Source organism: Streptomyces amakusaensis, from assembly GCF_039532665.1.
In the GTDB taxonomy this organism is placed as follows: Bacteria; Actinomycetota; Actinomycetes; order Streptomycetales; family Streptomycetaceae; genus Streptomyces; species Streptomyces amakusaensis.
Map to the genome: position 1 here is coordinate 514363 of NZ_BAAASB010000001.1, position 56522 is coordinate 570884.

At 72.0% G+C, this 56522-nt stretch carries 53 protein-coding genes (2 of these 53 only partly in view); 29 read left to right on the forward strand and 24 right to left on the reverse strand.

From position 1 onward, the window contains the following. Positions 1 to 1556, forward strand: the 3' portion of a protein-coding gene (locus ABD371_RS02135) for a helicase-associated domain-containing protein (protein ID WP_344471970.1). 976 nt of this gene lie to the left of the window's left edge; 1556 of the gene's 2532 nt are visible here — the last part of the coding sequence; its start codon lies off the left edge, out of view; the stop codon is at positions 1554 to 1556. A 46-nt stretch (positions 1557 to 1602) separates the two neighbouring features. Continuing rightward, positions 1603 to 3240, forward strand: a complete 1638-nt coding sequence (locus ABD371_RS02140) for a DNA repair helicase XPB (RefSeq protein ID WP_344471972.1) — start codon at positions 1603 to 1605, stop codon at positions 3238 to 3240. A gap of 36 nt (positions 3241 to 3276) precedes the next feature. Here the strand turns inward: ABD371_RS02140 and ABD371_RS02145 are convergent, their stop codons facing one another. Next, a complete protein-coding gene (locus ABD371_RS02145; RefSeq protein ID WP_344471974.1) occupies positions 3277 to 3465 on the reverse strand; it encodes a hypothetical protein in 189 nt (62 codons plus the stop codon). A gap of 245 nt (positions 3466 to 3710) precedes the next feature. Here ABD371_RS02145 and ABD371_RS02150 point away from each other — a divergent pair, with 245 nt between their 5' ends. Next, entirely contained in the window at positions 3711 to 5837 is a 2127-nt protein-coding gene (locus ABD371_RS02150) for a HelD family protein (protein WP_344471976.1), read from the forward strand. A gap of 181 nt (positions 5838 to 6018) precedes the next feature. Next, positions 6019 to 6762, forward strand: coding sequence for a calcium-binding protein (locus tag ABD371_RS02155; RefSeq protein ID WP_344471977.1), 744 nt, complete (start codon positions 6019 to 6021; stop codon positions 6760 to 6762). Between the two features lie 68 nt (positions 6763 to 6830). On the opposite strand, the gene ABD371_RS02160 is transcribed toward ABD371_RS02155, so the two are convergent. Further along, the gene (locus ABD371_RS02160) at positions 6831 to 7745 is read right to left on the reverse strand and encodes a hypothetical protein (RefSeq protein ID WP_344471978.1); all 915 of its coding nucleotides are present in this window, start codon (positions 7743 to 7745) and stop codon (positions 6831 to 6833) included. Between the two features lie 166 nt (positions 7746 to 7911). Then, positions 7912 to 8616 (reverse strand): VC0807 family protein, encoded by a 705-nt coding sequence (locus tag ABD371_RS02165; RefSeq protein ID WP_344471981.1) that lies wholly within the window; start codon positions 8614 to 8616, stop codon positions 7912 to 7914. Between the two features lie 131 nt (positions 8617 to 8747). Here ABD371_RS02165 and ABD371_RS02170 point away from each other — a divergent pair, with 131 nt between their 5' ends. The 3 genes from ABD371_RS02170 (at position 8748) to ABD371_RS02180 (ending at position 11381) form a co-directional block, all read left to right on the forward strand. Next, on the forward strand, positions 8748 to 9353 hold the full coding sequence (locus ABD371_RS02170; RefSeq protein WP_344471984.1) for a TetR/AcrR family transcriptional regulator: 606 nt from the start codon (positions 8748 to 8750) through the stop codon (positions 9351 to 9353). A gap of 31 nt (positions 9354 to 9384) precedes the next feature. Further along, the gene (locus ABD371_RS02175) at positions 9385 to 10584 is read left to right on the forward strand and encodes an MFS transporter (protein WP_344471987.1); all 1200 of its coding nucleotides are present in this window, start codon (positions 9385 to 9387) and stop codon (positions 10582 to 10584) included. 197 nt (positions 10585 to 10781) lie between these two features. Further along, positions 10782 to 11381, forward strand: a complete 600-nt coding sequence (locus tag ABD371_RS02180; RefSeq protein WP_344471990.1) for a choice-of-anchor C family protein — start codon at positions 10782 to 10784, stop codon at positions 11379 to 11381. A gap of 86 nt (positions 11382 to 11467) precedes the next feature. Here the strand turns inward: ABD371_RS02180 and ABD371_RS02185 are convergent, their stop codons facing one another. Beyond that, positions 11468 to 12706: an MFS transporter gene (locus tag ABD371_RS02185; protein WP_344471992.1), complete on the reverse strand. Its 1239-nt coding sequence runs from the start codon at positions 12704 to 12706 to the stop codon at positions 11468 to 11470. 234 nt (positions 12707 to 12940) lie between these two features. On the opposite strand from ABD371_RS02185, the gene ABD371_RS02190 reads away from it, so the two are divergent. The 3 genes from ABD371_RS02190 (at position 12941) to ABD371_RS02200 (ending at position 19311) form a co-directional block, all read left to right on the forward strand. Beyond that, entirely contained in the window at positions 12941 to 13780 is an 840-nt protein-coding gene (locus ABD371_RS02190; protein WP_344471994.1) for an endonuclease/exonuclease/phosphatase family protein, read from the forward strand. A 203-nt stretch (positions 13781 to 13983) separates the two neighbouring features. Continuing rightward, the gene (locus ABD371_RS02195) at positions 13984 to 18489 is read left to right on the forward strand and encodes a COG1361 S-layer family protein (protein ID WP_344471996.1); all 4506 of its coding nucleotides are present in this window, start codon (positions 13984 to 13986) and stop codon (positions 18487 to 18489) included. 180 nt (positions 18490 to 18669) lie between these two features. Continuing rightward, the gene (locus ABD371_RS02200) at positions 18670 to 19311 is read left to right on the forward strand and encodes a sortase domain-containing protein (RefSeq protein ID WP_344471999.1); all 642 of its coding nucleotides are present in this window, start codon (positions 18670 to 18672) and stop codon (positions 19309 to 19311) included. Between the two features lie 20 nt (positions 19312 to 19331). On the opposite strand, the gene ABD371_RS02205 is transcribed toward ABD371_RS02200, so the two are convergent. After that, the gene (locus ABD371_RS02205; protein WP_344472001.1) at positions 19332 to 20057 is read right to left on the reverse strand and encodes a L,D-transpeptidase; all 726 of its coding nucleotides are present in this window, start codon (positions 20055 to 20057) and stop codon (positions 19332 to 19334) included. Positions 20058 to 20377: 320 nt separating this feature from the next. After that, positions 20378 to 21262, reverse strand: coding sequence for an aminoglycoside phosphotransferase family protein (locus ABD371_RS02210; protein ID WP_344472004.1), 885 nt, complete (start codon positions 21260 to 21262; stop codon positions 20378 to 20380). A gap of 577 nt (positions 21263 to 21839) precedes the next feature. On the opposite strand from ABD371_RS02210, the gene ABD371_RS02220 reads away from it, so the two are divergent. Continuing rightward, positions 21840 to 22091: a PH domain-containing protein gene (locus ABD371_RS02220; protein ID WP_344472007.1), complete on the forward strand. Its 252-nt coding sequence runs from the start codon at positions 21840 to 21842 to the stop codon at positions 22089 to 22091. Positions 22092 to 22159: 68 nt separating this feature from the next. On the opposite strand, the gene ABD371_RS02225 is transcribed toward ABD371_RS02220, so the two are convergent. Both ABD371_RS02225 and ABD371_RS02230 read right to left on the reverse strand, forming a co-directional pair. Next, positions 22160 to 22366, reverse strand: coding sequence for a DUF397 domain-containing protein (locus ABD371_RS02225; protein ID WP_344472183.1), 207 nt, complete (start codon positions 22364 to 22366; stop codon positions 22160 to 22162). Between the two features lie 7 nt (positions 22367 to 22373). Further along, entirely contained in the window at positions 22374 to 23159 is a 786-nt protein-coding gene (locus ABD371_RS02230; RefSeq protein WP_344472010.1) for a DUF5753 domain-containing protein, read from the reverse strand. Between the two features lie 353 nt (positions 23160 to 23512). Between ABD371_RS02230 and ABD371_RS02235 the strand changes: the two genes are divergently transcribed. From ABD371_RS02235 to ABD371_RS02245, 3 genes are read left to right on the forward strand one after another with little or no spacing between them, the layout of a single operon-like run. Beyond that, positions 23513 to 23947 (forward strand): hypothetical protein, encoded by a 435-nt coding sequence (locus ABD371_RS02235; protein WP_344472013.1) that lies wholly within the window; start codon positions 23513 to 23515, stop codon positions 23945 to 23947. Positions 23948 to 23975: 28 nt separating this feature from the next. Further along, entirely contained in the window at positions 23976 to 24539 is a 564-nt protein-coding gene (locus ABD371_RS02240) for a hypothetical protein (protein ID WP_344472016.1), read from the forward strand. Between the two features lie 9 nt (positions 24540 to 24548). Continuing rightward, positions 24549 to 25733 (forward strand): alpha/beta hydrolase family protein, encoded by a 1185-nt coding sequence (locus ABD371_RS02245; protein ID WP_344472019.1) that lies wholly within the window; start codon positions 24549 to 24551, stop codon positions 25731 to 25733. A 73-nt stretch (positions 25734 to 25806) separates the two neighbouring features. Here the strand turns inward: ABD371_RS02245 and ABD371_RS02250 are convergent, their stop codons facing one another. After that, positions 25807 to 26505 (reverse strand): copper homeostasis protein CutC, encoded by a 699-nt coding sequence (locus tag ABD371_RS02250; RefSeq protein ID WP_344472022.1) that lies wholly within the window; start codon positions 26503 to 26505, stop codon positions 25807 to 25809. 251 nt (positions 26506 to 26756) lie between these two features. Between ABD371_RS02250 and ABD371_RS02255 the strand changes: the two genes are divergently transcribed. Further along, a complete protein-coding gene (locus ABD371_RS02255) occupies positions 26757 to 28982 on the forward strand; it encodes a heavy metal translocating P-type ATPase (protein WP_381734360.1) in 2226 nt (741 codons plus the stop codon). Positions 28983 to 29047: 65 nt separating this feature from the next. Here the strand turns inward: ABD371_RS02255 and ABD371_RS02260 are convergent, their stop codons facing one another. Together ABD371_RS02260 and ABD371_RS02265 are read right to left on the reverse strand one after the other, a co-directional pair. Then, the gene (locus ABD371_RS02260; RefSeq protein WP_344472028.1) at positions 29048 to 29395 is read right to left on the reverse strand and encodes a DUF6479 family protein; all 348 of its coding nucleotides are present in this window, start codon (positions 29393 to 29395) and stop codon (positions 29048 to 29050) included. A gap of 65 nt (positions 29396 to 29460) precedes the next feature. Beyond that, a complete protein-coding gene (locus ABD371_RS02265) occupies positions 29461 to 30141 on the reverse strand; it encodes a maleylpyruvate isomerase family mycothiol-dependent enzyme (RefSeq protein WP_344472030.1) in 681 nt (226 codons plus the stop codon). A gap of 225 nt (positions 30142 to 30366) precedes the next feature. Here ABD371_RS02265 and ABD371_RS02270 point away from each other — a divergent pair, with 225 nt between their 5' ends. After that, positions 30367 to 31071, forward strand: coding sequence for an HD domain-containing protein (locus ABD371_RS02270; RefSeq protein ID WP_344472032.1), 705 nt, complete (start codon positions 30367 to 30369; stop codon positions 31069 to 31071). A gap of 152 nt (positions 31072 to 31223) precedes the next feature. Further along, positions 31224 to 32450, forward strand: coding sequence for a Cmx/CmrA family chloramphenicol efflux MFS transporter (locus tag ABD371_RS02275; protein ID WP_344472185.1), 1227 nt, complete (start codon positions 31224 to 31226; stop codon positions 32448 to 32450). Between the two features lie 4 nt (positions 32451 to 32454). Here ABD371_RS02275 and ABD371_RS02280 read toward each other — a convergent pair whose 3' ends face one another. Further along, positions 32455 to 32724, reverse strand: coding sequence for a DUF4031 domain-containing protein (locus ABD371_RS02280; RefSeq protein WP_344472034.1), 270 nt, complete (start codon positions 32722 to 32724; stop codon positions 32455 to 32457). Positions 32725 to 32761: 37 nt separating this feature from the next. Beyond that, positions 32762 to 33118: a hypothetical protein gene (locus ABD371_RS02285; RefSeq protein ID WP_344472036.1), complete on the reverse strand. Its 357-nt coding sequence runs from the start codon at positions 33116 to 33118 to the stop codon at positions 32762 to 32764. A gap of 107 nt (positions 33119 to 33225) precedes the next feature. Here ABD371_RS02285 and ABD371_RS02290 point away from each other — a divergent pair, with 107 nt between their 5' ends. The 3 genes from ABD371_RS02290 to ABD371_RS02300 all read left to right on the forward strand — a co-directional run bounded on the left by ABD371_RS02290 (position 33226) and on the right by ABD371_RS02300 (position 36642). After that, positions 33226 to 34158, forward strand: coding sequence for a MurR/RpiR family transcriptional regulator (locus tag ABD371_RS02290; RefSeq protein WP_344472038.1), 933 nt, complete (start codon positions 33226 to 33228; stop codon positions 34156 to 34158). Between the two features lie 81 nt (positions 34159 to 34239). Further along, a complete protein-coding gene (murQ, locus tag ABD371_RS02295; protein WP_344472040.1) occupies positions 34240 to 35199 on the forward strand; it encodes an N-acetylmuramic acid 6-phosphate etherase in 960 nt (319 codons plus the stop codon). 21 nt (positions 35200 to 35220) lie between these two features. Further along, positions 35221 to 36642 carry a PTS transporter subunit EIIC gene (locus tag ABD371_RS02300; protein WP_344472042.1) on the forward strand — a complete coding sequence of 474 codons (1422 nt, stop codon included), beginning with the start codon at positions 35221 to 35223 and terminating at the stop codon, positions 36640 to 36642. Here ABD371_RS02300 and ABD371_RS02305 read toward each other — a convergent pair. The 3 genes from ABD371_RS02305 to ABD371_RS02315 form a co-directional block, all read right to left on the reverse strand. Further along, on the reverse strand, positions 36632 to 38074 hold the full coding sequence (locus tag ABD371_RS02305; protein ID WP_344472044.1) for an aldehyde dehydrogenase family protein: 1443 nt from the start codon (positions 38072 to 38074) through the stop codon (positions 36632 to 36634). The genes ABD371_RS02300 and ABD371_RS02305 overlap by 11 nt on opposite strands. Positions 38075 to 38162: 88 nt before the next feature. Next, positions 38163 to 38756, reverse strand: coding sequence for a chorismate mutase (locus tag ABD371_RS02310; RefSeq protein ID WP_344472046.1), 594 nt, complete (start codon positions 38754 to 38756; stop codon positions 38163 to 38165). Between the two features lie 11 nt (positions 38757 to 38767). After that, a complete protein-coding gene (locus tag ABD371_RS02315; RefSeq protein WP_344472048.1) occupies positions 38768 to 39811 on the reverse strand; it encodes a Clp protease N-terminal domain-containing protein in 1044 nt (347 codons plus the stop codon). 323 nt (positions 39812 to 40134) lie between these two features. Between ABD371_RS02315 and ABD371_RS02320 the strand changes: the two genes are divergently transcribed. The 3 genes from ABD371_RS02320 (at position 40135) to ABD371_RS02330 (ending at position 42813) form a co-directional block, all read left to right on the forward strand. Beyond that, a complete protein-coding gene (locus tag ABD371_RS02320; RefSeq protein WP_344472051.1) occupies positions 40135 to 40752 on the forward strand; it encodes a VOC family protein in 618 nt (205 codons plus the stop codon). 91 nt (positions 40753 to 40843) lie between these two features. Next, positions 40844 to 41680: a helix-turn-helix domain-containing protein gene (locus tag ABD371_RS02325; RefSeq protein WP_344472053.1), complete on the forward strand. Its 837-nt coding sequence runs from the start codon at positions 40844 to 40846 to the stop codon at positions 41678 to 41680. A gap of 89 nt (positions 41681 to 41769) precedes the next feature. Further along, positions 41770 to 42813 carry a methyltransferase gene (locus ABD371_RS02330; RefSeq protein ID WP_344472187.1) on the forward strand — a complete coding sequence of 348 codons (1044 nt, stop codon included), beginning with the start codon at positions 41770 to 41772 and terminating at the stop codon, positions 42811 to 42813. Positions 42814 to 42855: 42 nt separating this feature from the next. Here ABD371_RS02330 and ABD371_RS02335 read toward each other — a convergent pair whose 3' ends face one another. From ABD371_RS02335 to ABD371_RS02345, 3 genes are all read right to left on the reverse strand, one after another. After that, a complete protein-coding gene (locus ABD371_RS02335; RefSeq protein ID WP_344472056.1) occupies positions 42856 to 43263 on the reverse strand; it encodes a RidA family protein in 408 nt (135 codons plus the stop codon). A gap of 227 nt (positions 43264 to 43490) precedes the next feature. Further along, a complete protein-coding gene (locus tag ABD371_RS02340) occupies positions 43491 to 44114 on the reverse strand; it encodes a response regulator (protein ID WP_190124912.1) in 624 nt (207 codons plus the stop codon). Further along, positions 44111 to 45340 carry a sensor histidine kinase gene (locus ABD371_RS02345; protein WP_381734294.1) on the reverse strand — a complete coding sequence of 410 codons (1230 nt, stop codon included), beginning with the start codon at positions 45338 to 45340 and terminating at the stop codon, positions 44111 to 44113. Before ABD371_RS02345 ends, ABD371_RS02340 begins: the two co-directional genes overlap by 4 nt. A 262-nt stretch (positions 45341 to 45602) precedes the next feature. Between ABD371_RS02345 and ABD371_RS02350 the strand changes: the two genes are divergently transcribed. From ABD371_RS02350 to ABD371_RS02360, 3 genes are all read left to right on the forward strand, one after another. Next, positions 45603 to 46160, forward strand: coding sequence for a GlcG/HbpS family heme-binding protein (locus ABD371_RS02350; protein ID WP_344472059.1), 558 nt, complete (start codon positions 45603 to 45605; stop codon positions 46158 to 46160). Between the two features lie 323 nt (positions 46161 to 46483). Beyond that, the gene (locus ABD371_RS02355; protein ID WP_381734292.1) at positions 46484 to 47893 is read left to right on the forward strand and encodes a M1 family metallopeptidase; all 1410 of its coding nucleotides are present in this window, start codon (positions 46484 to 46486) and stop codon (positions 47891 to 47893) included. Between the two features lie 152 nt (positions 47894 to 48045). Further along, positions 48046 to 49155 (forward strand): nuclear transport factor 2-like protein, encoded by a 1110-nt coding sequence (locus tag ABD371_RS02360; protein ID WP_344472061.1) that lies wholly within the window; start codon positions 48046 to 48048, stop codon positions 49153 to 49155. A 60-nt stretch (positions 49156 to 49215) separates the two neighbouring features. Here ABD371_RS02360 and ABD371_RS02365 read toward each other — a convergent pair whose 3' ends face one another. Further along, a complete protein-coding gene (locus ABD371_RS02365; RefSeq protein WP_190124908.1) occupies positions 49216 to 49791 on the reverse strand; it encodes a TerD family protein in 576 nt (191 codons plus the stop codon). A 143-nt stretch (positions 49792 to 49934) separates the two neighbouring features. On the opposite strand from ABD371_RS02365, the gene arfB reads away from it, so the two are divergent. Next, positions 49935 to 50363, forward strand: coding sequence for an alternative ribosome rescue aminoacyl-tRNA hydrolase ArfB (gene arfB / locus ABD371_RS02370; RefSeq protein ID WP_344472064.1), 429 nt, complete (start codon positions 49935 to 49937; stop codon positions 50361 to 50363). Positions 50364 to 50439: 76 nt separating this feature from the next. Here the strand turns inward: arfB and ABD371_RS02375 are convergent, their stop codons facing one another. Then, complete coding sequence (locus ABD371_RS02375) at positions 50440 to 51009, reverse strand: flavin reductase family protein (protein WP_344472194.1); 570 nt, start codon at positions 51007 to 51009, stop codon at positions 50440 to 50442. A 367-nt stretch (positions 51010 to 51376) separates the two neighbouring features. Between ABD371_RS02375 and cdgB the strand changes: the two genes are divergently transcribed. Further along, positions 51377 to 53017 carry a diguanylate cyclase CdgB gene (gene cdgB / locus ABD371_RS02380; RefSeq protein WP_344472066.1) on the forward strand — a complete coding sequence of 547 codons (1641 nt, stop codon included), beginning with the start codon at positions 51377 to 51379 and terminating at the stop codon, positions 53015 to 53017. Between the two features lie 133 nt (positions 53018 to 53150). Beyond that, positions 53151 to 54215, forward strand: a complete 1065-nt coding sequence (locus ABD371_RS02385) for a CBM35 domain-containing protein (protein WP_344472068.1) — start codon at positions 53151 to 53153, stop codon at positions 54213 to 54215. On the opposite strand, the gene ABD371_RS02390 is transcribed toward ABD371_RS02385, so the two are convergent. The 3 genes from ABD371_RS02390 to nagA form a co-directional block, all read right to left on the reverse strand. Next, positions 54191 to 55117 carry a class II fructose-bisphosphate aldolase gene (locus tag ABD371_RS02390; protein WP_344472070.1) on the reverse strand — a complete coding sequence of 309 codons (927 nt, stop codon included), beginning with the start codon at positions 55115 to 55117 and terminating at the stop codon, positions 54191 to 54193. The genes ABD371_RS02385 and ABD371_RS02390 overlap by 25 nt on opposite strands. Positions 55118 to 55206: 89 nt before the next feature. Beyond that, on the reverse strand, positions 55207 to 56133 hold the full coding sequence (locus ABD371_RS02395) for a 1-phosphofructokinase family hexose kinase (protein WP_344472073.1): 927 nt from the start codon (positions 56131 to 56133) through the stop codon (positions 55207 to 55209). 134 nt (positions 56134 to 56267) lie between these two features. Continuing rightward, on the reverse strand, positions 56268 to 56522 hold the 3' portion of the coding sequence (gene nagA / locus ABD371_RS02400; protein WP_344472076.1) for an N-acetylglucosamine-6-phosphate deacetylase. It continues 921 nt past the right edge of the window; only the last 255 of its 1176 coding nucleotides appear in the window; the start codon falls outside the window, past its right edge; its stop codon occupies positions 56268 to 56270.

Consider the following 56522-nt stretch of genomic DNA (forward strand, 5'->3'; position numbering starts at 1 on the left):
AGCGGACCGCCGCCGCGCTGGACACCCATGAGCAGATGGCCGCCTTCTGGCTGGAGCTGACGTACACGGCGGGCCTGCTCGCGGCGGACGGCGAGGCCGACGAGCGGTACGCCCCCACCCCCGTGTACGACGAGTGGCTCACCCTCCCGGCCGCCGAGCGCTGGGCGCTGCTGGCGGACGCCTGGCTCACCGCGACTCGTACCGCCGGGCTGGTCGGCGGCCACGACGGCAAGGGCCGCGCGCTCTCCGCGCTGGGGCCCGAGATGGACCGCTCGGCCGCGCCCGAGGTGCGCCGACGGGTGCTGGAGCTGCTGGCCTCGCTGGAGCCCGGCACCGCCCCCGACCCGGAGAGCGTGCTGGCCCGGCTGCGGTGGGAGCGCCCGCTGCGGCCCGGCGCGGGAGCCGGCTCCGACGGCGTGGTGGACCTGCGCTCGCGGATGGCCGCGTGGACGCTGGCGGAGGCGGAGACCCTGGGCGTGACCGGCCGGGGCGCGCTGTCCGAGCACGGCCGGGCGCTGCTGGGCCCCGCCGAGGGGGAGCCGCGGCCCGCCGCCGACCGGGCGCGCACCGCCGCCCTGACCACGGTGGAGCGCGCCGCCGCCCAGAGCGCGGCGGCCGACGCCCTCGCCCCGCTGCTGCCCACCCCGCTCGACCATGTCCTGCTCCAGGCCGATCTGACCGCCGTCGCCCCCGGCCCGCTGGAGCGCCCGCTCGCCGAGACCCTCGCGGTCCTCGCCGACATCGAGTCCAAGGGCGGGGCGACGGTCTACCGCTTCACGCCCGGTTCCGTACGCCGCGCCCTCGACGCCGGCCGTGCCGCCTCCGATCTGCACACCTTCCTGGCCACCCACTCCCGCACGCCGGTGCCGCAGCCGCTCAGCTATCTCATCGACGACGTCGCCCGCCGCCACGGCCATCTGCGGATCGGCGCGGCCTCCGCCTATGTGCGCTGCGACGACGACGCGCTCCTCGACGAGATCCTCGCCGACAAGCGCTCCCAGGGCCTCGGGCTGCGCCGTGTCGCGCCCACCGTCCTCGCCGCCCAGGCCGACCCCGCCACCCTGCTCCAGAACCTGCGGTCCATCGGCTACGCGCCCTCCGCCGAATCGCCCCAGGGCGATGTCTTGATCACCCGCGCCCACGCCCACCGCACCCCGCCGCGCACCCCGCCCGTCCCCGTCCCCGACGGCCCGCCGGCCCCCGACGACACCCTCCTGAGCGCGGCGGTCCGGGCCGTCCGCGCGGGCGACCTCGCCGCCACCGTGGAGCGCAAGCCCGCCGCCGAGCCCGGCGACCGCCCCCCGGGCCCCGGCGGCGGACTGCCCCGCTCCACCTCGGCGGAGACCCTGGCCACCGTCCAGGCGGCGGTGATGACCGGCTCCGCGCTCTGGATCGGCTACGTCAACGCCGAGGGCGCGGCCAGCCAGCGGGTGATCGCCCCGGTGCGCGTCGAGGGCGGTTTCGTGACCGCGTACGACCACACGGCCGACGAGGTCCGCACCTATCCGCTGCACCGGATCACCGGCGTCGCGGAGCTTGCGGACGACCCGGCCTGAGCACGTACGGCACACTGGAGGTTTGGCTTAACGAAAGGGCGAAGTCGTGAACGGTCCCCTCATCGTCCAGAGCGACAAGACGCTCCTCCTGGAGGTCGACCACGAGCAGGCCGACGCCTGCCGCCGGGTCATCGCCCCCTTCGCGGAGCTGGAGCGCGCCCCGGAGCACATCCACACCTACCGGATCACCCCGCTCGGGCTGTGGAACGCCCGCGCCGCCGGGCACGACGCCGAGCAGGTCGTGGACGCCCTGGTGCAGTACAGCCGCTATCCCGTCCCGCACGCGCTGCTGGTCGACGTCGCCGAGACGATGGCCCGCTACGGCCGGCTGACCCTCACCAAGCACCCCGTGCACGGTCTGGTGCTGACCTCGACCGACCGGCCCGTGCTGGAGGAGATCCTCCGCTCGAAGAAGGTCCAGCCGCTGGTCGGGGAGCGGCTGGACCCCGACACGGTCGCGGTGCACCCCTCGGAGCGCGGGCAGATCAAGCAGACCCTGCTGAAGCTGGGCTGGCCCGCCGAGGACCTCGCCGGATATGTCGACGGCGAGGCGCACCGCATCGATCTGGACGAGAACGGCTGGGCGCTGCGCCCGTACCAGAAGCAGGCCGTCGAGGGCTTCTGGCACGGCGGCTCCGGAGTGGTCGTCCTGCCGTGCGGCGCGGGAAAGACGCTGGTCGGGGCCGGGGCGATGGCTCAGGCGAAGGCGACCACGCTGATTCTGGTGACCAACACCGTCTCCGCCCGCCAGTGGAAGCACGAGCTGGTGAGGCGGACCTCGCTGACCGAGGAGGAGATCGGCGAGTACAGCGGTACGCGCAAGGAGATCCGCCCGGTCACCATCGCCACCTATCAGGTGCTGACGACCAAGCGGAAGGGCATCTACCCGCATCTGGAGCTGTTCGACTCCCGCGACTGGGGTCTGATCCTCTACGACGAGGTGCATCTGCTGCCCGCGCCGGTCTTCAAGTTCACCGCCGACCTCCAGGCGCGGCGCAGACTCGGCCTCACCGCCACGCTGGTGCGCGAGGACGGGCGGGAGTCGGACGTCTTCTCGCTGATCGGGCCCAAGCGGTTCGACGCGCCGTGGAAGGAGATCGAGGCGCAGGGGTACATCGCGCCGGCGGACTGTGTGGAGGTGCGGGTCAATCTGACCGATGCCGAGCGGCTCGCGTACGCCACGGCGGAGACCGAGGAGAAGTACCGCTTCTGCGCCACCACCGCGACCAAGCGGAAGGTGACGGAGGCACTGGTCGCCAAGCACCGGGGCGAGCAGACGCTGGTCATCGGGCAGTACATCGATCAGCTGGACGAGCTGGGCGAGCATCTGGACGCGCCCGTGATCAAGGGCGAGACCTCGAACGCGCAGCGCGAGAAGCTCTTCGACGCCTTCCGTCAGGGAGAGATCTCGGTGCTCGTCGTGTCGAAGGTGGCGAACTTCTCCATCGACCTGCCGGAGGCGACGGTCGCCATCCAGGTGTCGGGAACCTTCGGATCGCGCCAGGAGGAGGCCCAGCGGCTGGGCCGGGTGCTGCGGCCGAAGGCGGACGGGCACGAGGCCCGGTTCTACTCGGTGGTCGCCCGGGACACCATCGACCAGGACTTCGCGGCGCACCGCCAGCGGTTCCTGGCGGAGCAGGGGTACGCGTACCGGATCGTGGACGCGGACGAGCTGCTGAAGTGAGCTGAGACCGGCCGGGGCGGGGCGGGCGGGGCGTGCTCAGTGGCGGCGTACGCCCGCGTCCTCCGCGTACTCCCCGAGGACCGCGACGCTGAAGATCGCCCCGGCGAAGACCTTGAGCGCGCGCAGTGCGCCGCCCACGCCCTGGGGCGCGTGGTTGTCGCCGTCGGAGCCGCCGGTGGTGGCGCGGGAGGCGTGGGCGCTGGTGGCGAAAGTCGCTGTGTTCATGCATCCATACTGGCTCCACCTGCCCTTTTCCCACATCGCCCCAAGGGCTGAACCCCGCCCCGGAGTTCCTCCTCCTCCAGGCATAGGGGTCGGTATCAGGGTCCGGCACCTGAGGAGGAGACCCGTGTCCTCCCTGCCGCCGAGAAACGCGTTCGCCGTCGTCCCGGACGATGACTAGACTCCTGCGTCTCCCCCGCCTTCCGCTCGTCGCGGAGCGCCGCCGTCCGGACGGAAACCGGCCGGCCATGCCCACGCTGTTCTCTCCCGACCCGGAGGCGATCCCTGTGTCCGCGCGCGCCCACGACCAGCCCGACGACAGCACCGAGACCGGCACCGATCCCCTCGCCAGGGAGCGCGCCCATCTGTCGGCGTCCCGCACCGCCCTGCGGGTGATGCGCGAGGACGTCGAGGCACTCGACCTCAGCAATGTCACCGCCAACTGGGTCAACTCCCGGGTCCTGGCGGCCCAGATGGAGACCCGGATCAAGGAGCTGGCGGACCTCTCCCACACCCCGCTCTTCTTCGGCCGGCTCGACTACCAGCACATCGAGGGCGTCGAGGCCGACGGCACAGAGAGCGGTGCGTTCCGCTTCTACATCGGCCGCCGGCACGTCCATGACGCGGCCGGCGACCCCATGGTGGTGGACTGGCGCGCCCCCGTCTCCCAGCCCTTCTACCGGGCCTCCCGGAAGGACCCGCTGAACGTCGGGCTCCGCCGGCGCTTCGGCTACACCGGCGGCGAGCTGACCGCGTACGAGGACGAGGATCTGAGCGACCCGGCCGGGGAGTCCCGTACCAGCAGGCTCCTCCAGGCGGAGATCGAGCGCCCGCGCGTCGGCCCCATGCGGGACATCGTGGCGACGATCCAGCCCGAGCAGGACGAGATCGTCCGCTCCGGCCTCTCGGGCACCGTCTGCGTCCAGGGCGGCCCCGGCACCGGGAAGACCGCCGTCGGCCTGCACCGGGTGGCGTATCTGCTGTACGCGCACCGCGAGCGCCTCGCCCGCACCGGGACCCTGGTCATCGGGCCGAACCGGTCCTTCCTCCACTACATCGAGCAGGTGCTGCCCGCGCTGGGCGAGCTGGAGGTCAAGCAGTCCACCGTGGACGACCTCGTGGCCCATGTGGAGCTGCGCGGCACCGACCCCGCCGAAACGGCCGTGCTCAAGGGCGACGCCCGGATGGCGCGGGTGCTGCGGCGCGCCGTCCGCTCCCACGTCACGCTCCCCACCGAGCCGGTGATGGTGGTGCGCGGCTCGCGGCGGTGGCGGATCCCCGCGTACGAGCTGTCGGAGATCGTCGAGGAGCTGCTTGCCCGCGACATGCGGTACGGGGCCGCCCGCGAGGCGCTCCCCCAGCGCATCGCGCACTCCGTCCTGGTGCGGATGGAGGAGTCCGGCGAGGCCCCGGACGACCGGGTGCAGGACGCGGTGGCCCGCGACCGCGCCGTGAAGGCCGCCGTCAAGGAGATCTGGCCGCCGGTGGACCCCGCGAAGCTGGTGCTGCGGCTGCTCTCCGACGCCGAGTTCCTCGCCCGGCACGCCGAGGGGCTGCTCAGCGAGGAGGAGCAGCGGACCGTCCGCTGGCCGAAGCCGGTGCGGAGCGTCCGGGCCGCGAAGTGGTCGGCGGCGGACGCGGTGCTGATCGACGAGGCCATGGATCTGGTGGCGCGTACGCACTCACTGGGCCATGTCGTCGTCGACGAGGCCCAGGACCTCTCCCCCATGCAGTACCGGGCGGTGGGCCGGCGCTGCTCCACGGGCTCGGCGACCGTGCTGGGGGATCTGGCGCAGGGCACCACCCCGTGGGCGACCGGCAGCTGGCGCGAGGCGCTGACCCACCTCGGCAAGCCGGACGCGGCGGTGGAGGAGCTGACGGCGGGCTTCCGGGTGCCGCGCGAGGTGATCGCGTACGCCTCACGGCTGCTGCCGCACATGTCCCCCGGCCTCGCGGAGGTCCGTTCCGTACGGGAGGCCCCGGGCTCCCTGGAGGTGCGCCGGGTCGCGGACGGGCTGGACGAGGAGGTGGTGGCCGCCTGCCGGGAGTCGCTGCGCCACGAGGGCTCGATCGGTCTGATCGCGGCCGACGACCGGGTGCCCGCGCTGGCCGGGGCCCTCACGGCGGCGGGCCTTCCCCATCTCGCGCCCGGCGAGGAGACGACGGCCGAGTCCCGGCTGACGCTGGTGCCCGCGTCCCTCGCGAAGGGCCTGGAGTACGACTACGTGGTGCTCGACGAGCCCGCCTCGGTGGTGGCCGGCGAGCCGGACGAGCGGACGGGGCTGCGCCGGCTGTACGTCGCGCTGACCCGCGCCGTCTCGGGGCTGACCGTGCTCCACCGCGAGCCGCTGCCCGCGCAGCTGGGCACGGTCTGAGGCGCCCGCGACGGCCCGCCAAAGAAACTGCATGCAGTCGTACAACCTTTTCGGTTCCCGCTTTGTCTGGACTTGGTGAGTCAACAGACTCACCAACGTCCGGGCTCCCGGACGGCGCACCCGCTGTGCCGCCGAGCCCCTTCAGAACCGGGAAGACATGCGCTTTCGTGTATCTGCCGCCGTGGTAACCGGCGCTCTGGCCCTCACCGCTCTGTCCGCTCCGGCCGCCCAGGCCGATGAGACGGTCGGCAACACGAAGATCTCCAACGTCGTCGTCAACGGCGGCAAGGCGGTCATCCTCGGCACCTCCGCCAAGAAGACCATCACGGTGAAGTTCACCGCCACCGACAGTTCGGGCATCTACTACGGCACCAGCACCCTCTGGTACGGCAAGTCGCCCAACACCGCGACGGGCGCCGTCATGGCCAAGGGCGAGGCCGCCAAGTGCGGCAAGGGCACCAAGGTCACCTGCACGGCGACCTTCGTCATCGACCCCACGTACCACCTGGACAACAGCCTGGCCGGCGGCTGGAAGACCTTCGTCGCCGCGACCGCCTACGACGGCAACTACGTGATCAAGGACCACGCCAAGTCCTTCAACATGCAGCGCCTGTCGAAGATCTCCATCAACGCCTCGCCCGAGCCGGTGAAGAAGGGCAAGGACCTCACCGTCACCGGGTCCCTGACCCGCGCCAACTGGGACACCGGCAAGTACGCCGGCTACACCAACCAGCCGGTGAAGCTCCAGTTCCGCAAGAAGGGCGGCAAGACCTTCACCACGGTCAAGACCGTCAAGACGGACAGCAAGGGCAACCTGAAGACCACCGTCAAGGCCTCCGCCGACGGCACCTACCGCTACTCCTTCGCGGGCAACTCGACCACCCCCGCCATCACCAACGGCGGCGACTTCGTCGACGTGAAGTAGCACCACCCGCTTTCCCGCAGGGCCCCGCCGCTCACCGGCGGGGCCCTCCGCCGTTCACCGGCCCCGGCTCAGCCCTCCGGACCGGCCGCCCGCACCACGGTGAACAGCAGCGGCGAGCGGACCCCCAGCCGGGCCGCGACATCGGCGACGGTCTCGGCCAGCCGGCCGACCGCGTCGCACGACCACTCGGCCAGCTCTCCGCGCAGCACCGTGCCGTGCAGGGGCGGGCCGTTCCAGAAACTGTCGTGGAACGGGGGAGGGAGGGTCTCCTCGCCCCGGCCGCCGTCCTCCTGGGATCCGGGGCCGGGGACGAACACCTCCCGCTCCAGCCGGCCGAGCTCGTGGGCGAGCCGCCGCGCGACGGCGGGCACCGACGGGTCCAGCCCGCTGTTGACGCGGACCTCCACCCGCGTCCTCGCCCGGGGGTCCCGTCCGGCGAACCAGCCGTCCGCCCCCGCCGAGGGAACGGGCGCGTACGGCGGGCGCGAGGACGGATCGATGCCCTGTACCGGCAGCAGGATCTGCACCGCCGAGAGCCGGACCGCCCCGGCCCACTCCGTCGCGTCCTGTGCGCACCGCAGGAACGGCCGCACCGGCAGCGGCCGGTCGTCGGCCACGGCACTGGCCTCCACCTGGAACCAGGAGATCAGCCCCGTTCCGGCGACGGCGAGGGGATGGCTCCACCCGGCGTCGTTCATCCCCCACAGCCCGGCCGCGCGAAGCCCCGGCTCCGCCGCATCGCCCCCGGCCGATCTGTCGTCGAGCCAGCCCATGGCGATCGACCGCTGGTGGAACAGCGAGTACGCGTCCTGCTCCGGGTCCGGCCCGTGCCAGGCGTGCGGCACCAGCTCCCCGTACAGGGCGGCGAACATCGTGCCCGCGCTCCGGAGGGTCCCGGGTGCCACGCTCGGCCGTGCCGCGATGTCGTACTCCGGCGGGTACGGGAGGCCCGGCGGGCTGGAATCTTCCTGGTCGCCTCGCAACTCGGCCGTCCTTCCCCTGCCCGGCGCGCATGTGCGTCCGAGCCTAAGAGCTGTTCACAGCGGCTGTCGCGCCACATACCGCTGGAACTGCCGGAGAAGGCGCTCCAGTGTCGTCGTGTGGGGAGCGCGGGAGCGGTGGAGGTCTCGGCCCCGGTGCGGTGGCGAGTCATGGTGATCGGCCTTCCCTTCCGGCTCCGGTGATCAGAGGTGGCGACCCGAAGAGCGACAGGCCGTGACGTCGTCCGTAACGGCGGCTGTAGTGGACGCTGGCGACGGAGACGGCGCTGAGCAGCACCAGCCCCTTCGCGCGGTTGAGCGCCGGGACCGTCTCGACCGGGAGCGTCAGGGCGAGGAGCACCCCGGCGGCGCAGTCCAGCAGTTGGGCCCCGCCCCACAGGGCCGTCAGCCGGGTCAGTCCCCGGCGCAGCGCCGGTGAGACGGTCCAGGCCGCTTCGCGGGCGGCGGAGGCGGCGGGCCCGTGCAGGGACTGGGCGGCCTGGAAGGCGAAGGGCTTCGCCACGAGGAGGGAGCCCAGGATCCAGAGTCCGCCGGCCGCCGCGAGTCCCTCGTCCTTGACGAGGACGGCCCGGGGGCTGCCGGTGAGCAGCGAGGTCACGACGCGCACCGCCAGCATGCCGATCATGAACACCTCGAAGCTGTCCACCGAGCGCCGTGTCGCGGCCTCGACCGCCAGACGCACCGCCGGGACCGCCCCGCTGAGTGTCAGCGCCGGCCACTGGCCGACGCCCCGCGACCGCAGAAGGTAGAACACGGCCAGGGGGAGCACCAGGGTGAACAGGATCGGAGTGACCACGGTCCGCCATGCGGGCGGGTCCTGTGGTGTTCCGGTCCGGCCGTTCGGTGTCGCCATACGGAAAACGCTACGGACCGGCGGGGATCAGCTCATCGGCACAGGGGACGACATGCCCGATACATCCTTTGATGTACCTATGGCCGTCGGGTCGGCGATTTTATTTATCACAGCTGTGATAATATCTGGCGATGCCAGCACGGATCGATCTCGAACAGCGCCGCAGAGATGTCGTCGAGGCGGCCTTCCGCCTCCTCGTCGCCGAAGGATTCAGCGGCCTCTCCCTGCGTAAAGTCGCCGCCGAATCGGGCCTGAACATCGGCTCGGTGCGCCATTACTTCGACGACCACCGCAGCCTTCTCGTGGCAGCCGCCACGGAGGTCGGCGATCGCATGGGAAGGAGGCTCACCCGGTATCCGGCCGAGGCCCTCTCCGGGCTCACGGGCGAAACCGCCGTGAATTCCCTCCAGTCGATGGTCGAGGAGTTGCTTCCGCTCGACCGGGAACGCCGTGTCGAATCGATCGTGCTGACGGAATTCATCGTCGCCGCACGGGTGAACCCGATCTTCCGCCCGGTGACGGAACGCATGGCCGCCGATATGCGCCAGGTGCTCACGGACGCCCTCGGTGTTCTCGGCGTACCCGACCCGGCCGAGGAGGCCGAACGGCTCGTCGCGGTCATGGGCGGCCTGGTGCTCGACTCGGTGACGCCGCACGGATCGCTCGGTGCCGACCGCGTACGCAAGACGCTGCGGGCACATCTGCGTTCCGTCCTGGCGGCCGTGCCCGACGCCTGACCCCACCCGACTCGGCAGAAGGAGATCAGTTGTGCCCGCGTGGCTCTTGGCGCTGCTCGTCGCGGCCTTCGTCCTCTACACCGACGACTATGTGATCGCGGGCGTCCTGCCCGAGATCGCGCGAGATCTGGACGTCAGCGAGGCGCACGCCGGCCAGCTGGTGACCGCCTTCTCCCTCACCGTCGCCCTGGCCGCGCCGATCGCCGCGGTCACCCTGGCCCGGGTGCCCCGACGGCTCCTCTTCACCGTCTCGTTCACGGTCTTCATCGCGGCGAACCTGGCGGCGGCCACGACCACGGGCTTCGCCCTCCTGGTGGCCCTGCGGATCGCGGCGGCGCTCGCGGCGGCGGCCTCGACCCCCGCGGTGTTCTCGTACGCCGCCGAGCGCGCCCCGGAAGGCCGTATCGGCGCGTACGTCGCCGTGGTGGCGCTCGGCGTCACGGGCTCGATCGCGGCCGGGGTTCCCCTCGGCACCTGGGTGGGCGGCCATTACGGCTGGCGGGCGACGTTCCTCTCCATGGCGGTGGCCGGAGCCGCCGCGCTGGTCCTCCTGCTCCTGACCCTGCCGCGCGAGCACGACAGAGCCGGCGAAACGCCGGGCCTGGCCGAGCAATTGCGCACCCTCGCCGCCGCGCCGATATCACTCGGACTCCTCGCGAACTGCGCCCTCATGACCGGCTCGATGATGATGCTCACCTATACGGTGCCTTTCCTCACCGAAGTGAGCGAGGCCAGTGTGAATCAGCGCGCGCTGTCGTTCAGCCTCTCCGGATTCGCCGGCGTCGTCTGCGTGTGGGCGGGCGGGAAAGCCACCGACCGCTGGGGGCCGGACCGCACCCTGGTCGCCGGAATCAGCGTCTTCACCGGGCTGATGGCCGTACTGGGGCTGCTGTGGTTCGTCCGCCCCGTACCGTTCTCCGTCCTCGTCGTCGTGGGCACGGTCTGGGGCGGCGCGGCCTTCTGGAACTCCCCGGCCCTTCAGGCCCGTCTCCATCTCCTCGCCGGGCCGTCCGCCACCCAGGCGCTCGCCCTCAACACCTCCAGCACCTACCTCGGCGTCTCACTCGGCGGAGCCCTCGGCGGCCTCACCCTGAGCGGCGCGGGAGCCGGACTGCTGCCGGTCGTCGCGGGGCTCCTCGGACTGGGCGCGCTGGCGCTGCTGGCGCTCGCCATCAGCGCCTCGAAAAGGTCGCCGAACGGTGAGACGGCCATGGCCGAGCACAGCCCGTAGGCCGTGCCGTCGAAGTCCCCGCTGTCCAACGCGACACGGCAGGCCCGACCGGCTCGTTGGAGCACGGCAGTGCGCTCCGGGACCACGCGCCCTGTCCAGCACCACCGCACGCCCGACCACACGCCTCCCCACCCCCTCCGATCCGCTGGAACGCTGATCGTGTTGTAGGAGAAAAACACCCTATTCAGGAGGCAGTTATGGCTCTCTCCCGTTCCCTGGCCGTCGCCGCCGTCGCGGCGGCGCTCCTCGCGGCCGGCACGCAGACGGCGATGGCAGCCCCTTCGGCGGCGACCGTGAGCCGCTTCGACGACGGCAGCTTCGAGTACCCCACCGCCCCGGCGAACTCGTTCAGCACCCTCACCGCCGGACAGTCCATCGGCCCCTGGAAGGTCGCCTCCGGCACCGTGGACCTGATCGGCGCGGGCTTCTGGCAGGCCGCCGAGGGCGACCAGTCCGTCGACCTCAACGGCGGCCAGGCGGGCGCGGTCGCCCAGACCTTCACCACCATCCCCGGGCGCACCTACACCGTCACCTACGCGCTCGCCGCGAACCCGGCCGGCGGCCCCGCCCTGAAGACCGGCAAGGTCCTGGTCGACGGCCAGAACTTCCAGGACTTCTCCTTCGACTCCACCGGGAAGACCTTCACCGCCCTGGGGTACGTCCAGCGCCAGGTGACCTTCGTGGCCACCGCCTCCGCCACCACCCTCGGCTTCGCCAGCACCGTCTCCGGCGCGTACGGCCCCGTCGTCGACGACGTCCGCGTCACCGCCGCCTCCCCCTGTTCCTGCTCCAAGTGAGCCGCCCGCCCTCCTGATCCCAGCCGCACACGGATCGGCCCGTACGCCCCCGGCGCGTACGGGCCGATCAGCGCTGTACGACGGCATCAGCCGGGCGACCGGTCGGGACACCGGCCGCCGACGTCCCGCGCTTCCCGCACCCCCGGGACGGCCCGCGCCCGCCGCCGCGTCCCCACTTCGCCCAGCGCGCCGACCGCCACCAGCGACAGGGTGAGCCCCACCCCCGCGAGCACCGCGACCGACGGCGTGGCCGCACTCTGCACGGCCCCCACCAGCATCGCGGCGACCGCGTAACCGACGCCGCTCGCCGCGTACATCACCGAGTACCCCGCCGCGTGCGCGCTCGGCGGCAGGGCGTCCCGCAGCGACAGCGAGCGGCTCAGCTGCACCCCGGACTGCAACAGCCCGGCCATGAGCAGACCGCCCGCGATCCAGGGCAGCGAGCCCGACACCCCGACGAGCGTCACACACCCCGCCACCGCCATCAGCAGCACCAGGCTCTGCGCCCGCAGCGAGCCCGGCCAGGTGCCGCGCACCCCGTAGAGAACCGCCCCGGCGGCGGACGCGACCGAGAACCCGGCCAGCAGCGGACCGGCCCAGCCGACGCCGATCCCCCGCTGCTCCAGCAGTGCGGGCAGGACGAGTTCGGCCAGCGCCAGCAAGGACATCGCGGCGGCCCCGGTGACATAGACGGGCCAGGCACCGGCGAGCGCCCGCGCCATGGAAGCGCCCTCTCCCTCGCCGTCCTCCTCCGCCGCCCACCCGGAGGGCAGCGCCCACATCCCGGCCGAGGCCGCCGCCAGCAGCACCGCGGCCAGCAGCATCGGCAGCGGCGGCGCGACCCCCAGCGCCAGCACCCCCGCGAGCGCCGGAGCCGCCGCCCACACCGCGTACACCAGCACCGATTCCGCGCTCAGCGCCTTCACCACCAGCGCCTCCGGAAGCCGCGAGATCAGCAGCGTCCGCATCCCTCCCGGCGACGCGGCGGGCGCGGCCCCCGCCACCCCCGCGAGCAGCCCCAGCACCACCGGATGCGCCCCCGGGAACAACCCCACCCCCGCGAACGCCCCCGCCCCCACTCCCATCCCCACCGCCAACTGCCCCCGCGCCCTCCCCGGCCTCAGCCGCGCCCCCAGCACCGCCGCCCCCACCACCTCGCCCACCACATAGACCGCGGCCAGCCCCGCCCCCACCGCGTACCCCCCGGGCCGCTCCCGTACGAGGAACACCAGCGCCAGCGGTGCCATCGCCACGGGCATCCGGGCCCCGACGGCGACGAGCGCCCACACGAGTACGGGGCGGGTGGCGAGCAGGCGGTAGCTCATGACGCACTCCCGGTGTGTTCGTGTCCCGTGAACCTGGTGTCCCCGGCCGGCTCCGACGGCGACGAGCCCCGCCCGCCGAGGACCCCTTACCCCTTACCCGGATCGGCGCGCCGTCATGGACCACCCCGTACGGGCGCGACAGGATCCGGCACACCGCATGCGTCACTGACAGCTTCGTCGCCTAGCCTCTCCATGAAGGTCAAACACTCTGTGCCCCCACCGTGAGGAGAGACGATGGCGCTCGGAAAGGGTGCGTGGCTGCTCGTGGGCGTCATGGCCGCGGCCTGCATCGTGCTCATCGACCCCAGTACACCGAGCGATGCCCCGGTCGCCAGGCCCCTGCCCGCCGAGGCCGTCAAGGACATCGTGCCGAACCGGGCCATGACGTGGAACATCTGCAATCCCTGCAAGGAGAGCAACGCCGACCGGGCGGCCGAGATCGCCGCCTACGCGCCCCAGGTCATCGGCCTTCAGGAGTCGTGCGTCCGCGACGTCGAGAAGATCCGCGACCAGCTGGAGCGCCGCCACGGGCTCGTCTACCACGTCGAGTACGGGATGGTCCTCCTGAACAAGGACCGCTGCGGCGGTATGCCCTGGAGCCCCGGCGCCTTCGGCCAGGCCATCCTCTCCGCCGCGCCCATGAAAGACCGCGTCAACGTCGAGTACCCCGACGGCGGATCCGAGGACCGCGGATACATGGCGGTCACCACCACCGTCGGCGGCAAACCCGTCCGCGTCTTCAACACCCATCTCGCCCAGCGCCGCCAGGAGTCCGTCCGCGCCGCCCAGACCCGCGTCCTCGCCACCGAAGTCGCCCGCCACGACCGCGCCATCGTCCTCGGCGACTTCAACGCCGTCCCCACCGCCCCCGAACTCTCCCCGCTCTGGAAACTGGCCACGGACACCGACCCCCGCTGCCGCCCCTCCTCCACCGTCGACTGCGAGCCCAGCACCGACTGGCAGCTCAAGTTCGACTACATCTTCCTGCGCGGCATCTCCCCCCTCGAACACGGCATGCACCCCAGCGAGGATTCGGACCACCACCTGCTGCACGCCGACGTGAAGCCGGCCTGAGGCCCGGCTCCGGGGGCCGGCTCCGGAGGACGGCTCCGGGGGCCGGCTCCGGAGCCGGGCGAATGCGCCAGGTGGCCGACCGGGTCAGGGCCCCTTGAGTGAGGTTCACCGCCCTGATCCCGATGACTCACATGACTACCAGCCATATGAGGTATTCGTGTGCCTTTGGGGGGCCGTGAACCGACAAAGGAGTGCATGCCGACATGCATGGTTCCCCCCGAAGAGGACGCCGTCTCGGCGTCCTCTTCTCCGCGGGCCTCGTGCTCGGGGCCCAGCTGGTGGCCCTGGGCACCGCCCTGCCGCCGGCGAGCGCCGCCCCCGCCGCCGCGCCCGGAGCCCCGGGTCTGCCGCAGGGCCCGCCCTCGGTCTACTCCGAGGGCTTCGAGAACGGGACCGGCCAGACGCCGATCCTGCTGAGCGCCTACACGGGCGCGCCTCCGATCAGCGCCAAATACACGGCGGCACCCGCGTGGATCAGCGCGGCCAACTGCAACGGGATCATCCTCGACCAGTCGGGGGCGAACAACGCCGCCTGCCAGAACCAGAACACCACCGCGATGGCCGAGCTGAAGTTCATGGCCAATGTGCTGGGCCAGGTGGCGGGCTCAGCGACCCCGGGCACCAACCACGCCGTCTCCGCCTACACCGACGGGGCGAACCCCGGCGCGAACAAGGTCGAGATCCAGACGGTCAATCCGATCCCGCTGGTCACCTCGGACCGCTTCATCACCTTCTCGGTGGATGTGGCGGCCGTGAACTGCAATGTGTCGGCCCCCCTGCTGAACTTCTTCCTCACCGGCGGGGGACCCGACATCCCCGCCAACGACCAGGCGATCAACCCGTGCACCGACCCGCGCTCCAGCACCTACAACGTAGGGCCGCGCCCCATCCAGGCCGGTTCCTTCGCCTCGGACTCGTCCGTGTTCTTCACCGGGTCGGCCGTCGGTGTGAAGATGACGAACGCCAACGGCAGCGGGCTGGGCAACGACCACGCCTACGACAACCTCCGGATCCTGGACGTCACCCCCCAGCTCGACAAGGGCTTCAACCCCGCCTCGGTCCCGCAGGGCGGCATCTCCACCCTGACCTTCACCGTCACCAACACCTCCGAGCTGGCGGAGAAGAACGGCTTCTCGTTCTCCGACAACCTGCCGTCCGGGGTGACGGTGGCAGCGGTCCCGAACGCGGCCACGACCTGCGGCTCCGCCTCGCTCACGGCGGTCCCCGGCACCGGGGTCGTCGGGCTCTCCGGCGGTGTCCTCGCCGCCGGTGCGCAGTCCTGCACCTTCACGGTCGACGTCACGTCCAACACCCCCGGCACCTATGTGAACGAGCCGGCCGACGTGACCCCCTCAGGGGTCAACCCGCCGGGGCCGGCCACGCTGATCGTCACCGTCCCGGGCTCGCCGACGATCACGAAGTCGGCGAGCGAGGAGACCTTCGCGGCGGGTGACGCGATCACGTACTCGTTCGTCGTGACCAACACCGCCACGGCCCCGCTCTCCGGCATCCAGGTCACCGACAACGGTCCGGGCACCCCGAGCGTCTCCTGCCCCTCCACCACACTGGCCGCCGGCGCCTTCATGACCTGTACGGCGACCTACACGGCCACGGCCACGGACGCGGCGACCGGGACGATCACCGACACCGCGTCCGTGACGGGCACGGTCAACGGCAACACGGTCAACGGGACCAGCAATGAGGTGGTCATCCCGCTCCGCGCCCTGGCGGTCGTCAAGTCCGCCGACCGGGACCAGTTCACCGCGGCCGGGCAGACCATCTCCTACGCCTTCCGGGTGACCAACACCGGCCAGGTTCCGCTCACCGACCTCAACGTCGTCGACAACGGCCCCGGCACCCCCGCCGTCAGCTGCCCGAGCGCACCGCTGCCCCCCGGCTCCTCGGTCAACTGCACCGCCACGTACACGACCACGGCAGCCGATGTCACGGCGGGAAGCGTCACGGACACGGCCCAGGCCACGGGCACGGCCCCGGACGGCGAGCTGGCCAGGGACACCAGCAACACGGTCACGGTCCCGTTCGTCGCCCCGGAGGCCGATCTCGCGCTGACGAAGACCGGCCCCTCGGCCGTCAACCCCGGCGGAGAGATCGACTACGAGCTGACGGTGACGAACAACGGACCGGACGACTCCAGCGGCTGGACCGTCTCCGACCCGATCCCCGCCGGACTGGCCAACGCGGCCACCACCACCCCCGGCTGCTCCATCACCGCCGGAACCCTCACCTGCACCGGCGGACCGCTCATCGTCGGCGACAGCACCACCATCACCCTCACCGGCACGGCGGCTCCCGGAGCGACCACCGTCACCAACACGGCGACGGTCACCGGCGACGAGGACGATCCCAACCCGGACAACAACACCGACACCACGACCACGACCGTCACCCCGGCCTCGGTGGACCTCGCGCTGACGAAGACCGGCCCGGCATCCGTGACGGCGGGCGGGCAGGTCTCGTACACGATCACCGTGACGAACAACGGACCGGACCCCTCGACCGGCTGGACCGTCACCGACCCGATTCCGGCCGGGCTGGACAACGCGGCCACCACCACGGCGGGCTGCTCCATCACCGGCGGAACCCTCACCTGCACCGGCGGCGCACTCGCCGTGGGCGACAGCACCACCATCACCCTCACCGGCACCGCCGACGTGAACGCCACCAGCATCGTGAACACCGCCACCGTCGACGGCGACGACCCGGACCCCAACCCGGACAACAACACCGACACCACCAACACCACGGTGAACCTGTCCGTCGATCTGGCCCTGAACAAGACCGGCCCCGCGTCGGTCACAGCCGGTGGCGAGGTCACGTACACCATCACCGTCACCAACAACGGGCCGTCGGACTCGACGGGCTGGACGGTGGCCGACTCCATCCCCGCCGGTCTGACGAACGCCGCCACCACCACGGCGGGCTGCTCCATCACCGCCGGAACCCTCACCTGCACCGGCGGCGCACTCGCCGTGGGCGACAGCACCACCATCACCCTCACCGGCACCGCCGCCGCCAACGCGGGCACCATCGTGAACACCGCCACCGTCGACGGCGACGACCCCGACCCCAACCCGAACAACAACACCGACACCACCAACACCACGGTGACGCCCCTGCCCGTGCCGGAGGTCGACCTCGCGGTCACCAAGACCGGGCCCGCGTCCGTCCTTCCCGGGGACCCGGTGACGTACACGATCACCGTGTCCAACAACGGACCGGACGACTCCACCGGCTGGACCCTGACCGACGCGATCCCCGCCGGCCTGACCAACGCCGCCACCACCACGGCGGGCTGCTCCATCACCGCCGGAACCCTCACCTGCACCGGCGGCGCACTCGCGGCGGGCGACAGCACCACCATCACCCTCACCGGCACCGCCGCCCCGAACGCGGGCACCATCGTGAACACCGCCACCGTCGACGGAGACGACCCCGACCCCAACCCGAACAACAACCAGGACTCGACCACCACCACGGTGGGCGTGTCGGCGGATCTCGCCGTGACCAAGTCGGGCCCGGCATCGGTGACCGCCGGCGGCGCGGTCAGCTACACGATCACGGTCACCAACAACGGCCCGTCCGACTCGACCGGCTGGACCCTCTCCGACCCGATCCCGGCCGGACTGACCAACGCGGCCACCACCACGGCGGGCTGCTCCGTCAGCGCGGGCACTCTGACCTGCACCGGCGGCGCACTCGCCGTCGGCGACAGCCAGACGATCACCCTCACCGGCACGGCGTCGCCGAACGCCACCAGCATCACCAACACCGTCACGGTCGACGGAAACGACCCCGACCCGAACCCCGACAACAACCAGGACTCGACGACCACGACGGTCACCCCCGTCGTCGTCTCGGCCGACATCGCCGTCGCCAAGACCGGGCCGGCGTCCGTGGACGCGGGCGGGCAGATCTCGTACACGATCACCGTCACCAACAACGGACCGGACGACTCCACCGGCTGGACCCTGACCGACACCCTGCCCACCCAGATCCAGAACCCGACCACCACCAGTGACGGATGCGGCATCGGGGCCGGGCGGCTCACCTGCACCGGCGGACCGCTGGCCGTGGGCGAGAGCGTGACGGTGACGGTGTCCGGCACGGTGGCGGCCGACGCCACCGGCTCCATCGCCAACACCGTCACCGTGAGCGGCGACGACCCCGACCCCGATCCCGGTAACAACACCGACACCACCAACACCCCCGTCAACGGCCGCCCGGAGCTGACCATCGTCAAGGAGCAGAACGGCCCCTCGACCGTGCGGCCCGGAGACACCGTCGACTACACCATCACGGTGACCAACACCGGCACCGCCGCCTACACCGCCGCGGATCCGGCATCGTTCACCGACGACCTGAGCGGTCTGCTGGACGACGCCGCCTACAACGGTGACGCCTCGGCCACCCGAGGCACCGTCACCTACAACGAACCCGTCCTCAGCTGGAGCGGCGCACTCGCCCCCGGCCAGACCGCGACGATCACCTTCTCCGTCACCGCCTACAGCCGTACGTTCGGCGACCTGAAGCTGATCAACACCGTGGTCTCCGACACCCCCGGCAACAACTGCGAGCCGGACAGCGACGACCCCCGCTGCACCACCAGCGGCAAGGTCGAGCCGAAGGACAAGGGCAAGGACAAGAGGACCGTCGCCGGAAGGGAGCCGGCAGGAGCCCGCGCCGCCTGAGTGGGACACCGCGACGCGAATGACCGACGGGCTGTGCCCGGCGCCCCTGGGTGCCGGGCACAGCCCGTTCGGGTGACCCCTGCCGTTCCCTCCGGCGGTGTCGGGCCCGGCCGTACGAGTCCTCTTCTAGGCTCGGTTGCCGTCAGCGGCCCGCTGCATCCGAGTCCGAGGAGGAGTCCGGTGTACCGACCAGCCCGGCCCGGGACCGGATCCTCGCTGAGGATCACCGCCCTGCTCACGCTGTCCGTGTTCCTCACCGCTTGCGGTGCGCCCTCCGGCGGCACCCCTCCCGGCTCCGACGACCAGCGGGCGGGCGGTTCCAAGACCCCCCGCGCCTTCTCCCTGGTACGAGCCGGTGGCCATGCAGGTGGCCATGGAGCGGACCCGGTGGATGTGGTGGAACTCAAGGGCGGGACGGACCAGAAGGTCACCGCCCCCGACGCCACCGGCCGAATCGGCTGGCTGGCCACCGGCGTCACCCCCGGGGACAAGGGCGCGGCGGTGCTCAGCGGCCGGGTCGGCACGAAGGACAGCCCCGGCCCCCTCTACGGCCTCACCCGGGCCGCCGTCGGCGACAAGGCGAAGATCACGCACACCGACGGCACCACGACCACCTTCACCATCAGCCGCATCCAAATGATCAGCCGGGAGCTTCCGACCGCCGCCGAGGCCGCGAAGAAGCCGGACGGGCGCGAACTCCGCGTCGTCGCCCTCACCCCGCCGCCCAAGAAGAACGACGAGGAGTCGGAGGAGGAGGCCGAGGAACCCACGGCCGTCTCCGAACAGGTCGGACTGCTGGTGTCCGCCACCGTGCCCCGCTGACCGGACCGTCCCGCCCGGGCTCAGTCGCCGACCCTGGCCCCCCACACATACACCTGGTCGCCGATCCTCAGCCCGTTCCACAGCGACTCCGCGTCCTCATAACGGAGATTCACACAGCCGTGCGAGCCCGGGTCCTCGAAGATGGGCCGATAACCGGCGTGCAGGGCCTGCCCACCGCTGAAGAACTGGGAGAACGGCATCGGCCCCTCGAACTGCGTGGACCAGAACTCCCTCTCCCGCTGATAAATCTCGAACCACCCCGTCCGCGTCCCATACCCCGGCATCCCCGTACGCGCCGGCACCGGCCGGAAAATCACCCGCCCCTCATCCTCCACCCACAGGATCTGCCGATCCATGTCCACACACACCACCACCCCACCGGTGTCCGGACACCCCTCGATCCCATTCCCCTCCGCCAGCGCCCGCTCCCACACCACCGCCCGGTAGGTGTAGAGCCCCGCATACCCCTGCGCCGGCTCGATCCCATGCTTCCGCTGATACTCGGCGATCACCCCGCAGTCCCCCGCCGACTGCCGGCCATCGACCACCAGCCCCAAATGCGCCTCAATCTCCCTCTGATACGGCCCCGTCCCCGGATGACACTCCTCCGCCGCCTCCGTCACCGGGCCCTCCACGCCAGGCATGCGCTCAGCGGCACCCGCCGAAGAGGCACCCGACACACCCACCAAGCTCAGCACCGCCACCGCCCCCACCGCCCACAGCGGCACCACCCTCTTCAGCCCCATGCCCACACCCTCCTCACCACTCCGCGCCGGCCCCCTCCCCCGATCCGCAACACAACGGACCACACTGCTCCCCTTCACCTCAAACCCCGCGCACCCAAGCAGCCACGCCCGACAAAGCCCCCTTCTGGGCGCACACAAGCACCTGAACGGCCCCACTCCGGCGGGCACGCGCCCCACCGGGCCGGCGACGCCGCAGGTGTCGCGTCGCCGGTGGGCCCTGCCGGGGGATCTGTCATCGCAGGGTGTCGTTGTCGTTGGTGCGGGCAGTCCGCATCATCACGGTGCCTTCTGGTTGGCCCGGGCACTTCCGGCTCGGGCAGTCAGCCGGCATCGAGTGGAGTGCGTTGCCAAGCTCGGCGCAGCTGTGCTCTGAGCAGGGGCAGCGGGCTGTCATCGCCCTGGTAGAGGCGGTTGGCGAGCCGGAGCAGTGTGTCGCAGCGGCACAGTGTGAGCGCCCTCGCCGCCTGAGCCGCGGTGTACTGGGCGCCGACTGTTACACGGACAGCGGCGAGGGCACCGACTGTGATGGCCAAGCCTGCGATGTCTTCGGCCGGATCTCCTGTGACAGCGTCTGTCCAGTCCAGGACTCCACTGACACCGCCGTCTTCGTCGATCAACAGGTGCTCGCCCTTGAGGTCGTTGTGGAGCAGCACTCTCTCTGTCACCTGCACCTGCGGCTGGTCGTCGGCCAGCGGGTCCTGGGGCATCAGCCCGGGTACGAACTCCCCATCCGCCGCGAGCTGCTTGGCCGCTTGGGCGGCAATCCTCCTGAGTGAGGCGATGTCGCGTGGCTGGTGCCAGTGGATGCCCAGGGCATCGGCCTCCACGGCTGGGATCTGACGCAAGATGGTCAGCATCTTGACCAAGTCGGCTTCCCCGGCGGCCGATACCTCGCGCGCTTCGGCGGAGAGTCCCAAAAGGCGTACGTCGAGGGTGTACGCGAGCCCGGGTGCCCATTCTCCCGCAGCCACACTGGCGGGCACGATGCCGAGCCGGGGACGAAGCAGGTTGCGCAGCTCCACCTCGCGGCGCTGACGAGCGGAGGTGTCCGGATCGAGGGCGAGCCGCATCACATGGCGGCCTCCAACCCACCATGAAGAGTGTTCACCGCCTTCCTCGATGGGGCGGATGTCCGCCTCGGTCAGACCGGGCAGGACCGGTTGGGCCAGGCGGCAGACGGTGCGCCTGAGAAGTCGACCATGCATAGAACCCTCTTCATGGGCGGCAGAACTCTGTTCAGTGACGTATCAGGCCGACGGCCGGCCGAGGTGAAGGCGACGAAGGAGGACCAGGCGGCCGAGGGACGACCAGGGAAGCGACTTCGATGCAGCTGTTGCCGGTGCCGTCACTGTAGGACGACTTGAACAAGCGTTCTCGGGTATTTCTTGAAGCTCTCCGCTGAAGGGCATGCACCATCCGCTCCCAGAATCAGGCACACCCATACGAACAGCGTCCCGTTCGGTGATCAAATCGGCCGCTCCCTGCCGGAGCCGAGCAGGATGCGTACTGATATGGCCATGGGAATCGGGGACCGACATCAGAAGAAAGATGTTGAAGCTGCACTCAAGCGAGCCGAGGCGCAAGGTTTTAAGGTGACGCACGACAAGAAGAGTCACCGCTGGGGCTATGTCATCTGCTGCCGCTGCACAAAGAACTTGATGGTGAGTTGTCCCCCCCCCCAGAGCGCAGGAACAGAAGCAAGGAGGATCGATGAGTTCGTCAGACATCACCAGCGCTGTGCCTAGCTGGCACTTCCTCATGCACCCACAAGAACCGCTCACTGTGGAACAGAACGATGTCATGGACACCCATGACAGCTTCGCGGACGGCTTCGTCGGCAGAGAAGAGATTCTCGGGGTGGAGACCACGTTCGTCTGCTATTTCGAGGCGGACAGCCTCATGGACGCCATGAAGCAGGCCCTCGCTCGCATCGAGCACATCCCCGGCGTCCTCATCGAGAGCATCGAACTCAACCCGCACTCCTTCGAGCACAACGGCATGCAGACCGCAGCCGTCGTCAGGAACCCTGACTGACCAGAACCAGCACACACGAACCGCGGAGCACCCCATGAGCAGGGGCGCTCCGCGTCGCGCTGTACGGATCAGGCCGAGGCGAAGGCCACGAAGGACGACCAGGCCGCAGAAGGGACGACCAGGGCCGGGCCGGACTGGAGCTTGGAGTCACGGACACCGACCCGGCCGACCAGGGCCGCGACCTCAACGCAGCTGTTGCCGGTGCCGTCGCTGTAGGACGACTTGAACCAAGCGCTTTCGGGGGCCGGCTCGGTGGCCGGGGTGTGCGTGTTGATGGCTCTACTACCTTCTTGCTAGTTCTTCCAGGAATGCGATGGTTTCCTCGACCCCAAGGGCCAAACCCACCATCACGTTGAACCGGCGAGTGAACCGGTCTACTTCTCGGGGCTTGTCCGATGTCGAGACCGCGCCCCACGCGTTGTCCGTCTGGACCCGGGGCGGCAGCTCGCCGAGGTCCAGAATCGCGAAGTCATGGTTGGAGCGGTATCCGCGCCGGAAGGGGAGAAGCTGTATCGAGACGTGGTCCTCCCGAGCCAGCCTGATGATCTCCTCGTACTGCTCGCGCATCACCTCTTCGTCACCGATGGGGATCCGCAGAGCCGCCTCACCCAGGATGAAACGGAGGCGTACAGGATCTTCTCGGGTCAGCACCCTCTGCTTGCGATCCATCCGGAGATCCACATGGCGCTTGACGAACTCAGCGGTGGTGTCCTCGACGGGGCGCTGGACTTCAAAGAGCGCCTTCGCGTACGCCTCGGTCTGAAGCAAGCCATGCACCACTGTCGGGTGGTACGCCCTGATCCCGACCGCCTCCGCCTCCAGCCCCACGAAGTGCGGCATCCCCGCCGGCAGGAAGCTCCGGTACTGCGTCAGCCACTCCTCGTTCGGAGCTTCCCGGTTCAGCTCGATGAGCTGCTGGATCAGCTCCTCGTCGGTCACGCTGTACCGCTTCAGCAGCGTGCGCAGATTCCCCACGTTGCGGCGGAAATTGAGTTCACCGTGCTCGATCCGGGCCAGGGAGGCTTCCGAGAGGTCCCGCAGACCTCGGATCGCCTCCTTGCGCGTCATCCCCGGGGCTCCGTTCGGCTCTATGGCTGGGCAGTTCTCGCGCAACTGCCTCAGTTGGATGCCCAGCTCCAGACGGCGTCCCGATGCCCCGCGTTTGGCTCCCACTTGTACACCCTCCAGTGCCCCAACGCATGCCTCTCATGTCTGTGCGCAGCGCCAGCAGCGACCCACGCACGGTCGCGCATAATCCACTTCGGCGGCACGCTGGTTATTCAGAGGCATTTCTCTTGCGATGCAATGCGCTTAACCGTCACGGTAGTTGAGAACAGTCGCGCAGGGGCGAAGTTCCCAGACCAGGGGGCTCGCGACACCTTCTCGCGCGCCCCCCAACCCTCACAGCGGAGGACTCCGCCATGCCTCTCTTCCCCCAGCCCCCGTCGGACGCCGCCCCGGAAGAGCGTTTCCTCGCACTCCGGGAGCAGTTGCTGAAGGCGCTCATCGAGCCGCCGAAAGGGTTTCCGGTCGTGGTCTACGCGCTGACGATCAGCAATGACCGTGTGCCCGCGGACACCTTCGCCCGAGCCAGGAGTTACGCGCTTCACCGGGGGTGGCAGGTGCGCTCCGAAATGCTCTGGGACGGGTGCGGGATGACCGAGCCGCTGGAGAGGCCGGAGTGGCGGCGGGTGGAGGCGCTGATCGCGGGTGGGTTTGTGCAGGGGGTGGTGACGGTGGGGCAGTCGGCGGTGAGCACGAGCGCGCTGGAGTACGAGCAGGTGCTGGAGCGGCTGGCGTCGCGGCGGGCGTTCATCGCGCATGTACCGGTGAGGTGGGGGATGTTCCGCGGGTGAGAGGAGGAATCCCCTGACGGTTCCGTGGGTGGTCGCGTGGAGTGGCGAGACCCCGGTGGAGTCGCTGGTGGAGACGCGGGTGGTGCAGGGGATGCCGCCGTCGGGCGGGATCGGGTACGCGAATGAACTGCCCGCCGACCGGGGTGAGTACGGCGTACTCCTGAATCGTGGGCGGCTGCCCGCGAGGCCCGGCGAGCGGGGGCGTCCGCTCTTCTCCTCCGTGCACGGGAACAGGCAGCGGCGGGCGATGCGGAAGCTGCTCTGCCAGAGCTGTGGAGGGCCCTCCGCCGTGGACGGCCGAGGGGTGCTGTGGCTGTTGGACGAGGCGGTCGACGCCCGGGAGCCGGGCCGGCCGGAGGGGCAGATCACCGCGCATCCGCCGGTGTGCGTCGAGTGCGCGGGCGAGGCCGTGCGGCCGTGCGGCGGTGCGGCGGTGCGGCGGTGCGGCGGTGCGGCTGGAGGAGGAGACCGGTCGCCGGCAGACCGTCAACTGCTCCCCCTCTGGGGGGAGTCCAGAGGGGGAGAGTGTGGCCCTGAAGAGGTACACGGGGTCATCCCGGCCGTCGATGACCGGGGCGGCGGACGGGCCTAGCGTCGGGGCATGATCAGAATTCGTCGCGGCGTGGTCGCCGCGCTGCTCGCGCTGACGCTGCCGTTGCCGCTCATGGGGGCGGCGGTGGCCGACACGGGCACGCCCCGGGCGGCGGCGGCCGGGAGGCTGGAGCTGCCGAGGCCGTCGGGGGCGTATCCCGTGGGGATGGAGACGCTGCGGCTGAGGGACGCGAACCGTACGGATCACTGGGTGCCGGAGGCGGGGGCACGGGAGTTGATGGTGTCCCTGCACTATCCGGGGCGGCGGGGTACGGGGAAGCCCGCCGCGCGGCCGTACATGACGGTGGCGGAGGCGCGGGAGCTGCTGGGGCGGACCAGTACGGGGGAGCTGATCCCGGTGGGGAACGAGGAGCGGCTGGGCGCGGTCCGTACGCATGCGCGGGAGGGGGTGCGGCCGGCGCGGGGGAAGTTCCCGCTGGTGGTGCTGTCGCCGGGGTTCGGGCTTTCGCGGATGACGCTGACGCTGCTGGCGGAGGAGCTGGCGAGCGAGGGGCATGTGGTGGCGTCGGTGGACCACGCCCATGAGTCGGAGGCGACGGAGTTCCCGGGCAAGGGGGTGCTGCCCTGCACGGCGTGCCGGGTCACGGAGGCCGGGGAGGTGTCGCACGCGGCCGTGCCGGAGGGGCGGGCGAAGGATGTGTCCTTCGTACTCGATCAGTTGACCGGGCGGAAGAGGGCGGCCTGGCGGCACTCGGGGATGATCGACGCCCGGAAGATCGGGATGGCGGGGCACTCCATCGGCGGGAACAGCGCCGCGCACACCATGGCGACCGACCGGCGGGTGCGGGCCGGGATCAACATGGACGGGACGTTCTTCACGCCGGTGCCCGAGGGCGGGCTCGGCGGGCGGCCGTTCATGATGCTGGGCGCGGCGGAGAGTGTGCCGGGCTCGCCGGATGTGAGCTGGGACCGGGACTGGCGGCGGTTCGACGGGTGGAAGCGGTGGATCACCCCGACGGGGAGTCATCACTTCACCTTCGTCGACGCCCCTTATCTGGCGGACCAGGTCGAGGGCGCTCCCCAGTACCCCGGGGTGCCCTCGGGAAAGCGGTCCGCCGAGATCACCCGGGACTATGTGTCCGCGTTCTTCGCGCAGCACCTGAAGGGGGTTCCGCAACCGCTGCTGGACGGGCCGAGTCCGCAGCATCCGGAGGTCGTCTTCCACCGGCCGTGAGGATGGACAAAAAGAAAAGGGGGTCCGGGGCGCACACGCCCCGGACCCCCTTTTCCGTGTCCGGAAACGACGGCTATCCGTCGATGATCTTGCGCCACTCGCGGACCGCCTCCGCGTCCACCGGCCCCGCCCAGCCCCGGGGGCGCGCCGCGCCGCCGATGTGGAAGCCGGTGACGCCCGCGTCGCGCAGCTGGGGGACGTGTTCGAGGCGCAGGCCGCCGCCGACGAGGACGAGGGGCTCGTAGCCGGGCTCGCCGGCGCGGGCCACCTCGGCGAGGAGGGTGGGGATGCCGTGGTCCACCCCGGCCGGCGAACCGGCGGTGAGGTAGGTGTCCAGGCCCGGCAGGTCCGCCAGCTGCTTGCGCAGCCCGTCCCGGTCGGCGGCGCGGTCGATCGCCCGGTGGAAGGTCCAGGCGCTGCCCGCCATCCCGGCGACCAGGCGCTCCACGATGGCCAGATCCGCGCGGCCGTGCTCGTCCAGGAAGCCGAGGACGAACTCGTCCGCGCCCTCCTCGCGCAGTTCGGCGGTGGCGCGTAGGAGCGCTTCCACTTCGTCGGGAGTGCCGGCGGAGAAGCCGTCGGCGAGCCGCAGCATCACCCGTAGCGGAATGTCGACCGCCGCGCGGATCCGCGCGAAGGTCTCCCGCGACGGCGTCAGACCGTCTCTCGACATGTCCGCGACCAGCTCCAGCCGGTCCGCGCCTCCGGACCGCGCCGCGATCGCGTCCTCCGCGTCGAGCGCGATCACCTCCAGGACCGCACGGTTGCTCATGGGAACCCCATTCCTCCTGGGAGATGGCTAATGCATCAAATAGGTCTAGTCCAATGCCAGCCTAGTGCGCACGCTCTGCGAGCGCACCAGCACCCGGGGGGCTCTCGTCCGGTTCAAGACTTGCGCGAGGTACCTTGGGGGGGTATACATGAACCCATAAGGCATACCCCCTGGGGGTATGAAGCTCGGGACAGGGAGGAACCGTGGCGCACACAGCCACCCATCAAGAGGTCGAGCTCGCCATCGGTGGCATGACGTGCGCCTCCTGTGCGGCTCGTATCGAGAAGAAGCTCAACCGGATGGACGGGGTCGAGGCCACCGTCAATTACGCCACCGAGAAGGCCAAGGTCGTCTTCCGGGGCGAGGACGTCTCCGTACAGGATCTGATCGGCACCGTCGAGGCGACCGGATACAGCGCCGCCGAGCCCAAGCCGAAGGCCCCCGCGCAGGGCGATTCCGGTTCCGGTTCCGACTCCGAGGAGTCCCCGGAGGACGACCGGGAGCTGAAGACGCTGCGCGAGCGCGTGATCACCGCGGTGACCCTCTCCGTGCCCGTGATCGCGATGGCGATGATCCCGCCGCTCCAGTTCGAGTACTGGCAGTGGCTCTCGCTCACCCTCGCCGCCCCCGTCGTCGTCTACGCGGGCTGGCCCTTCCACCGCGCCGCGTGGACCAATCTGCGCCACGGCGCGGCCACCATGGACACCCTGGTCTCGGTGGGCACCATCGCCGCCTTCCTGTGGTCGCTGTACGCGCTGTTCTTCGGGCACGCCGGAATGCCCGGCATGACCCACCCCTTCGAGCTGACGATCTCCCGTTCCGACGGCGCTTCCAACATCTATCTGGAGGCCGCGGCAGGCGTCACCGCCTTCATCCTGGCCGGGCGGTACTTCGAGGCCCGCTCCAAGCGGAAGGCCGGGGCCGCGCTCCGGGCGCTGATGGAGCTGGGCGCGAAGGAGGTCACCGTACTGCGCGACGGGGTGGAGGTCCGGGTTCCGACCGCCGAGCTGAGCGTCGGCGACCGGTTCGTGGTCCGCCCCGGCGAGAAGATCGCCACCGACGGCACCGTGGTCGAGGGCTCGTCCGCCGTGGACGCCTCGATGCTGACCGGCGAGTCCGTCCCGGTCGAGGTCGGCCCCGGCGACAGCGTCACCGGCGCCACCCTCAACGCGGGCGGCCGGCTCGTCGTGGAAGCCACCCGGATCGGCTCGGACACCCAGCTGGCCCGGATGGCGAAGCTGGTCGAGGACGCCCAGAACGGCAAGGCGGCGGCCCAGCGCCTCGCCGACAAGATCTCCGGAGTCTTCGTCCCGATCGTGATCCTGCTGGCCCTCGGCACCCTCGGCGTCTGGCTGGCCATGGGCGAGGGATGGGCCGCCGCCTTCACCGCCGCCGTCGCCGTACTGATCATCGCCTGCCCCTGCGCCCTGGGTCTGGCCACGCCGACCGCGCTGATGGTCGGCACCGGCCGGGGAGCCCAGCTGGGCATCCTGATCAAGGGCCCCGAGGTCCTGGAGACCACCCGCAAGGTCGACACCGTCGTCCTCGACAAGACCGGAACCGTCACCACCGGCAAGATGACCCTGCTCGCCGTCCACACCGCCGACTCCACCGACGAGATGGAGACCCTGCGGCTGGCCGGAGCGCTGGAGAACGCCTCCGAGCACCCCATCGCCCAGGCGGTGGCGGCGGGCGCCGCCGAGCGCACCGGCAGCGTCCTGGCGACGCCCGAGGGCTTCGCCAACGTCCCCGGACTCGGCGTCCAGGGTGTCGTGGACGGTCACGCCGTGCTGGTGGGCCGCGAGAAGCTGCTCGCCGAGTGGGAGATCCGGCTGCCGGACGCCCTGCTCAAGGCGAAGCGGGACGCCGAGGCCGCCGGGCGCACCGCGATCGCGGTGGCCTGGGACGGCGAGGCCCGCGCGGTGCTGGAGGTCGCCGACGCGGTCAAGGAGACCAGCGCCGAGGCGATCACCCGGCTGCGGGGGCTGGGCCTCACGCCGATCCTGCTGACCGGCGACAACCAGGCCGTGGCCGAGTCGGTCGCCGCCGAGGTGGGCATCGACGAGGTGATCGCCGAGGTCATGCCCGAGGACAAGGTCGACGTCGTCAAGCGGCTCCAGGCCGAGGGCCGCAGTGTGGCCATGGTCGGCGACGGGGTCAACGACGCCGCCGCGCTCGCCCAGGCCGATCTGGGCCTGGCGATGGGCACGGGCACGGACGCCGCCATCGAGGCCGGCGATCTGACCCTCGTACGAGGTGACCTGCGGGCGGCGGCCGACGCCATCCGGCTGGCCCGGCGCACCCTGGGCACCATCCGGGTCAACCTCTTCTGGGCCTTCGCCTACAACGTCGCGGCGCTGCCGCTGGCCGCGCTGGGACTGCTCAGCCCGATGATCGCGGGTGCGGCGATGGCCTTCTCCTCGGTGTTCGTCGTCGGCAACAGCCTGCGGCTGCGGGGGTTCAAGGCCGCCGCCTGACACGGGGGCGGGAAGGCGAAGGGCCGGGCGGTTCACACCGCCCGGCCCTTCGCCTTCGCCCGTGCTCAGCCGTAGCCGCCGCTGCCGAAGGCCCCGCCGCCGACGTTCGGGCCGTGGTCGGGGCGCGCCTCGCGGCCCTTGCCCGTGCTGTGGCTGCTGTGGGTCTTCATGTTGTACGGGAGAAGCCGGTCCTCCCCCTCGTGCGGGAAGGTGTCGTCGTCCGCCTCCCGCACCTCCTCGATGTGCTCCCGCCGCTCGGGCTTGAGCGGCTGCTCCTCGGGCTTGGGGGGGACGTACTTCTCGCGGCGGATCGAATCCCACCACATGCTCGCCGTCAGGATGAGCACCAGAAAGACTCCGATGACGATGATCACTGTGACCATGGCGTCCGCCTCCAAACCCTGGATCGACACACACTTCACCTGGTCCCAGTCCCAGTGTCACCCCATTCGGCACATTTCTGCCGCTTGGGGAAGTTTCATCGGAAGAAGTGGAGATCGGCCTCCCGGGCCCCGGTCAGCTCGTACCGGGTGCCGGTCAGCGGGCGGGCCGCGAGCAGCCGTACCAGCGTCCCGGCGGAGCCCCGGTACCGCGCGGGTTCCGGGCCGCCGTCCGTACGCAGACCCAGCGCGAGCGGGGCGGAGCGGCCGTCGACGGCGGCGAGCAGCGGTGCGGTGCCCCGGGCACCGGTGAGGGCCGCGAAGAGATCCAGGGCCAGATCGAGGGCCTCGCCCGCCTCGTACGCGCCGGGCTCCCCGAGGGCCTCGCGCACATCGCCCGCGTGCACCCACTCGCCGAGCGCGATCCCGCCGAGGTCGCTGTGGCCGCCGCGCTCGGGGTGCGCGGCGGCGATGACCGGGCCGGCCTCGGTCATGCCGCGCTCCAGCTCGTCCACGATCCGGGCGTTCGACCAGTCGGCGCGCTCGGCGATGTCCAGGTCGTTGGATTCGGAGGTGAAGGCCCCGTCCGCCAGCCGGCCCTCCACCACTCGGGTGAGGGCCGCCCCGCAGTGGGCGAGCACATGGCGCACGGTCCAGCCGGGGCAGCAGGTGCGGATCGCGAAGTCCTCGTCGGGGCGGGAGCGGAGCAGCGGGATCAGGGCGTCGCGCTCGGCCCGCAGAAGGAGGCCGGGGAGCTCGGGGCCGCGTACGGATTCCATCGGCTCAGCCAAGCGCAAACGGAGGGGATTCCTCTAGTGGTGGCAGGCGCGGTGCGGGGGTCTGTTGTACGGCGCTGAGCTGCGGGTTTTGCCCGAATGGCGGAGGCAGGGGGTGGGGTCGGGTTCACTCGGGTGGCCCAAGCGGAACCTGTGGATGGGATCGGCCCCGGACAAGCCCGGCAGAGGTCGGCCCCGCTTCGGCGGCACCTGCCTAGAGTCGGGCGCATGAGCCCCGACGCCGACCTCGACCTCGATCCCGATCCCGCCTCCGGCCTTCGCGCCCGCTGGTCGCGCGCCCTGCTGGCCGCCCGCGCGGCGGACCCACGGGAATCCGGACCCGCCCCCGCCCCCGTGCCCGGCCCCGACCCGCTGCCGTACGCGGAGGATCTCCTCGCCCGCTGGGCCGAGCCGCAGCGCAGATACCACTCCACCGCCCACCTCACCGCCGTGCTGGACCACATCGACGCCCTCGCGGCCCACGCCGCCCGGCCGGATCTCGTCCGGCTGGCCGCCTGGTTCCACGACGCCGTGTATCTCCCCGAGCGCTCCGAGAACGAGGAGCGCTCCGCCCGGCTCGCCGAGCGCGCGCTGCCCGAGGCGGGCCTCGGGGACGCGAGCACCCGCGAGGTCGCCCGGCTGGTGCGGCTCACCGTCACCCACGCCCCCGAGGACGCGGACGCCGACGGCGCGGTGCTGTGCGACGCGGATCTCGCGATCCTGGCGGCCGGGCCCGAGCGGTACGCGGCATACGCCGCCGCCGTGCGCGAGGAGTACGGCTTTGTCCCCGACGACGCCTTCCGCGCGGGCCGGGCCGCGGTGCTGCGGCAACTCCTGGAGCTGCCCCGGCTGTTCCGCACACCCCACGGCGTACGGGAGTGGGAGGCGGCGGCCCGCCGCAATGTCGCGGCGGAGCTGACCCGGCTCGGCTGACCGCGCCGTGCGGCACCAGCACCGCACCCGCACCCGTGACGACATCCGCACGACACGAAGACGTGACACATGACGGGCCGCCGGCGGGAATGTCAGGTGTGATCGGCGCTGTTACCCGTGTCATGCCCGACTCTGCCCAGCCGCGCGCCCGTATGCCCCTCGCCGTATACATTCTCGGCCTCTCCGTCTTCGCCCTCGGTACGAGCGAATTCATGCTGTCCGGTCTGCTGCCGCCGATCGCGGAAGACATGGACGTCTCCATTCCGCAGGCCGGTCTGCTCATATCCGCCTTCGCGATCGGCATGGTCGTCGGCGCGCCGCTGCTCGCCGTGGCCACCCTCAGACTCCCCCGCAAGACCACGCTGATCGCCCTGATCACGGTCTTCGCCCTCGGCCAGGTCGCGGGCGCGCTCGCGCCGACGTACGAGATCCTCTTCGTCTCCCGGGTGATCAGCGCCCTCGCCTGCGCGGGCTTCTGGGCGGTCGGCGCGTCGGTCGCCGTCGCGATGGCCCCGGCGAACTCCCGGGCCAAGGCGCTGGCGGTGATGATCGGCGGACTCTCCATCGCCAATGTGCTGGGCGTCCCCGCCGGAGCCTTCCTCGGCGACCACCTCGGCTGGCGGTCCGCGTTCTGGGCGGTGGCGATCGCCTCCACGATCGCGCTGGTCGGCGTGGTGACGCTGATCCCGCGCATCCCGCTCCCGGCCGAGCGCCCGCGCCTCAAGCGCGAGCTGTCGATCTACGGCGACCGCCAGGTCTGGCTCTCCATCGTGCTGACGTCCCTCGCGGGCGGCGGCGTGTTCTGCGCCTTCTCCTACTTCGCCCCGCTGCTGACGGACGTCTCCGGGATCGCCGAGAGCTGGGTGCCGGGCGTGCTCGGCCTCTTCGGGCTCGGTGCGCTGATCGGTACGTGGCTGGGCGGCCGGGTCGCGGACGCGCACCTCTTCGGGGTGCTGCTGAGCGGCATCGCCGCCTCGACCGTCTTCCTCGTGGCGCTGGCCCTCTTCGCCTCCAGCCCCGCCGTCACCGTCTCGCTCGCCTTCCTGCTGGGCGTCTCCGCCTTCTACACCGCCCCCGCCCTGAACGCCCGCATGTTCAACGTCGCCGCCGCCGCCCCCACCCTCGCGGGCGCGACCACCACCGCCGCCTTCAACCTGGGCAACACCGGCGGCCCCTGGCTCGGCGGCACCGTCATCGACGCCGGCCTCGGCTTCCCCGCCACCGCCTGGGCCGGCGCGGCCATGACCGTCGTCGCCCTCGGCCTCGTCGCCCTCTCGCTCCGCCTCCAGGGCCGCTCCCGCACCATCGCCACCTCCCTCCCGGCCCCTGCCCCTGCCCCGGACACCGCCTCCGCCGAGGCCGTGCGCACACGGAACTGAGCGCTCAGCCCCAGGGCCGCCCCTTCGGCCGCCGCAGCCCGGCCGTGACCAGGAGACGGACGACCTCGCGGGGGGAGACCTCCAGCGCGCCCGCCGCGACGGCGGCCGGGTAGCGGTGGGAGGGGACGTCGTAGTGGTCGCGCTCGAAGGCGCGGCGGGGGCAGCCGATGGACGAGGCGAAGTGGTGGAGCTCCTCGTAGGACTCGTCGCTGACCAGGTGGGACCAGAGCCGGCCGTGGCCGGGCCAGGTGGGCGGGTCGATGTAGAGGGTCACCGGGGGCCGTCCGTACGGCGGGACGCGGGGGCCGGGGTCATCCGAGGCCGCCGACCGGGGCCACCACCACGCCCGCCTTGTGGCAGACCCACCGGGGATCCGGGCCCAGCTCGGGTTCGATCTCCAGGGCGTGCGGGTCGCCGGTGTCACAGACCGGGCAGAGGGGCCAGCGTCCGTACCGCTCCAGAAGGGCGTCCTGGACGTCCTGGGCGATCAGGCCGGTGACGTACTCCGCGCCCTGCGGCCACTCCTTCACCCACCAGCGGCGATGGGTCACCGAGTCCTCGACCAGCGACACCACCTCCGGGTCCGCGACGTCGCGGGCCGCCAGATCGGCGAGGATCAGGGCGCGGGCGGCGTGCAGGGCCTGCTCATGAGGGTCGGCTTCGTCCATGTGGCCATTGTCCCTCGTACGGCGGGCGTCCCCCGTACGGAGGACCCGGTCCGCCGTCCGCCGTGCAGGGGTTGACCCGACCCGAAAATTGAAAATATCTTTCATATGTGACCGACTCACTGAAGGAAATTTTCAGCGCCGGACTGCCCGCCGAAGCCCCGCCCGCTCCCGCCGCCCTCGCCTCCAAAGTCCGCACACTCGCCCCCTCCATGACGCGCTCCATGCAGCGCGTCGCCGAGGCCGTCGCCGAGGACCCGGCGGGCTGCGCCGCCCTCACCGTCACCGGACTCGCCGAGCTGACCGGCACCAGCGAGGCCACCGTGGTCCGCACCGCCCGGCTGCTGGGCTACCCCGGCTACCGCGATCTGCGTCTCGCGCTCGCCGGACTCGCCGCGCACCAGCAGTCCGGCCGCGCCCCCAGCGTCACCGCCGACATCGCCGTCGACGACCCCATCGCCGACGTCGTCGCCAAACTCGCCCACGACGAACAGCAGACCCTCGCCGACACCGCCGCCGGACTCGACACGGTCCAGCTCGCCGCCGCCGTGGCCGCCGCCGCGACCGCCCGCCGGATCGACATCTACGGAGTCGGGGCCTCCTCGCTCGTCGGCATGGACCTGGCGCAGAAACTCCTCCGCATCGGCCTGATCGCCCACGCCCACGCCGACCCCCATCTCGCCGTCACCAACGCCGTGGCGCTGCGCCCCGGCGACGTCGCCATCGCCATCACCCACTCGGGATCCACCTCCGACGTCATCGAGCCCCTGCGCACCGCCTTCGAGCGCGGCGCGACGACCGTCGCCATCACCGGCCGCCCGGACGGGCCCGTCTCCAGCTACGCCGACCACGTACTGACCACCTCCACCGCCCGCGAGAGCGAGCTGCGGCCCGCCGCCATGTCCTCCCGCACCAGCCAACTCCTCGTCGTGGACTGCCTCTTCATAGGCGTGGCCCAGCGGACCTACGAGACGGCCGCCCCCGCGCTCGCCGCCTCCTACGAGGCGCTCGCCCACCGCCGCACACCGCGCACCGCCCGCTGACGAGCCGACCGCCGACGAACACCTGTCGCCGAGCCTCCCGCTCCCGAGCCACCCGCTGCCGAGCCAAAGGAAAGCGCGCCCATGACCTCGACCTCCTCCGCGTACGGCGAACTCCGCTCCCAGCTCGACTCGCTCACCACCGAGGCCTTCCGGCCCGAACTGGCCGACATCGACCGGCTCGCCACCCTCGACATCGCCCGGATCATGAACGGCGAGGACCGGACCGTACCGGACGCCGTCGCCGCCCAACTGCCCCTCATCGCCGCCGCGATCGACGCCGCCGCCGAACGGATGGCGCGCGGCGGGCGGCTGGTCTACGCGGGCGCGGGCACCCCCGGCAGGCTGGGCGTGCTCGACGCCAGCGAGTGCCCGCCGACCTTCAACACCGGCCCCGGCGAGGTCGTCGGACTGATCGCGGGCGGCCCCACCGCCGTCGTCCGGGCCGCCGAGGGCGCGGAGGACAGCCCGGAGCTGGCCGCCGCCGACCTCGACGCGCTGCGGATCGGCCCCGACGACACGGTGGTCGGGATCTCCGCGTCCGGGCGCACCCCGTACGCCGTCGGCGCGGTCGTCCGCGCGCGGGCCCTGGGGGCGCTCACCGTCGGGCTCTCCTGCAACGCGAACAGCCCGCTGGCCGCCGCCGCCGACCACGGGATCGAGGTGGTCACCGGACCCGAACTCCTCACCGCCTCGACCCGGTTGAAGGCGGGCACGGCACAGAAGCTCGTCCTCAACATGATCTCGACGATCACCATGATCAGGCTCGGCAAGACCTACGGGAATCTGATGGTCGACCTCCGCGCCTCCAACGAGAAGCTGCGCGCCCGCTCCCGCCGGATCGTCTCGCTCGCCACCGGCGCGGGCGAGACGGAGATCGAGGCCGCCCTCACCGCCACCGGCGGCGAGGTGAAGAACGCCATCCTGACCCTGCTCGGCGCGGTCGACGCCCCCACCGCCGCCCGGCTGCTCGCCGAGAACGGCGGCCATCTGCGCGCCGCCCTCAACTCCGCCCCCGCCGCTTCCGCCCCCGCCGAGGAATGACCGCACAGCAAGGCACCCCCCATGGCCTCACCCGAGCACCGTGCCACAGCCGCCGCGATCCTCCCCCTGGTGGGCGGCGCGCCCAATGTCTCCTCCGTCGCCCACTGCATGACCCGGCTCCGGCTGGAGCTGCGCGACCGCTCCCTCGTCCGGGACGAGGAGCTGCGAGCACTGCCCGCCGTGCTCGGAGTGGTCGAGGACGACACGTATCAGATCGTCCTCGGCCCGGGACGGGTCGCCCGCGTCGCCCCCGAGTTCCAGGCGCTGCTGACGGCCGACGGGACCGCCACCGGGGCCGTGACGGCTCTCGCGCTCGCCGAACGCGGCGCGGCCGTCAGGGCCGCCCGGCGCACCCGCAACGCCACCCCCGGGAAACTCCTGCTGCGGCGCGTCGCCAATGTCTTCGTCCCGCTGATCCCCGCCCTCATCGGCTGCGGCATCATCGCCGGACTCAACGGACTGCTCGTCAACCTCGGCCGGCTGCCCGGCATCACCCCCGCGCTCACCGCCCTCGCGGGCGGCTTCATGGCCCTGATCGCGGTCTTCGTCGGCTACCTCACCGCGAAGGAGTTCGGCGGCACCCCCATCCTCGGCGGCGCGGTCGCCGCCGTCATCGTCTACCCCGGGGTCGCGCACATCGAGGTGTTCGGCCGACAGCTCTCCCCCGGCCAGGGCGGAGTCCTCGGCGCGCTCGGCGCGGCGGTGCTCGCGGTGTACGTCGAGAAGGGCTGCCGCCGCTTCGTGCCCGCCGCCCTGGACGTCCTGCTCACCCCCACCCTCACCGTCCTCGTCGCCGGGCTCGTCACCCTCTTCGGGCTGATGTTCCTGGCCGGGACGGTCTCCGCCGCCATCGGCGAAGCCGCCGGGGCGCTGCTCTCCGGCGGCGGCGCGATCGCCGGATTCGTCCTCGGCGGGCTCTTCCTCCCGCTGGTGATGCTCGGACTGCACCAGGCGCTGATCCCCATCCACGCCACCCTGATCGAGCAGCAGGGCTTCACCGTGCTGCTCCCCATCCTCGCGATGGCGGGCGCCGGGCAGGTCGGCGCGGCGATGGCGGTCTACGCCCGGCTGCCCCACCACCCCGGTCTGCGCACCACCATCCGCTCCGCGCTCCCGGCGGGGCTGCTGGGCGTCGGCGAGCCGCTGATCTACGGCGTCTCGCTGCCGCTGGGCCGCCCGTTCATTACGGCGTGCGTGGGCGGGGCGTTCGGCGGCGGCTTCATCGGTTTCTTCCACATGATCGGCGACACGGTCGGCTCGACGGCGATCGGGCCCTCGGGATGGGCCCTGTTCCCGCTGCTGCGCGGCAGCCACGGGCTGGGGACGACGGTCGCGGTGTACGCGGGCGGGCTGCTGACCGGGTACGTGGCCGGCTTCTGCGCCACGTACTGGTTCGGCCTGCGGAACCCGCCCGAGCCCGCCCCCTCCCCGCCTAAAGACTGATCACTCCCGTGCGGGTGTCCGTCATGTCCATCAGGGTCCATCTGCCGCCGATCCGCCCCCAGCCGGTGGACCGGCCGCCCGCCCCGCCGAACGGCATATTGATGTCCCACCAGTTGTTGGTGTCGTTCACGACGACCTGCCCCACGGCCATCTCCTCGACGAACCGGAACGCGGACTTCATGCTCCGGGTGAAGACCGCGCCCTGGAGCCCCAGCTCGTCGTCGTTGGCGATGCGCAGCAGATCGTCCTCGTCCCGGCCGGTGATCACCGGTACGACGGGGCCGAAGGACTCCTCCTTCGCCAGCAGGCTGTCCTCGGGCACGCCGTCGACCACGGTGAACTCGTAGTAGAGCCGCGTGGGCATCCCGGCGCGCCGCCCGCCGCCCCTGAGCACCCGCGCGCCGCGCTCGCGGGCGTCGGCGAGATGGCGGTCCATCTTCCGGGCGACCGCCTCGTTGTTGAGGGGGCCGAGCACGGTCGCCGGGTCCAGCGGGTCCCCAAGCACCACCCGCTCGGACTCGCGCAGCACCGCGCCGACGAAGGCGTCGTGGACGTCGGCGTGGACCACGACCCGCTCGGTGGCGCAGCAGACCTGGCCCGCGCAGGGGTACGCGCCGTCGACCGCCGCCTTCGCGGCGGCCTCGACATCGGCGTCGGCGAGGACCACCAGCGGGCCGTTGCCCGAGCACTCCATCAGGGACCTCTTCAGCCCGGCGGCGGCCTGGATCCGCGCGCCGGTCGCGGAGGAGCCGATGAAGCCGATGGCGTCGACGCCCCGGTGGCGTACGAGGGCGTCCCCGAGTACCCCGTCGCCCGGCACCACATTGACCAGCCCGGCGGGGAGTCCGGCGGCGGACGCCACGGCCATCGCGCGCAGGACGGTCAGCGGGGTGTGGGCGGGGGGTTTGACGACGAGCGCGTTGCCGGTGGCGAGGCCGGGGGCGGCGAACTCGGCGAACATCAGCAGCGGGAAGTTCCAGGGCGTGATGATGCCCCAGACGCCCACCGGGCGATGGAAGGTGAACATCCGCTTCGAGCTGTCGCGCGAGAGCAGGGTCTCGCCGTTGAGCCGTACGGCGTCCTCGGCGTGGAGCCGGAAGAGCTGCGCCGCCTCGGTGACGTCCGCGAGCGACTCGGCGAGCGGTTTCCCCTGCTCCAGGGTCTGGAGCAGGGCCAGCTCCTCCCGGAGCGCGTCGATCCCGTCGGCCATGCGATGACAGACGGCGGCCCGCTCCCAGACGTTCACGGCGGCCCAGTCGCGCTGGGCGCGGTGTGCGGCGCGTACCGCCTCGTCCAGATCGGTGGCGGTGGGGACCGGGGTGGAGCCGACGGGTTCGCCGGTGGCGGGGCTGCGGACCTCGTAGCTCTCCGTGCCGGTGCCCTCGGTGTAGGCACCGTCGATGAACAGCGGCTGTCGTGCGGGGCGGGTCATGGGCGTGTCCCTCCGTCCGTGGCTGCGTCTGCGCCCGATCGTCCCACCGGGGTCAACCCCGCCCCGTGCCGGCCGTGTTCAGCTCTCTTCAGTCCTCGTCGGCGCAGACCGACGGCACCGCGCGGGCCAGCGCCTTGCCGTGCAGCCGGTCCAGCCCCTTGTCGTGGTGGACCTGGAGCGCGGAGAGGGCGAGGACCCCCCGGCAGTACGGGGCCGAGCGGGCGGTCGCCGAGCCCGCGATCGCCCGGACCAGCTCGCCGTTGACGCGGTTGATCTCCTTGCGGACCTCCGCGAGATCGGGTCGCTCGGCCGGGGCCTTGGCCGGGTCGGCCGTCCACAGGCTGTGGAGTCCGCGCTGAACCAGCTTGTTCGCCTCGATCTGGTCCCGGAAGATCCGGACGGTCGCCTCCGGGTCGGCCCCGGCGTCCCGGGCCTGTTCGCGGACGGTGTCCAGGACGATCTGCTCCCGGGCCGGATCGTCGATGGGGCTGCCCGTGCCCCACTTCGCGGCGGCGACGAGATCGGCGGTGGCGAGCCGGTCGGCGGAGAGCGAGGCGATCGGGTGGAGCTGGGCGTACGGTCCCGGGGCGGGCTGTCCACTGCCGGCGGACGCGGACGCGGTCGGTGCGGCGGCGGCGAGCAGGGCCACCGCGAGCAGGGCGGAGGAGGTACGGAGACGCAAGGACTTCCCTTTCAGGACGGGTCGACGGCGGGGGCGAACCCCAGCGACTCGATCAGCCGCCGGGCCCTGGTGTCGCCCCGCAAGAGGGCTTCCACCAGGGGTCCGGTTCCGTCGTCGCCCGCCGATCCGTCGAGGAAGGTGTCGAAGTCCCTTTCGTCCCGGCCCAGTTCGAAGTCGTCGCGCTCCACCGCCCGGCGTACCGAGACATAGTCGACGCCCATCGCGGCCAGCCTCGCACCGCCCGCGTGGCGTACCGCCGGATCGACGGGCCCCTCGTTCGCCATATGCGGGTGGCGCAGGCCGACTTCATGGGTGGCGAGCAGCGCGAGCAGCACATGCTCGGTGCCGGGCTCCCGGCCGAGCGCGCGCGACTGCTCCAGCGTGTCCACGCTGACCCAGAGCACCGGCCGGGAGGCGAGGTTGGCCCCCTTGGCGAAGGTGAACAGCAGCCGCTTCCAGAAGGGCAGCCCGCGCGGGGGACGGCGGCCCAGCAGGATGTCGCGGGTGGGCCACAGCAGCGGGTCGAGCCCGCCCGCCGGGATGCCGGAGCCGGAGCCGGAGCCGGGGCCGGGGCCGGGGCCCGAGCCGAGGACCTGGAGCACCTCGGCGGCGCGGCTGCTCTCGTCGGCCAGCAGGGCCCGCAGCAGCAGCGTGGGGCTGTACTTCTTCGTGCCCTCCTCGCGGGCCAGTTCCATCGCGCGCACGAACGCGCGGCTCGCGGCCCCGCTGAGCCGCCGGCCGCGATCGCCGTCGTCCCCCAGCAACTCCTTCGACGAGACGCTGTCCGCCAGATCGTCCGTGCTCACCCAGGAGCCCGCGATCCGCTCCCGCTCGCGCACCACCGCCAGTTGGGCCGCGACGGTCGCACCCGAGCGACCGAGCGCGCGGCTCGTCTCCCCCTTGGTGCCGGCCAGCGCCACGAGCAGATGCTCGGTGCCGATCGTGGCCCCCTCCCCGGTCGCCCCCCAGGCCGCCCCGAGCACCCCCACGACTCCCCAGCTCGCCCCCACGCTCACCGTCTTCATCCGGCCGCCCTCCCCGTCGTCACCGCTCATACCGACCACACTCCCGCGCCCGGGGTCCCCGCGGCGTCCCCCCGAGGTCGCTGCCGGCCGCTCCCCTTCGAAGACAGCGCGAGGGCGCTCCCGTACCCGAAAGTTGACCCACGTGACCGGGGTGGGGGCCGGTGGGTGCGGGGGCCGGGGGCCGCTCCGGGCCCGGGTCCGGGACTGCTTTCCTCACCGCGCTCCGCGCGAGCCGCGCCGCTTTACGTCCCGGACCCGGGCCCTGCGCGTCCCCCTCACGGCGGTCCCCGTCGATCCGTCCGGGGGCCCGAAAACCGATTGCCCGCCGCGCCCGTCCCCGGTACCACCGTCGGATGAACGGATTCTGCTGGATGGACCTCAAGACCCATGACCCGGCCGGTGCGGCCGAGTTTCTCTCCACCGTGCTGAACTGGCACTTCGCGGTCGACGAGGACGACTGGCGGCGGGCGACCAAGATCTATGAGAACGGCCGTCCCGTGGGCGGGGTCAGCGATCTCTCCCAGCCGGTCTATCCGCCCGGCACCCCGGCGCACATCGCGCACTATCTCGCGGTGGACGATGTCGACCGGCGCACCGAGGCGGCGACGGCCCACGGAGCGCGGCTGGTGGTACCGCCGTTCGACGCGGGCGGCCAGGGCCGGATCGCGACCCTGGTCGATCCCTTCGGCGCGCCGGTCTCGCTCTGGCAGCCGGGCGGATCCACGGGCTGGGAGGAGCCCCGGCGGCCGGTCCTGGACAGCCCGGACCCGGCGGGGGCGCGCCGCTTCTACCGGGAGGTGCTGGGACTGGGCCCGGACCGCGCCGAGTTCGGTACGGCGGACGTGCCCGGCTGGCGGCCGGTCGTCCTCGTCGACGATCTGCCCGCCGTGACCGCCCGTGCGGCCGGGCGGCTCCGCGACGGCCTGCTCCACAGCCCTCAGGACCTGGTGCTGGAGGTGCGCGCCCGCTGACGGTGCGACCGCACCCGCTCGGCGGGGGAGAAACGAAAGCCGCGGAACTTTCGTTCAAGACAGGGCCTCCGAAGTCGGGGACGGTGGAGGCATGCGCAGCCACGAAGCGGGGTCCGGTCCGGGCCCCACACCCAGCAGCGACGCCCGCAACGGCTGGGAGGTCGCCCGTCCCGCCGGCGGGACCTCCGTCGACGGTGTGCAGTTGGCCGGATTCCGCGATCGGACGGCCGTCGGACTGGACATGCGGGTGCTTCCCCAGCCGACCGTGGTCGTCGTCGTCGGGCTCGGGGACAACCCCGTCACCGTGGCGGGCGCCACCGGGCAGCGGCCCATGAGGAGCCTGGTCGCCGCCCTGTCGCCCGGTCCCGTCCGTATCCGGGGCGAGCGCGTCGAGTGCCTCGAAGTACGTCTCTCACCCCGGGCCGCCTACGCGCTGCTGGGCGTCTCCCCGCGCGAACTGGACGGTTCCGTCACCGGACTCGAAGAGCTGTGGGGGCGCCACGAGCGGGTGCTCCGCGAGCGGCTGACCGACGCGGCGACATGGCGGGAACGCCTGGCGCTGATGGACGGCTTCCTCCTGGGACGGGCCGCGGGGGCACCCTCGATGTCGCCCGAGGTCGCCGCCGCCTGGGACACCATCGTGGCCCGCCGGGGCCGCGTTCGGGTCGGCGACCTCGCCGTGTCCTGCGGATGGAGCCGTAAGAAGCTGTGGTCCAGATTCAGCGCCCAGATCGGCCTCACCCCCAAACGCGCGGCCATGATAGTCCGCTTCGACCACGCGGCCCGGGCGCTGCGCGCGGGCGGGAGCCCTGCGGATACCGCCCTGGCCTGCGGATATGCCGACCAGCCTCATCTCCATCGCGATGCGCTGGCCCTCGCCGGGTGCACACCGGGCGCCCTGGCCGGCAGCGACACGTCCGCCGGCTGACCCGGCCCCGGCCGCACGCTCATACCCACCTCACGAAGAGAGGAAGCCCCGTGGAGAGCACGGACAACAGGGAGAACACCGAGGTCCCGATGGCGGACGGGGCCGACCGCGATCTGATCGTCCGGCTCGCGTTCGGCGGCATGGCCGCGCAAACCCTGCGCGCGGCGGCCCGGTTGAGAGTGGTCGAGCTGATCGGCTGCCGACAGTGCCGGGCCTCCGACGTGGCCGCCGAGGCCGGGGCCGAGCCCCAGCCCATGCACCGGCTGCTCCGCGCCCTGGCCGGCCTCGGCCTGCTCAGGGACCACGCACACGAGACCTTCTCCGTCACCCCTGCGGGCGCGTTCCTCGACCCCGTCCACCCCGCATCGCTCACCTCGTTCGTACGCATGTTCACCGACCCCGCGATGATCCGCGCCTGGGAGCACCTGGACAGCAGTGTCCGCACCGGCAGGACCGCGTTCGACACCGTCTTCGGCACCGACTTCTTCAGCCATGTCGCCCGACACCCCGAGCTTTCGGCCGACTTCAACGAGGCGATGAGCCAGGCCTCCCGGGACACCGCCGCCACGCTGCCCCACGCCTACGACTTCGGCCGATTCGGCGCCGTCACGGACGTCGGCGGAGGGGACGGGACCCTCCTGGCCGCTGTGCTCGCCGCACATCCGGGCCTCACCGGTACGGTCTTCGACACGGCGGAGGGTCTGGCCGAAGCGCCCGGCACGCTGGGGCGGCACGGGCTGGCGGGGCGCTTCACCACGATTTACGGGGACTTCTTCCGCTCGGTCCCGGCGGGCTCGGACCTGTATCTGATGAAGAGCGTCCTGCACGACTGGCCGGACGACCAGGTGGTCACGATCCTCAGCCACTGCCGCGCGGTGCTGCCGCCCGGCGGCGTGGTCCTGATCGTGGAGCCCGTACTGCCCGAAGCGATCGGCACCGAAACCGATGCCGATGTCGCCGACGGCGGCGGCACCTATCTGACCGATCTGAACATGCTGGTGAATGTGGGCGGCAGGGAACGCACCCGCACGGAGTTCGAGGAGCTGTGCCGGCGCGCGGGCCTGGCCGTCGCCTCGGTCGCCCCTCTCACGGACGCCGCGCCGTTCTCCCTGATCGAGGCCGTGGCCGGCTGACCGGGCACCCCACCGCACCGCATCCGGCCCGTACGGGTGTGGCTATGCCAGGGCCACGGTCAGATCGACCTCGACCAGTTGCCCGGGATAGCCGAGGCCGAAGGCCCCGAGCAGGGTGGAGGCGGTGGTGAAGGCGGGGGCGAGGGCGGAGGCGTTGAGCCGGTCCCAGGCACCGGCGAGAACCGTGGACTCGTCGCTGACCACATGGATCAACGAGCGGACGACGTCCTCGGGGCGTGCGCCGATCGCGCCGAGGGCGGTGAGGGCATTGGCGACGACCTGGTCGATCTGGGCGTCGAGGTCGCCCTCGCCGACGAGCGTTCCGGAGAGGTCGAGGGGGCACTGTCCGGAGAGATGGGCGGTGCGGCCCGATTCGACGACGGTGATGTGGTGGTAGCCGGGGGTGGGGTGGAGCTGCTCGGGATTGATTCGTTCAATTTTCACACTCATACGCCGATTCTCACCACTTCGCGCTCCCCCCGCATCAGGTTTTCGGGTCCCCCGGGCGGATCGACGGGGGACTGCCGCGAAGGGGGACGCGCAGGGCTCGGGGCCGGGACGTAAAGCGGCGCAGCTCGCGCGGAGCGCGGTGAGGAAAGCAGTCCCGGACCCGGGCCCGGAGCGGCCCCCGACCCCCGCACCCACCGGCCCCCACCACCCACCGCCACCCGGCGGACTCAGGGCAGCAGCCGCTGCTCCTTCGCGGTGGAGACCGCGCCGGTGCGGGTGTCGACGCCGAGTTTGGCGTAGATGCGGCCGAGGTGGGTCTTGACGGTGGCCTCGCTGATGAAGAGGGCGCGGGCGATCTCGCGGTTGCCGAGGCCCCGGGCCAGCTGGCCGAGGATGTCGCGTTCGCGGTCGGTGAGGGTGGGGCGGCCGGCCCCGCGCATACGGTCCATGACACGGGTGGCGACGGGGGCGGAGAGGGTGGTGCGGCCCTGGGCGGCGGCGTGGATGGCGGTGAAGAGCTCCTCGGGGCGCTCGGCCTTGAGGAGATAGCCGGTCGCCCCGGCCTCGATCGCGCGGGTGATGTCGGCGTCGGTGTCGTAGGTCGTCAGCACGAGGACATGGACACCGGTCCCGGCGATCCGGCGGGTCGCCTCCACCCCGTCGATCCCGGCCCCCAGCTGGAGATCCATCAGTACGACGTCGGGCCGGAGCTTCCCGGCCATGGCGACGGCCTCCTCCCCGCTGCCGGCCTCCCCCACGACCTCGATGTCGGGCTCGCTGCCGAGGAGCGCGAGCAGCCCGGCGCGGACGACGGCGTGGTCGTCGCAGAGCAGGATCCGTACGGCGGTCATCGGTTCTCCGAGGGGTGTTCAAGGGGGATCGCGGCGGAGAGGACGGTGCCCTCGCCCGGCGCGGACTCGATCGTGAGGGTGCCGCCGAGCTGCCGGAGCCGGGCGCGCATGGCGGCGAGGCCGTGGCCGCGCACTCCGGGGGCGCGCTCGACGGGCAGGAAGCCGACGCCGTCGTCGGCGACGTCGAGGACGATCTGGTCGTCCAGCCGGCTGAGGGTGAGCGCGGCGGAGGTCGCTCCGGCGTGTTCTCGTACGTTGGCGAGCGCGCCCTGGGCGATCCGGAGCAGCGCGGACTGCACCCGGTCGGGGAGCGGGGCGGGCGGCCCGTCGAGGTGGAAGCGGACGGGCAGGGCGTCGGTGGACTCGCGCTCGGCGAGGGTGCGCAGCGCCTGGGCGAGGCCGCCGCCCTCCGCGAGGTCGGCGGGGGCGAGGTCGTGGACGAAGCGGCGGGCCTCGGCGAGGCCGCGTTCGGCGATCGACTCGGCGGTGCGGATGTGTCCGCGCGCGAGGGAGGGGTCGCTGTCCCAGGTGCGCTCGGCGGCCTGGAGCAGCATCTGCTGGCTGGACAGGCTCTGGGCGAGGGTGTCGTGGATCTCCATGGAGAGCCGCTGGCGCTCGGCGAGGGTGCCTTCGCGGCGTTCGGTGGCGGCGAGTTCGCGGCGGGTGCGGATGAGGTCGTCGACGAGGTCGCGGAGCCGGTCGGCCTGGCGGCGCATATGGAGGAAGACGGCGGTGGCGAGGGCGGCGACCACGGTCGGCAGCAGGAAGAGATTGGGGTCGATGCCCTGCCGCAGCCGCCATTCGGCGAGCATGACGAGGAGGGTGAGGGCGGCGACGAGGGCGACGGCGGCCCGGGTGGGCAGGGCGCGCAGCCCGGTGTAGATGAGGGGCACGGCGCACCAGGCGAAGCTGGGCGCGAGGAGCACGATGACGACCCAGCAGCCGACGACGAGCCCGAGGCGGAGGAGCTCGCCGCGCCCGTGGGCGCGGGTGGTGAGCCGGTGGCCGGCGAGCTGGAGCACGGCGAGGGCGGCGCTGAGGGAGATGACCCAGGGGACCCGGGGGCTCTCCGGGTGCTTGATCAGATAGCGGATGAGGGATCCGGCGAGCAGGGCGATGAAGGCCGTGTTCATGACGGTGTCGAGCCGTCGGTCGTCCCGGTCCGCGCCCCGGGCGTCCGGTGTCGGGGGACCCTGGCGGGTTCCCGGGCGTGGCTGCTGGGACATGGCGTTCTCTCCTGCGGACGTGCTGGACGGGCTGGGGCGTACGGGGTGTACGAGACGGACCGGGCGCGCACCCGTGTCGCGCCTTCGCATCGTGACCCGGCGGGCGGGGCCCCGCATCAGCCGATCGGTCGACACGGGCCTCATCCATCATGCACGCGCGGAGCAGCCGGTACACCGACCGTCCTGGGCCCCCGCCGGGCTGAGGATCGATTGCAGAAGGTCACGGAAGCCCGCCGGACCTCAGCAGAAGGAGCCAAGGACCATGAAGAAGATCTCGACCCGCACCCGCGTTCTCACCGTCACCGCCCTCGCCACCGCGCTCGGCGCCGGTACCTTCGGCGCGGTGTCGGCGAACGCTTCCGCTCCGGCCGCCGAGACGCGCGCGGCGGTGAAGAAGGACCTCTCCGACAAGCACCTCCTGCAGAACACCCGGCTGACGGTCGACGCCGCGACGAAGGCCGCGCAGGCCACCCTGGACGCGGCCGAGAAGGCCGGCCAGCGGGTGACGGTCGCGGTGGTCGACCGTGACGGCAGGACCGTGGTGACGCTGCGCGGCGACGGCGCGGGCCCGCAGTCGTACGAGTCGGCCGAGCGCAAGGCGTTCACGGCGGTCTCGTGGAACGCGCCCACCTCCGAGCTGGTGAAGCGGCTGGAGTCCACTCCGAACCTGAAGGACATCCCGGGCACCCTGTTCCTGGGCGGCGGCACTCCGGTGCAGGTCAAGGGCGCTCCGATCGCGGGCATCGGGGTCGCGGGCGCGCCGAGCGGCGCCCAGGACGAGGAGTTCGCGAAGGCGGGCGTGGCGGCCCTGGCCCGCTGATCGACCGCCTGTTCCGCTCTAGGGAGTGTCTTCGAAGTGGCGTCGTCCTCCCGTAGTGGGGGTCCCCCCGGGCCGAAGGCCCAGGGGGAGGGTCTGGCGGGGTCTGGTGCTCCCCCTGGGCTTCGCCCGGGGGTGCCCCCAGATCGCAAGGCGGAGGAGGGAGTCGACGCGGTGGGGGTACTCCCCCTGGCTCCGCCGGGGGCACCCCCACCCGGGCGAAGCCCAGGGGGAGCACCCCCACCCGGGCCGCCAGGCCCAGGGGGAGTGCGTGCCAGGGCACGGCGGACAGACGGGACTTTGAAGACACGACCTAGGATCGGCGCGTGGCCAGGTCATCGTCCGTCACGCGTCTGCTCACGCCGCCCGCCGTCGCGGCCCTCCTCCTCGTGGGGTGTGCCGCCGGCGGGCATGGCGATGCCGGGGCCGGGGCCCGGCCCGAGGTCATGGGGGTGGGCGATCCGCTCTTCCCGGGGCTCGGCAACGGCGGTTACGACGTCCGGGGCTATCGGCTGGCGCTGGCGTACGACCCGGGGTCGGGGAGGCTGGCGGGCACGGCGGAGATCGTGGCCCGCGCCACCCGTGAGCTGCGCGTCTTCAATCTGGATCTGCACCGGCTGTCGGCGACGGCGGTGACGGTGGACGGCGCGGAAGCGCGCTCGGTCCACGACGGCGACGAGCTGATTGTGCGCCTTGGGGAGGCGGTCCCGGCGGGCCGGGAGTTCCGTACGGTCGTGCGGTACGAGGGCGAGCCGGGCGCGATCAGGGACGCGGACGGTTCGGAGGAGGGCTGGCTGAGGACGCCGGGCGGGGCGCTCGCGGTGGGTGAGCCGGCCGGCTCGACGGCCTGGTTCCCGGGGAACCACCATCCGAGCGACAAGGCGTCGTTCGACATCGCGGTGACGGTTCCCGAGGGGCTCCGGGCGGTCTCCAACGGCGAGTTGGCGAGCGAGCGGACGAGCGGGGGCCGCAGCACCTACCGATGGCGGTCGGCGGAGCCGATGGCGACGTATCTGGCGACGCTGGCGATCGGCCCGTACGAGATGCGGTCCTCGCGGACGGCGTCCGGTCTGCCGGTGGTCACGGCGGTCGATCCGGCGGTGGGGGCGGCGGATCCGGCGGTGGGGAAGCTGTCGGCGCGGCTGCCGGAGGTGCTGGCGTGGGCGGAGGGGGCCTTCGGGCCGTATCCCTTCTCGTCGGCCGGGGCGATCGTGGTCCCGGACGAGGTGGTGGACTATGCCCTGGAGACGCAGACCCGGCCGGTGTTCCCGGCCGGGCTCTTCACCCCGGAGACCCTGGCCCATGAGATCGCCCATCAGTGGTTCGGCGATTCGGTGACACCGAAGTCGTGGCGGGACATGTGGCTCAACGAGGGTTTCGCCACGTACGCGGAGTGGCTGTGGGCGGAGGAGTTCGAGGGCGTTCCGGTACGGGAGAGCTTCGACGCGGCGTTCGCGGACGCGGAGAACTGGGCCTTCCCGCCCGCGGATCCGCCGTCGGCGGCCGAGGTGTCGTCGGCTCCGGTGTACGGGCGGGGCGCGATGGTGCTGCACCGGGTGCGCGGGGAGGTGGGGGACGAGGTCTTCTTCCGGCTGCTGCGGGGCTGGGCGCGGGAGCACCGGCACGGCAACGCGTCGACGGCGGATTTCACCGCGTACGCGGAGCGGCTCTCGGGCCGGGAGCTCGGCGGGGTGTGGGACGGGTGGCTGTACGGGGACGGCCGGCCGCGCAGGTGATCCGCGGGGGCCGGCCGCCCCGCGTGGCCTCGCATTACCTCGCATGTAATCGACCGGGCGGGCGGCCGACGGCGAGACTTCGAGTGCGGGGCGGAGGTGAGCCCCCGGGGCCCGGAGGGGCCCGTTGAGTCCCGAAGAGACCGGAGTGTCGAATGTCGCGCCGTATCCGCCCCCTGCTCGTTCTGGTGACCGCCGCCGCGCTGCTTCCCCTGGGGGCGGGCACCGCGTCGGCATCGGCCTCGCCCGCCGAGCCCAAGCTCTGCCCGCCCTCGGCATCGGCCCCGGCCGGAGCGGCCGGGACGGCGGACCGCCGGACGGCCCCGCTGCCGCCGAACGTGGTCGCCTTCATCGAGAAGTACTGCGCCTGGGGGGCCAAGACCTCGGTGGTCGAGAACTACATGGACCTCTTCACCCACGACGGCACCCTGATGGACACCGGACTCCCCCAGCCGATCGACAGGCTCGTCATCGAGAAGCAGATCAGGGGCGTCCTGGGGGTGATGCCCGATTACGTCTTCGAGCCGGTCTCGGTGACCTCCTCGCCGGACGGCCGGGTGATCTTCGTGAAGGCCCGGAACACCGGCACCGTCCAGCAGCTCCAGGGACCGGCCGTGCCGGTGGACTACTACACGATGCACCGGCTGATGCTCCGCGGCGACCGGGTCGAGCAGGGCCGGCGGTTCTGGGACCAGACGGAGCTGTTCCGTCCGCTGGACCAGACGCTGCCCAACCTCTTCGCGGGACTGGGCTCGGGCGGCGCGGCGGGGTGGGCGGCCGGCGGCGCGGCGTTCGAGAAGCGGTCGGCGGGCCTGCCGGGCACGGCGGAGTGGAAGGAGCGGCGGAAGCAGGCGTGGAACAGCGGTGACGCCTCCGCGCTGGTGCCCGACGCACGGAATCTGCGGCTCAACGGCCCGGGGCTGAAGGGGCCGATCACGAGCGCGGCCGGTGCCGAGGAGTATCTCGGCCGGTTCTTCGGCGCGATGCGCGGCCGGCTGGAGCTGGAGCCGGGCAACACCGTGCGCAAGGGCCGCACGGTCCACCAGGAGTGGGTCGGCCATGCGACGGTCGGCCCGGACGAGGAGAACGGCAGTCCCACGACGCCCCGCAGGGTGACCTACGGGATCGTGGAGCGCTTCACCCAGGACGGGCGCGGCGGGACCGAGTGGGAGCTGTCCTTCGAGACGCTCGACCTGGTCGCCACCCAGTCGCGGATAGAGAAGCTCCGGGAGCGGATCTTCCCCGCTCCGCCGAAGACCTCCTGACCCCCGCCGGCACGGCCCCCCGGACGTCTCCGGGGGGCCGTGCCGTTGAGCGCGGACGGGTCAGATGTTGACGCCGAAGTCCTGCGCGATGCCCTGGAGGCCGGAGGCGTACCCCTGGCCGACGGCGCGGAACTTCCACTCCGCGCCGCTGCGGTACAGCTCGCCGAAGACCATCGCGGTCTCGGTCGCGGCGTCCTCGCTCAGGTCGTAGCGCGCGATCTCGGCTCCGCCGGCCTGGTTGACGACGCGGATGTACGCGTTGCGCACCTGGCCGAAGTTCTGGCTGCGGGCGGTGCCGTCGTAGATGGAGACCGGGAAGACGATCTTGGCGACATCGGCGGGCAGGCCGGCCAGGTTGACGTTGATCTGCTCGTCGTCGCCGCCGCCCTCGCCGGTGCGGTTGTCACCGGTGTGGACGATGGTCTGGTCGGGGGTGGCCCGGTTGTTGAAGAAGACGAAGTGGGCGTCGGACGCGACCTTGCCCGCGCCGTTGATCCCGATCGCGGAGGCGTCGAGGTCGAAGTCCGTGCCGGTGGTGGTGCGGACGTCCCAGCCGAGACCGACGGTGACGGCGGCGAGGCCCGGGGCCTCCTTGGTGAGCGAGATGTTGCCACCCTTGGACAGGCTTACTGCCATTGGGAAGTCCCCTTCGTGTGCGGATGTGCGACGGCCCAGGCTGTCCCGAAGCTGCCGGTAACCGTCTTAACGCAGACAAGGGAGTCACAAGTTCCATGGAAATCGAGATGACGTGAACATCTCGGACACGGGACGATGGGGGTATGTCCGGTCCTTATGTCATCCGAGGCTCCGTCTCCCTCCCGGAGGCCGAGCTGATCTGGCGTTTCTCCAGGTCGTCCGGGCCGGGCGGCCAGCATGTGAACACCAGCGACTCCCAGGTGGAGCTGCGCTTCGACCTCGCACGGACGGAGGCGCTGCCTCCGGTGTGGAAGGAGCGCGCGCTGGAGCGGCTGGCGGGCCGGCTGGTGGGCGGGGTGGTCGCGGTCCGGGCCTCGGAGCACCGCTCGCAGTGGCGCAACCGCGAGACGGCGGCGGTACGGCTCGCGGCGCTGCTGGCGGAGGCGACGGCTCCGCCGCCGAAGCCGCGCAGGGCGCGGAAGATACCGCGCGGGCTCAACGAGCGGCGGCTGCGGGAGAAGCGGCAGCGCTCGGACACCAAGCGGGGACGGTCGGGCCGCGACTGGGGCTGAACCGGCGGCCGGTCCCGGAGCGGGTATCGCGCGGTGATCCCGGCCGGGGCGGACCGGGGCCCGGAGCGGGCCGGGCTCAGCCCAGCTGCCGGTACTTGCCCTGGAAGTACATCAGCGGATCGCCCTCGGCGGCCGGCACCCCGACCCCCAGCACCCGGCCGATGACCAGGGTGTGATCGCCCGCGGTCACCCGCTGCTCGGTGCGGCACTCCAGGGTGGCCAGCGAGTCGCCGACCAGCGGCGCTCCGCTGTGCTCGCCCCTGGTCCAGGGGATGGCGTCGAAGAGCAGCCGGTCGCTGACCCGGCCCTTCATGGCGAAACGGCCCGCGATCTGACGCTGGTTCCCGGAGAGCACCGAGACCGCCCAGTGGGGCTGCTCGGCGAGCAGGTCGTCCATCCGCGAGCCCTCGCGGAGGCTGACCATCACCAGCGGGGGATCGAGCGAGACCGAGACGAAGGCGGTCGCCGTCATGCCGATGTCCTCGCCGCCGGGCCCCTCGTCGGGGGAGTGGGCGGTCACCAGCACCACTCCGGCCGCCAGACGGGACAGGGCCGCGCGAAACTCCTCATTGCTCACCCCATCAGGATGAGGGATCAGAGGGTCGGAATCGGGGCCCGGGGGCGCGGCGGTCCCGGCAGCGGCAATCGTCGTCTGGGGCACACGCAGAACGCTAGCCGTGCCGCGCCCGGGCCCGCATCGGACCAGGGGACCAAGGGGGTCCTAGGACTTCAGACCCAGTTCGAGGGGCGAAACGGAATGCGGGCCGAAGGGCGGACCGGGGCCCGGATTTGCGTTAGGAGACGCCTTCCGGGGTCGCGAACGCATCCATCCGCTCCGATGACCACCCATACGCTCATGTGACTTGAGTCACAGAGGGGCTTATTTGTTGACCCTGTGTACCGAGTGGACAGCTCGCTGTGATTCAGTGGCCGGGATACCGCAACGAGAAGACCGAACAAGAAGGCCGAAGAGAAACCTGGAGTCTGCTGTCGAGGTCTCGGGGAGAGCGAGCATGGAGACCGAGTCGGAGCCCTACGTCCGCCTTGCGACCCTGCGACAGCTGCACAAGGTGGTCGCCGACCTCAATACCGCCCGCAGCCTGGCCGACACCCTCCAGACCGTCGCCGACGGCATCGTCGCAGGCCTCGGGTACGAGCTGGCGTGCGTCAATCTCGTACGGCCCGACGGGGATCTCGTCGTCGCCGCCTTCGCGGGCAGTGCCGCCGCCGAGGCCCTGATCACCGGACGGGTCGGTTCCAGGCCCTCCTGGGAGCGCCGGCTCTCCATGGGAGAGGCCTGGGGCGAGCTGCGGTTCATCCCGCACACCGAGGGCTGGGTGCTCATAGAGGACGATGTGCCGCAGTGGCACACCGAGGGCCCCGACCCCCGCTTCGAGGACGAGTGGCACCCCCAGGACCGGCTCTACGCGCCCATGTTCACCTCCGGCGGCGGACGCGAACTCCTCGGGGTCATCTCCGTCGACCGGCCGCGCAACGGCCGCCGGCCGGGCCCCTGGGGACAGGAAGCCCTCCAGATGTACGCCTCCCAGGCCGCCATTGCGATCAGCAATGCCCGGCTGCGAGCAAACATGCAGCGCGCCCTCGTCCGCCTCGAACGCGAGCAGCAGGCGCTGCGCGCCAGTGAGGAGTCGTTCCGCCAGGCCTTCGAGTACGCGCCCAGCGGGATGGCCATCGCCGAGATGGGCGGCGACCAGCACGGGCGGCTGCTGCGCACCAATGACGCCCTCTGCCGGCTGCTGGGACGCCCCGCCTCCGCGATGCGCCGGTACTCCTTCGCCGACCTCGTCCACCCCGAGGACGTCGGCACCCTGCTGCGCACCTCCGCCGAGGGCGGCAGGGCCGAGCTGCGGCTCGGCCGGCGGGACGGCAGCTATGTCTGGGTCTCCCTGCGGAACTCGGTCGTCGCGGACACCACCGACGGCCCCCGCTTCCTGCTCACCCACGTCGAGGACATCGAGGACCGCAAGCGCCACGAGCTGGCGCTCGCGCACCGCGCCTCGCACGACGCGCTCACCGGGCTGCCCAACAGCGCGGAGCTGCGCGCCCGGCTCAGCTCCAAGCTGTGCGAGCGCCCGCCCACCGCGCCCGACGGCGAGGAGAGCGCGTCCGACACCGGTTACGACCCGGAGACCGGCGCGCTCTTCAACGCGGACGGTTTCGACTTCGGCCCCGCGGGCGCCGCGTTCGACCACCATGTGCACGCGATCGCGCCCGCCGACGAGGTCGACGACGGCACGAAGGGCCTCGCGGTCCTCTTCTGCGACCTGGACGGCTTCAAGTCGATCAACGACCGGTTCGGGCACCAGACCGGTGACGCCGTCCTGGTCGAGGTCGCCCGGCGGCTCACCCGGGGGGTGCGCGAGGGGGACACCGTCGCCAGGCTCGGCGGCGACGAGTTCGTCGTGCTCGCCGACGGCCTGGGCGCGGCGGACGCGGCGGATCTCGCCGTCCGGCTGCGGAACGCGATCATTCTGCCGATCCGGGTGGGGGGTCGCGGAGTGCGCGTCGGGGCCAGTTTCGGTATCAGCTGGGCGAGTTGCGGAATGTCGGTCGAGGAAGTGCTGCAATCCGCCGACCAGCGGATGTACATCGAGAAGCGGTCCCGGTCCAAGGTCCACCGAAGGGCCGGCTGAGACCACCGCCTGTCATGTTCTGGTCTTGTGACGATGGCCCCGTTTGGGGTCAACGTCACCCATTCCGTTACTCCGAACCGGGTAGGCTCGCCCGCGTCGGCGTAGGGCTGACGACGGTGAGGAGGGACCAGGGATGACGGCCGGGAACAACGGCGCGAGCACGCCCGAGGACGACGATCCTTTCGGGTATCTGTACGAGGACGGGCACGCGGCAGGCGCGACACCGCCCTCGGGCCGCGGCCGCGGCTACGGCTACCCGGGCCCCGCAGCGCCCCAGCCCGGCGTCCCCAGAACCTCGTACAACCATGTCCGGGCGGTCGGCGAGCGCCAGTACGGCGGCCAGCCGCAGCAGCAGGGCTACCCGCAGCAGGGCTTCCCCCAGCAGCAGGGGTATCCGCCGCAGCAGGGCCATCCCCAGCAGCAGAACTACCAGCAGCAACAGCAGCCGTACGGGCAGCACCCCGGCGGGCCCGGCGGGCAGTACGCCGCGCCCGGGGCGCACCCCGCCGGCCCGGTCACCCAGCAGGTGCCCCCGGCCGGCGGCGGGCGCGGCTCGGGCGGTCGCGGGCCCAACACCAAGGGGCTGCTGATCGGCGCGATCGCCGTGGTGGTCGCCGTGGTGGTGGGCATCACCATCGCCGTGATGGACAAGGACGACGAGAAGGACCCCCAGGCGAACGGGAAGCAGCCGGAGCAGACCACCTCCTCGGCCCCCGCCGAGCCCGCGGGGCCCACCGCCGACCCCTCCGAGAAGGAGGAGGACGAGGAGCCCGCCGGGCTGCCCAAGCAGGACGCGGTCACCCTGCGCCTCGGCGGCGACGCCCAGGCGAAGACGGACATCGAGGGCGCCCAGGGCACCGGCGGCGCGTTCATCGGCAACTTCAACAACGTCGGCGCCTCCGTCACCTGGAAGGCGAAGGTCGCCAGCGCGGGCGACTACCGGCTCTACGTCCGCTACGCCATCCCCAACAAGGAGGCCAACGCCACCTTGACCATCAACGGCAAGGCGAACACCAACCCGCTGGGGCTCAAGGACTTCATCAACTCCAGCGACTCCGAGTGGGAGAAGAACTGGCAGACCACCTGGGCGCCGGTGACGCTTCAGGACGGCGAGAACGAGATCAAGATCTCGTGCGAGCAGGACAACAAGTGCGATGTGGTCCTCGACTGGCTTCAGGTCAGCGACGGCGAGCTCTGAGCCGCCGTACCGGGCTCCGCCGGGCCGGGCACTGAACCCGGGGCCCGGCCCGGGGCGCTCAGCAGCCCCAGAAAGCCCGCCACGGTCCCGGCCATCGCCGTACGCGCCGGCCCCAGGTACTTCCGGGGGTCGACCACCTCGGGACGGCCCGCCAGAAACTCCCGTACGGCTCCGGTGAACGCCGTGTTCAGCGCCGTACCCACATTGATCTTCACCATGCCGGCCGCGACCGCCGCCCGGATCTCGCCGTCGGGGACGCCCGAGGAGCCGTGCAGCACCAGCGGCACCGGGACCGCCGCGCGCAGCCGGGCGATCAGTGCGTGGTCGAGGGCGGCGGTGCGCTCGGTCATCGCGTGCGAGGAGCCGACGGCCACCGCGAGGGCGTCCACGCCGGTCGCGGCGGTGTAGGCGGCGGCCTCGGCGGGATCCGTGCGGACGCCGGGGGTGTGCGCGTCGAGCGGGGGCTCGCCCTCCTTGCCGCCGACCTTCCCCAGCTCGGCCTCGACCCAGATGCCGCGCTCGTGGCACCGGCGGACCGCGTCGGCCGTGGCCCGCACATTCTCCTCGTACGGCAGCTTCGAGGCGTCGAACATCACCGAGCCGAAGCCGTGGCCCTCGGCGGCGCGCAGCAGTCCGGCGGAGACCACATGGTCGAGATGGAGCGCGAGGGGCGCGCTGGACGTACGGGCCACGGCGCGCGCGGCGGCGGCGACGGCGGAGAGCTCGCCGCCGTGGAAGCGGACGGCGTTCTCGGAGATCTGGAGGATGGCGGGCGCGCCCGCGCTCTCCGCGCCCTCGGCGATCGCCTCCGCGTGCTCCAGGGTGATGACGTTGAACGCGGCGACCCCGCGGCGTTCGGCGACCGCGGCACGGACGAGTTCAGCGGTGGGGACGAGTGGCATGGTCCGTTCTCACTTCCCGGGCACCGGTCGCCCGTTGTACGGCCCGACGGTGCGGGGTCGTTCCACCCGTACTGACGTACGCGGCGGTGTCATGCGGAGACCGCGCGCTCGCTCACCCTCACTCCCGGGAGCAGCCGCTCGTATGCCGCGCGGTCGAACTCGCCCGCCGCCGGGGCCGCCACGGTCGCCGCCGACAGGGCGACCGCGCGGGCCAGGTTCTGCTGCCAGGGGATGCCCTCGACCACCCCGGCGAGCAGGGCCGCGACCATGGAATCGCCCGCTCCGGTGGGGTTGCCCCGGACCGGTCCCGCCCCGGCCGCCTGCCAGACGCCGTCGGGGCCCACCGAGAGCAGACCGTCCGCGCCGAGCGAGGCGACCACGGTGTGCGCGCCCCGGCGGCGGGCGTCGCGGGCGGCGCGCAGGGGCTCGCGCGCGCCGGTCAGCCGGGCGAGTTCCTCCGTGTTGGGCTTGACGAGGTCGGGGCGCGCGGCGATGCCCCGGCGCAGCGGCTCCCCGTCGGTGTCGAGCAGTACGGGGACCTTCGCGGCGCGGGCCCGGCGGACGAGTTCGGCGTACGCCCCGACGTGTATGCCCGGGGGCAGGCTCCCGCAGAGGGCCACCGCTTCGGCCTCCCGCAGGAGTTCCGCGTACCGCTCCAGGAAGGCGGCCCACTCCTCGGGGGCGACGACCGGCCCCGGCTCGTTCAGCTGTGTGGTGTCCCCGCTCGCGGCGTCCACGACGGCGATGGTGCGGCGGGTGCTCCCCGCCGTGGCGACCAGCGCGTCGCGCGGCGGGAGCGGGGCGAGGAGGTCGCGCAGCACGGCTCCGACGGGGCCGCCCGCGAAGCCGGTGACGACGGTCTCGTGGCCGAGGGCGGAGAGCACCCGGGCGACGTTGACGCCTTTGCCGCCGGGACGTTCGGCGACTTCGCCGACGCGGTGGCTGGTGTGCGGGGTGAGCGTCCCCACGGTGTAGGTGATGTCGAGTGCGGTGTTGAGCGTGACCGTCAGAATCACCGTGACACCCCCTTCGGCAGACCGCGCTGACAGACGCCCTGATCATGCCAAAAGGAAGGCGGTTGGCCCAGACCCCGGACCAACCGCCTTGCCGTGCTTGCACAAGTGTTTGCGCTTGTACTTCGTGAACCCCCCTACGCGGGGTCGATCACCCAGGAGCCCTGGCGCATCACGCCCTTGAGGCGGAACTCCTCGTCGAGGACGACCAGGTCGGCGTCCTTGCCGGGCTCCAGGGAGCCGACGCGGTCGTCGATGCCGAGGAGCTTCGCGGGGTTGGCGGAGATCGCCTGGACGATGTCCTCGACCGGGATGCGGTCGACGGTGGCGGCGCGTCTGAAGGCGGTGTCCAGGGTGAGCGTGGAGCCGGCGATCGCGCCTCCCTCGGCGAG

Excerpts from the sequence above, each read along its gene's own strand:
- ABD371_RS02330 (WP_344472187.1), top strand. The coding sequence starts at position 41,770 with ATGGCGGACGGGGCCGACCGCGATCTGATCGTCCGGCTCGCGTTCGGC.
- ABD371_RS02270 (WP_344472032.1), top strand. The coding sequence starts at position 30,367 with ATGAGCCCCGACGCCGACCTCGACCTCGATCCCGATCCCGCCTCCGGC.
- ABD371_RS02275 (WP_344472185.1), top strand. The coding sequence starts at position 31,224 with ATGCCCCTCGCCGTATACATTCTCGGCCTCTCCGTCTTCGCCCTCGGT.
- ABD371_RS02265 (WP_344472030.1), bottom strand. The coding sequence starts at position 30,141 with ATGGAATCCGTACGCGGCCCCGAGCTCCCCGGCCTCCTTCTGCGGGCC.
- ABD371_RS02190 (WP_344471994.1), top strand. The coding sequence starts at position 12,941 with ATGGCGCTCGGAAAGGGTGCGTGGCTGCTCGTGGGCGTCATGGCCGCG.
- ABD371_RS02285 (WP_344472036.1), bottom strand. The coding sequence starts at position 33,118 with ATGGACGAAGCCGACCCTCATGAGCAGGCCCTGCACGCCGCCCGCGCC.
- ABD371_RS02385 (WP_344472068.1), top strand. The coding sequence starts at position 53,151 with ATGACGGCCGGGAACAACGGCGCGAGCACGCCCGAGGACGACGATCCT.
- ABD371_RS02205 (WP_344472001.1), bottom strand. The coding sequence starts at position 20,057 with ATGGGGCTGAAGAGGGTGGTGCCGCTGTGGGCGGTGGGGGCGGTGGCG.
- arfB (WP_344472064.1), top strand. The coding sequence starts at position 49,935 with ATGTCCGGTCCTTATGTCATCCGAGGCTCCGTCTCCCTCCCGGAGGCC.
- ABD371_RS02350 (WP_344472059.1), top strand. The coding sequence starts at position 45,603 with ATGAAGAAGATCTCGACCCGCACCCGCGTTCTCACCGTCACCGCCCTC.
- ABD371_RS02210 (WP_344472004.1), bottom strand. The coding sequence starts at position 21,262 with ATGCATGGTCGACTTCTCAGGCGCACCGTCTGCCGCCTGGCCCAACCG.
- ABD371_RS02145 (WP_344471974.1), bottom strand. The coding sequence starts at position 3,465 with ATGAACACAGCGACTTTCGCCACCAGCGCCCACGCCTCCCGCGCCACC.
- ABD371_RS02340 (WP_190124912.1), bottom strand. The coding sequence starts at position 44,114 with ATGACCGCCGTACGGATCCTGCTCTGCGACGACCACGCCGTCGTCCGC.
- ABD371_RS02305 (WP_344472044.1), bottom strand. The coding sequence starts at position 38,074 with ATGACCCGCCCCGCACGACAGCCGCTGTTCATCGACGGTGCCTACACC.
- ABD371_RS02150 (WP_344471976.1), top strand. The coding sequence starts at position 3,711 with ATGCCCACGCTGTTCTCTCCCGACCCGGAGGCGATCCCTGTGTCCGCG.
- ABD371_RS02250 (WP_344472022.1), bottom strand. The coding sequence starts at position 26,505 with ATGAGCAACCGTGCGGTCCTGGAGGTGATCGCGCTCGACGCGGAGGAC.
- ABD371_RS02180 (WP_344471990.1), top strand. The coding sequence starts at position 10,782 with ATGGCTCTCTCCCGTTCCCTGGCCGTCGCCGCCGTCGCGGCGGCGCTC.
- ABD371_RS02230 (WP_344472010.1), bottom strand. The coding sequence starts at position 23,159 with ATGACGCGCAAGGAGGCGATCCGAGGTCTGCGGGACCTCTCGGAAGCC.
- cdgB (WP_344472066.1), top strand. The coding sequence starts at position 51,377 with ATGGAGACCGAGTCGGAGCCCTACGTCCGCCTTGCGACCCTGCGACAG.
- ABD371_RS02195 (WP_344471996.1), top strand. The coding sequence starts at position 13,984 with ATGCATGGTTCCCCCCGAAGAGGACGCCGTCTCGGCGTCCTCTTCTCC.
- ABD371_RS02165 (WP_344471981.1), bottom strand. The coding sequence starts at position 8,616 with ATGGCGACACCGAACGGCCGGACCGGAACACCACAGGACCCGCCCGCA.
- ABD371_RS02320 (WP_344472051.1), top strand. The coding sequence starts at position 40,135 with ATGAACGGATTCTGCTGGATGGACCTCAAGACCCATGACCCGGCCGGT.
- ABD371_RS02170 (WP_344471984.1), top strand. The coding sequence starts at position 8,748 with ATGCCAGCACGGATCGATCTCGAACAGCGCCGCAGAGATGTCGTCGAG.
- ABD371_RS02185 (WP_344471992.1), bottom strand. The coding sequence starts at position 12,706 with ATGAGCTACCGCCTGCTCGCCACCCGCCCCGTACTCGTGTGGGCGCTC.
- ABD371_RS02325 (WP_344472053.1), top strand. The coding sequence starts at position 40,844 with ATGCGCAGCCACGAAGCGGGGTCCGGTCCGGGCCCCACACCCAGCAGC.
- ABD371_RS02390 (WP_344472070.1), bottom strand. The coding sequence starts at position 55,117 with ATGCCACTCGTCCCCACCGCTGAACTCGTCCGTGCCGCGGTCGCCGAA.
- ABD371_RS02365 (WP_190124908.1), bottom strand. The coding sequence starts at position 49,791 with ATGGCAGTAAGCCTGTCCAAGGGTGGCAACATCTCGCTCACCAAGGAG.
- ABD371_RS02360 (WP_344472061.1), top strand. The coding sequence starts at position 48,046 with ATGTCGCGCCGTATCCGCCCCCTGCTCGTTCTGGTGACCGCCGCCGCG.
- ABD371_RS02315 (WP_344472048.1), bottom strand. The coding sequence starts at position 39,811 with ATGAGCGGTGACGACGGGGAGGGCGGCCGGATGAAGACGGTGAGCGTG.
- murQ (WP_344472040.1), top strand. The coding sequence starts at position 34,240 with ATGACCTCGACCTCCTCCGCGTACGGCGAACTCCGCTCCCAGCTCGAC.
- ABD371_RS02335 (WP_344472056.1), bottom strand. The coding sequence starts at position 43,263 with ATGAGTGTGAAAATTGAACGAATCAATCCCGAGCAGCTCCACCCCACC.
- ABD371_RS02235 (WP_344472013.1), top strand. The coding sequence starts at position 23,513 with ATGCCTCTCTTCCCCCAGCCCCCGTCGGACGCCGCCCCGGAAGAGCGT.
- ABD371_RS02345 (WP_381734294.1), bottom strand. The coding sequence starts at position 45,340 with ATGTCCCAGCAGCCACGCCCGGGAACCCGCCAGGGTCCCCCGACACCG.
- ABD371_RS02255 (WP_381734360.1), top strand. The coding sequence starts at position 26,757 with ATGACGTGCGCCTCCTGTGCGGCTCGTATCGAGAAGAAGCTCAACCGG.
- ABD371_RS02245 (WP_344472019.1), top strand. The coding sequence starts at position 24,549 with ATGATCAGAATTCGTCGCGGCGTGGTCGCCGCGCTGCTCGCGCTGACG.
- ABD371_RS02300 (WP_344472042.1), top strand. The coding sequence starts at position 35,221 with ATGGCCTCACCCGAGCACCGTGCCACAGCCGCCGCGATCCTCCCCCTG.